Below are 48,232 nucleotides of genomic sequence, written 5' to 3' on the forward strand. Positions count from 1 at the left end.
TCTGAAGCACCTTCGGTATAACCTATCTGAAGTGCAATCTTTCGTGTTCAATTCTATCAAAGTGTTTTGGACTCATTTCTGAAATCAAAGGACAATTTTTACGTATTTCTTCACGATAGAGCATGTCAAAGACATTTTCAATTTCATCAATAGTATTCTGTTCTTGTGTTTTCCATTTACGTTGATAATAACTGTAAAGTGTTTTCAAAAAGAAGGCCTTTGGGGTTAGAACACGATCAACAGGCCATCTATTCTCTGCATGAAATCCAATATGGAAGTGAGCTGCCGGGTGGTACAACTTGCAATGTTGGTTAAGCGATAGATCATAACGAATAACAGGAATATCGCTTGTGAAATCAGCTTCAGACGTAAACTGCTCGTATTCAATATCAGTAATTTCCTCACTTTCAAGTAGTTTCAATATCTCCCTGCGCTCAGATAAATATTCTACAAATTGATAAGGATTTGGATAGTATACCAATCTCACGTCACTGTTTGCTTCAACTTCTGTAAATTGAAAAAAAGATCTATCCTCTAACATTAAATTAAATGACTGGAACGATACGATTGTATCGTAAACTTCCCTGTAAGATACAGCTCTGCGAGACATAAACTTCACTTCTGGAGGAGTAACCAAAGATACACAAGAGCCAGCTTGAAATAAAAGGCCAAACTTCTCTGCTAATGAAATTGTCTCTCTAATGTTTTGGTTAAAGCTCTGGCTCACCATATGAACCTGCTTCTTTAGTGGCTAACCCCAGCTCAAACTGTATTTGCTCCTTTGTATAACCCTGAGCCAACAATTCACCATAAGCTTCTTGAATTTGTATTATTTGCTGTGGTTTTTTATCATGATCTCTCTTTATTTTCTCAGTATCTGGAACCTTAAATTTCAAACTTGGACTATTTTTAAGGCTTTGCTCAATTTCAGAAAAAAAGCCGTCAACTCTACTTCCTATACCACTTACTTTCAACCAAGCCTTAGTTCTCGTAAACGCTGTGAAAATTTTGTTTCTACCACTACGCGTTTGACGCAAAGGAAATAAAGCATCTAAACCGATAGCGAAAACCTCTACAGATTCATTGCCTTTTGCTCTATGCACAGTTGTCAATGTGACCATATCCTCAAGCTTGAATGGTGGTGCTGCTGACGAGGCTGTTAGCAAGTTATTAGATCTGATGCCTTTAAATGAAAGTACTTTTGAAAGCATTGAGAAGTATGATTTAGCATTACGATCGTCCATTGATATAACCATAATATCATGCGGCTTAAGCCCCTGACTTATTGAGCTTTCAATATTGTCACCTATCCACATACATTCTTCATCGATACTTGCCGCTTTATATAGTTTAATTAGTTCATTGGGAGTTTGGTATTCATAAATAGATAATGGACTATTTTGACGATCTCGTGTTATGACAGTTTCAGATCCAACAGTTAAGTCATACCCCTCTTCCAAACGATATCCAACATCATTCCAATGATCTTCGTTTTCAAGTGTTTGAACAGGATAACTGCTATATAATCCAAATCCTAATGCATGTGCGGTAATCAACACTTCTAATGGATTTCTATAGCATTTATATAGGATTAAGTCATTGGTTTGACCAAATCCTAAGTTTTTCCTTAGTTTCTTCAGATCAATTTTTGCTTCATCATTCTCGTCACGACCAAATAATTCCTCAGGAGTTCTCTGATATACATTAAAAATTGATTGGAGCTCGTCATAGCCCCATATAATATTTTTAAATTTTGCCTCTGTGCCTTTTGATAGCTCATAACAAAGCTTAAAAAAACTATTTGGCAAGTCTTGAGCCTCATCAATTAGAATGTAGTCATACTTACTTTGAACTGGGCGCGACAGGACGTGCTTACACACTTCATTAAATGGATCTTGATCATTTAAGGCTTTTGCTTGCTGAAATGGCAAAGGGTTGATAGAGTTCTCTATACAAGCATTATAACAAACTCCATCAATAGATCTCCCTCCCCAAGCATGGTGGACATCTATCATCTCCCAGTTAGGTTCAGACCCAGCGAAGTGACGGTAGAATTTACCAATCATTTCAACAATTAGGCCATACAAACTTTTTGTATAAAATGTAAACAAAATTCTTTTGTTTGGATGTTGCAGATGAATGTGAGCAACCTTCATAGCAAGGACAACAGTCTTTCCGGAACCAGCAAGACCTCTTATTCTTTGCGGGCCATTAATTAGACTTATCGCTATTTTCCTTTGCTCAATGTCAAAATTAGCAATCTCATTTTCTAGCTTTATGAGAATGTTTAGTTTTGATGCTGGATCCTCTGAGATTTTACTTCGCTTAGTTGATTTACTAAGAGCTTTTGCACCTTCAATTATTGACCTAACTTCATTAAAGTGTTCATCAGTGATTGGATCAGTTAGCTCGATCTCGCATAGTTTATCTCTGATGGCTTGAAGCGAACTCAATACTTCGCTTTCACCTTCATAGTCATTACTTTGGCTGTTAAATAGAAAACTTTCTATACTAACCGCGAGCGTATTCTTGTTTATTCGAAGTAATTTACTTTTCTTAACTGCAGCTTCAATGAAATTGTAAACTTGGCTCAGATTTTCGTCATCAAGTTCAATAGAGGCAGAAGCGGTACTCGAAATTAATATAATTCCATGGTTTTTCGATAGAAGTGCAATCTTTGATTTTACAGAGTGGTCTTCATAGTCTTTGAAAACAGGAAAACCGTAATACAGTATTGCTTCTTGTATACGAAGGTCATCTTGGGTAGCTTCTAAGTAGCTAAGAATCTCGTTATCTATACCTTGAGGTTCAATTTCCGTTGCGATTATTTTTTCCAACTCAATATCCGTTCTAATGTAATTATTGCTCTAAAATGAGCATAACATTAACGTAAAAGTATTTGCAATTTTAGGGTAGTCAAGCTGAGGGATCCCCACAAATTGCTCCCCCATATTATCCACACTCTATCAGATCGTCCGGTGTCCAGCACCACTGAGCTATCCACTGCAAAATTTGCTTTAGCCCTTGCTGATAATATCGCCTACTTATATTAAGCTTTTGCTCTTTACAGAGCAGTATCCCAAGGGAACAAAGAGCGAGCACTCGTCTATGCTTAACGGTATTAGCCTGATAACGTCGTTGTAAGCCAGCCTTCTCACCCGCACTGCCAAGCAGGTAATGAAACCAGTTAGCCAGGGCTGCCAAGAGCAGTAAGATCTCCAAGCGTGATTTCTTGCGAGTACCATGTAGATCGCTACCTAACCCGTAACGGTGACTTTTTTGATCCCGGAAGCTTTCTTCTATCTGCATTCGGCAGCTATAGCATTTGGCAATTTTCTCGGCATATCCATGACTTTCTGGTAAAGAGGAAACTAATAGCCAAGGCTCTTTGTATTGCCTGTTTTTATCTCTTTTCAATAACTTGTAACCTTTTCCAACCAAAACAGCTTGTGTTTCATAGCTCTGAGATTGGGTGAGTAAGATGTTGCCGACATGCTTGGGCTTGGCTTTGGCCTTACGATAAAATTGGTTAACAGTGATAAACTCTTCCTGCTCTGCCACTTTCAGCTTCACATTCCCTCTGACTCTGGCGACATAATGCCAGCCGAATTCGCGTACTTGTTTTAACCAAGGCACTTTAAATCCGGCGTCTGTCACGATAATTGGCTTGCAGCCTTCTGGTAACATAGCTTTAAGTTGTTCTAAGAATGCCTGATGCAAACGGGGGCTGGTGTACTCTTCTTCAGCAGCGATTTTTTGCAACAACGTTAATGCTCTGCCGTCCGCAGCAATACTCGCTCGTAAAATAAAGTGACGCTTGGCGGTATCCGCATTACTCCAATCGACTAAAATCGTTGGATGGGAATGGGGGGTTACAACAGAAGCAGTCAACGCGGCATAAATCAATGGTAGCTCTCGTTGCAGATTGGCATTATTGAGTAATCTGTCGGCTCGCTTGATGCTGATTTTGTCTGAGGGCCCTGGCATAGCGCGACCAATTGCTGTAACGGTGCAACGAGCGTCTTTAGCAAGAGCAGTAACCGCATCTAACAAGACAGAAAATCTGGCTTTATGCATGGTTTTTGGGGTGACAAATCGGAGGAAATCAGCGAGCATAGTTTTAACATTCATGGCGAGCATCCGCGGTGTGGGATTTTTGGCGAATGATCAGATCGGGAACCGCCATGAATGTTCCCTAATCACCTAAATTTTTATTATAACTACAAAATTTCTGGGGATACCTCAGGTAGTCAAGATTAATTAGGAGCAGTCAGGCGCATCACGTCTTGTAAATTGGTTGAGCAGGCAGAGGGCTTAGCTATCTTAGAAAAAGTGGCCACCTACTTCGCGAAGAACGACCTTCGGGGTCAGACCTTCGGGGTCAGATACCAAGATGTCTTAAGTAGGGCAGTGGTACGGATCATATATTCCAGAAACCCACAGCAAAATGCTGGAACAGCTGTAAAACCTGACCTTCGGATACCGAGTAACCTTTCGATAGGCATATTGGCTGTTTGTGCCGGAGTTGTTGCTGTAGTGGGGCCTTATTGCAGTTGCTTAACCTGCGCAAAAGTATAAGTAGCGTACAATTTTAAACGCGATACCAGAGAAAATGGTTGGATAATCTACTATCGGCACTATCTTGAGCTCAGTATTAGATGAGTCAATTTATACGCTAAGGCGCTTCCTTAAAAAATCAAATAGCAGCCTTACTCTGGCGGATACTGGCCCACGTTGTGGCCGGTAGAGCGATAATGGCCAGGGCGTAGGTTCGTGGTGTTTAAGCAGCCTGACTAGCGCACCGAGTTTAATTTGCGGGGCCGCCAAAAAGTCGGCTACTTGAGCCAGTCCTAACCCGGCTGTTGCGGCGGCCAGCTCCTGCTCGGCATCGTTTACCAGATAGCGTACTTTGCGTGGTTGGTAGGTTGCGCCGTCTTTAAAAAACCAGATCCAGGGTTTACCCGTGGCGTTATCCAGCATACTCACTTGTTGATGCTGCGCCAAATCGTCTAGTGTCGCGGGCTGACCAAATTGCTTAAGGTAATTAGGGCTGGCAACCAGCCACAGGGCGACTTCTGATAACGGCACAGCGACAAAGCTCTGATCACGTAATAAACCAGCGCGAATACCTAAATCAATTTGTTCATCGACTACCGCACTGTGTTGATCGGATAAGCGCAAATCTAAACCGATATGTGGGTGTAGTTGCGCAAATTCTATTAATAACGGTGCCAGTATACTGCGCATGGCTGCAGGGGCTGCGAGCCTTATTTCGCCGCTAAGTTCATTGGAGGCGGCGCGTGGGCTGAGTAGCTGTTCTAACTGTGCCAGTTGTTGCCGACAGTCTTGATAAAACTGCTGCCCAAATTGCGTCAGCCTGATCTGGCGAGTGTTACGATGAAACAATAACTCACCGGTGAGTTGCTCTAATTGTTGCACGGCACGTGTTACGGCTTGCGGCGATATAGCCAATTTCGTGGCACTGTCTTTAAAGTGCCTGAGTTCTGCCGCGGTGCAAAAGATGCGTAATAGCGCTAATTTATCGCGCATTGATCATTCCTTTATCTGGAATTCTGAAGTGTATATTGTTCCATTTTTATGCGGATAGCACCAGCTTATACTGCATTTCATCCCATTAAATGATGACGAGGAAACAGCGTATGAGTCAGGCAAATGCAGTAGCAGGAAAAGTCGTATTAATTACCGGTGCCAGTAGTGGTTTGGGCGAAAGTACCGCTCGGTTATTGGCCAGCCTCGGTGCCAAACTGGTTGTAGTCGCGCGCCGGGCTGAACGGTTACAGCAATTGGTGGCAGAGATTACCGCCGCAGGTGGGGAAGCGGTGTATCAGGTTACCGATGTCACCAAAGCCAATGATTTGGAGGCAGCAGTAAACCTCGCCGTTAGCACTTACGGCCGGTTAGATGTGATGATCAACAACGCTGGTTTGATGGCAATAGCGCCGATGTCGGCACGCCGGGTGGCTGAATGGGATCAAATGATCGATATCAATATCAAGGGCGTGTTATACGGTATTGCGGCAGCGTTGCCGGTGTTTGAAAAACAAAACAGCGGCCATTTTATTACGATTTCATCGGTAGCTGGGGTGAAGGTGTTTAGTCCGGGTGGTACTGTGTACAGCGGCACTAAATTTGCGGTGCGCGCGATTAACGAGGGCTTGCGTCATGAAGTTGGCGCGGCTATCCGTACTACCACTATTTTACCCGGTGCGGTGGAGTCTGAGTTAAAGCACGGTAGCAAACATGCTGCCAGTGCTGAGTTTGTGCAGGCGTTTTATCAGCAGAATGAAATTCCGGCTGATTCGGTTGCCCGCGCTATCGCTTATGCTATTGAGCAACCCGCGAATGTCGACATTAATGAAATTGTACTACGCCCCACAGTGCAAGAATTCTAAGTAGGAGCAGAGACCTTCTTGGTCAGATACCTAGGTGTTCCCGAAGTGTTCGTGGAGCGGGGTGGGACTTAATTAGCCCCACCCCCTTTTCTTCAGAAAACCGTTAGCTTGCGAGGTAAAGTTTGCCAGAAGTTGTTACCATAGCCACAGGTAACAACTGTATTCAATGCTGGAGCTTGAAGATGGATTTAGACGACGCGCAAGACTGGGCCTGGTGTGACAGCCAGTTTGCGGCCATTGAAACTTACGTAAAAACCCAGCAAATCCCGCATGGTATGATTTGCGACTGGCCGGAATGGTATACCGCAGGGCTCCCGCATGAGTGTTTAATTTTCAAACACTCTGCTGCTGAAACCAGCTTTTAAGACATCTTCCAAATAATCCGTTTTCATCCAGGCACGTTTTTGTTTTGCGGGGATGCTGCCTTTCGATGGCTCTGCTCTTAGCATATTTAAAGACCATTGCCGTAGTATTGACCAGTTTTCCGCCGCGTGATTCTGATAAATCTGGCAAGCATCTTCTTTCATGCTGACATCCAGCACCCAATGTAGGCTATTTTCAACGGCCCAATGAGCTCTAACCGCCTCGGCTAACTGTACTTCGTTCAGCTTGGCTGAACTGATGTAGTAACGATAAGTGAGTTCCGATTTTTTTCCTTTTACTTCCCGGTAACTTAGATTCATTCCAACGGTTTGCAGACCAACCCATTTACTAAAGTTTCCCTTCAGTTCGCTGGCGTCTTTTACATGGTAACTTCTTGCTTCTATTCGGCCTCGGTTCTTTTCTATGACAATCCCATCAAGAGGGCGACTTCGTTGCCCGGCAAATAACGCTTCTACTGCGTTGTATAACGTTCCCTGGTTTGCCTTAAGCGCCAACAGATAATCCCCATTCCCCTCTATCACTTGCTCTGCTATCGCCGTTTGACATCCCATCGCATCTATTGAAACCAGGGCGCCTTCAATATCCAGCAATCGAATCAGCTCTGGGATGGCTGTGATTTCATTCGATTTTTCCACGGTCTTCAGCTGCCCCAACACCACTTTGTTCGCACAAGCAAAGGCGTTCACCATATGGATGGTCGATTTTCTGTCTTCTGGTGCATAAGAGCTACGTAGCGTTTTGCCATCTATGGCAATCACTTCTCCCTGCGTTAGCTTGTGCACCGCTTGCATCCAGTCGATAAAACATTGCCTGAATTGTTCCGGAGCAATTTTGGAAATAATACGCGCTATCGTGTCATCTACCGGGACGCCATCACTTAAAAAACCTTGTTTCTGAAACCACTCGTGATGACCTTTAGCATAATCATGGATCTCCGACCATCCCTCTGCGCCTGCAATCACGCCACATAAGGTCACGAATAAAACATCAGATAAAGGATAGGTAACTTTTGCAGACTGACGGTTGTCGATGATGGTGTCAAAGTGTGTAGTAAAGAGTTCAAGGTACATGGCATGCTCCCAAAAAAGGAGTATATGATCACAACTAGATCAGATCGTCAAACTGATCGTTTATTGTTTAAAAAACGTTCGCGATCTCGCCCTGTGGTATACCGCGCCTTATGTTGGGTTATGGGCAGTAGAAAACCCAGAGGATCCGGGGTTTGTTGGACACTGGATCCTGGCTGGCGATAGCACCGGCGCACAGCCCCAACCTGTGCCGTTTGACCATCTTAGCGCCACCGATTTACCCGAACCCTGTGATGCGATGGCCGCCTTTGCGCGTAAATGGACCACGCTTGCCGCAGCCGCCAATAAAGGTATAGCCTGGCAAGGCAGCCCGGAGCTTAGCGGCGATTTGGCCGCCAAGGCAAAACAACTTAGTCGTCAGGCGCAGTTGTTGGCGCTGTGGGCGGCTGATGATGAATTGTGGGATGTGGATTAACCTGACCTGTGACCGGCAGATACCGAAGCGCTGTATCGAGGATCCTATTTTGGCTATTCAAACAAATGCTGTGTGGCTGCCATTTGCTGGTGCAGTATGCGAAGGACGTGCAGCGGCCAGCCGCGAAAGTTTATATATTGTGCTTTTGTTTTACCTGGGCGGCGATCTGGCTAAGTGTTAAATCACTTGCTCCGCTTTGTTCGCCGGCCAAAACAGCCTGCCGTAGCGCGACCATTTGTTTTTCCTGACGCTCTAGTAACCTTAGCGCAGAGCGAACTACCTCGCTGGTGGAACCGTAACGACCTGTGGCAATCAATTCGCTAATAAAGTCGTCCAGTTGCGCGCCAATAGTCACACTGGTTGTTCTGGCCATTAGTAGCTCCTGTATGATTAATTAACACAAATTGTAGCATTCAGGCTTGCGCAGGCAAATTTATCAGCAGATCCTTGGGGTCAGATACCGAGGAGTCTGATTCAGTGTTTGCTGAACTCAATATACCAGCCACTGAGCAATGGCTTGGTAAAATGGATGTATGGCTCAGCGTTAGGCCCGTTGTAGAGTTCTGGCCGGTATTCTGCAAGTGTTGCGGGTTGGTAACTATAACCTAAGTTGGCACCATTTCCGCCAAAAGCGGTAGACCACTGCTCTATATATAATGAACATTCTGCTTCGCCCATTTGTTGAATAACGATATGGTCGCTGCCAATCTGTGATAGCAGTTGATCCATTCGGTTAAATTGGCTTAGCAAGGTCTCATCCACCTGTTGAGTACTGTCAATCTTATATAGCATCCATTTGAGGTTGAGCGCTTTTTTTAAAGTGCAGGCTGTTTCTGACAGGGCTTCAAAAATTGCTTGTTGCTGATAAAAACCTCGTTCCAGGTCTTCAAGCTCTGGGCGTTTAGCGCAAGCGGCAAGCACCATCAGGGTTAAGAAACTAATAAGAAAATAGCACTGACGGTTTAAATTCATATGGTTCTCCGCAGAAAAAGCTGGCGCTGTGGGCGGCTGATGATGAGTTGTGGGATTTGGATTAGTGTTAAATCGCTAATCTCCCACACCAGAATTACGATCACTATGCTGCAAGCGGTCAATCACTATTACTACCGCCAAGAGTTGCGCCGTCCACTCCGGTTTTAGGATCTGCACCGCATAGGTATCAGACCAGCTAAACCATTTTTTTGAAATACTGGCAATCAGCTGGCCCTGTTGGCGGATTTCGTATTCGTGTTGCCAGAAATTGCCGGTCATCTCTAATTGCCCGTACGGTGTTTCCACCACAAAGCGGCTTTTTAACAACGCCCAGAACCGCTTGCGCACCAGCCATTCGCTACCATCGTTATTAACAATCCGGCAGGCGGGTAACAGCGTCAGGTATTTGCGGCGGATCTTAAGTAGTGGCTGGGCGCTGGCATTAAACAGCGTTTGGCTGCTGCTAAAGCTAAAGACTTTACCTTTTACCAGATAGGCCGCACGGCCGCGCTCATCTTCAATGCTAAAGCTATCGCTTAGACTAAGCAGTTTTTGTTTAATCAGATATTTCATAGCGGTTGTCCTTGCCTTAGCTCGCTGGGGCCTTGCTCACCATTTTGCTGAAAGTATGTTAACTTATACATAAACCTGATGCGTGATTTTTAAGGTGTTTTTATGCAGCAAGCCGCTGTGCTTAATCGTTTAGTATCGCTGGCAGCCGCCAATCCTCAGATAGCGGCATTGTGGCTATACGGCTCGCGTGCGCGGGGCACTGCTGGTGACGCCAGTGACTACGATTTGGCGGTACTGTTTGCTGACTATCAAAACGATCCGGTTGAGCGTCGTTTGGCGCCGGAGTTACTGGCGTTGGATTGGCAAAGCGAGCTACCGGATATTCAATTATCTGTGCTTGATGTGCAGCAAGTGCCACTACCACTGGCTTTTACTGTAGTAAGCGACAATACCTTACTGTATTGCCGCGATGATTTTGCCCGGCTGGAGTTTGAACGCCGCACGCTGTCAAAGTGGGAAATTGATTATCTTTACCATAAGAGGCACTTTGGTTAAGTGCGCTGGTGCACGATTATCTAAATTTTAGCGTCGATGTATTGCAGCGGGTATTAGTGCAGCGGCAATTTTTACAGGTCTTTCAGTTTATTCAGCTCGCCAGTGCATCGTTACGATAACGGCTAACGCTGCGTAGGTTCTGCATTCTTAACCTGCCAATTGCCCCATACCGGGTTACCCTCTACCTTAAGCCCCAGCGCTCTTAACCAGTCGGCGGCCTGATGATTGGAGTTATAGTGCATGGTATAGGGCTTATCGCTGGGGATAAAACTAAGATGGCGCTCTGTGCTATAAAAAGGCGCGGTCTGACTATGTTGAAATTGTTGCTCCAGTGTTTCGATCAGGGCATCGACTTTGGCGGCTTCAAGCTGAAATTGCCAGCGCTGGCTAATACCAACGCCGATTTGTGCTTCGAGGTTTTCTCCGGTGCTGGCCGGGGCGATCTGTTGCCGGCCCAGTGCGCCTTTACTGTCCAGAAATAACGCCCGGCTGCCGCTGGCCAGGCTTTGCTCGTTCGCAACATACCAGGCCCAGTCACCAAAGGAATAACGCAGCCGGCTTTGATCGGCGGCGGTTAGCAGAATAGAGCTGTGGCGACCATGCAGCAGTAACTGCACTTCACGCGGCTCTGCCACCTGTGCCGGCAAGCTAATGGTGGCGCTGCAGCCGCTTACTAGCAGCAAGGGTAAGCAAATTAACAGTATCAACACTCTTGGTATCAAAACTTTCTGCATCAATGCTCTCCCCATAACTATTTTGTGCATAACCATTTTATGCATAACTACTTTGCGCATAACTATTTTGCACTTTGCTGGCCGCACCCTGGCTCCTTAGTCTTTAACTATAACGGCGACGATTTTTCTGGCCGTGGCTGACCGCGCTATGTCAGAGCGGCCTTTACATCATAATAGCGACTTTTGGCGCAGGCAGCGCGGATCTGCATCCGCTTAGATCGCGGCTTAAGGCGCTTGCGATTATTGCGCTAGGAATGAATATATACTTCATATATAATTCGTATATTGCGAGATGCAGGAGTCAGGAACTTGGGTATTGTAAAAATTGCTGATGAGCTACACGAAGAAATCCGTAAAGCCAGTGGCGCTATGTCGCGCTCGATTAATGCGCAGGCGGAGTTTTGGCTAAAAATGGGCATGCTGGCTGAGCTGCATCCGACCCTTAATTATCAGCAATTGGTGGTGATGTTGTTACAGCAGGCTGATGTGAAATGGGCGGGGGGCCTGGATGAGCGGCGTTCAGCTTAAAACGGCAGCCGAGCTGGCATTACAGCGCGAGGCTGGCCGGTTGTTGACCCAGGTGTTTGCGATGCTGGATACGGCGATCACGGCCGGAATTTCAACCCTGGAAATTAATGAACTGGCTGAGCGCTATATCGTCGACGAGTTACAAGCCCGCCCCGCCAGCAAAGGCCAGTATGGCTTTGCCTATGTGCTAAATACCTCGGTGAATGAGGTGGTGTGCCACGGCGTGCCGTCGGCCAGTCAACGCTTAAAAAACGGCGATATTATCAACGTCGATATTACGCTGGAAAAACATGGCTTTATTGCCGATTCCAGCAAGATGTATCTGATTGGCGAGGTGACACCGGCAGCCCGGCAGTTGGTGGCCGACTGTTATCAGGCGTTGTGGCTGGGTATTAAAGCGGTTAAGCCCGGTGCCCGGCTGGGCGATATTGGTTTTGCCATTGAGCAGTTTGCCTTAAGCCGCGGCTACAGCGTGGTGCGGGAATACTGTGGGCATGGCATTGGCCGTGAGATGCACGAAGCGCCGCAGGTGCTGCATTATGGTGCCGCCGGTAGCGGTATGCTGTTAAAGCCCGGCATGGTATTTACGATTGAGCCGATGCTTAATCAGGGCAGCGCCAAGGTGAAAACCAAAAAAGATGGCTGGACTGTGGTCACCCGCGATAAGAAATTATCGGCACAGTGGGAGCATACCGTGGCGGTAACAGAAAACGGGGTAGAGGTATTAACGCTGCGCCCGGAGGAACTGGCGCAGCAGTTAGCAACGGCTGGTTAGCGGTAAAAGGCTTCTACTGTGCCTTTTACGGTCAGTAATAATGGCTGGCCACGGCGATCCAGTGCCTTGGCGGAGGCGACCTTTACCCAGCCTTCGCTGATGCAATATTCTTCTACGTCAAAACGCTCTTTGCCGTTGAGCTTAATGCCTACTTCATGCTCAAAAATTGCCGCATCATAGAATTTGCTGCGTGGATTTACTGATAAACGGTCCGGTAAGGTCGGGCGGGTGCTGCTGTCGGTCATCTTGATTCTGCCATTAAAATTGCGATGCGGCATTGTAGGCAATGCCGGCAGCGCACTCAAGCCTATTTATCAGCCCGGATAAGCGCACTGGTGCCGGTAAAACGCCCGGGGGTTATGCGGTATAGCGCCGTCTTGGGCGCAGCCGCTGCCAGAGTAGTACCAGGCCGGTGAGGGTAAATAGCAAAGCTGCGGCCGCGCTGCTAATTAACAGCGGGTTATTAAAGTTACTGCGGTCGCGGTAATCCATAATATGCAGCATCCAGAAAAAGTCGAAGATGCGCCAGCCCTGGGTTCTGACCCGCTGCACTACGCCGGTTGCCGGATCCAGGTAAAAGGTGGTGTGGTCGGCATCGCTAAACTGTACCTGCCACAGCGGTGGTGTCAGATTTTTCACTTCTGCTGGCAGCTGCGATAGCAAATGGCTTTGTTGTAACTGGCCAGCGCCAAGATATTGGGCGGCTGCCAATTGCCGGATCTGCGGCTCGGTTAATGGTTCCAGCATGGCACCTGTGGCCGCGTGATAGCGATATAACTGTCCCTGATCTGCCACCAGATAGACGGGTATAGCGGCGAGTTGCTGCTCCTGCAGTATAAGTCGTTGGCTCAGCGTCAGGCCGGCACCGGCCTGATGTTTCGCCAACACAGCGGCGGGAGCCAGTGCAGCGCTTTGCCAGTCGCTGGCCAGGGTTTGGCGCAGATGTTCACCCCGCACCTGTTCAATCGGCATAATGGCCATCATCAGGCCGCTTAAAAACCAGCAGATAATCTGAATGACCAGGATTAGGCCCAGCCAGTTATGTAGCCAACGGCAAAGTTTAAGCATGCGGCATCCTGCGGCGCGAAAGAGGGCCTAGGGCGTTAAAATGTCTAGCGGCGCGGCATTTCGGCCAGCGGCAGCTCAAAGTCCTGGCTGCTGCCATCGGCGAAGTACAGCGAAACCCGGACGCTGTCGCCCAGGCGCAGCTCGACCTGAGGTTCGAATAGCATCAGATGCAAACCACCGGGTTGAAACACCAGGGTAGCACCGGGCTCGAGACTAATCGACTCGACTTCCACCATCCGCATCACGTCGTCCTGGCGGATATGTTGGTGCAATTCCACCCGGGCAAAGGCCGGGCTGCTGGCCTTAACCAGCTCCACTTCATGGCTGGCACTGTTTTCTGCGGTAAAGTAACCGGCGGTGACGGTTCTGCCCGGCATCGGCAGCCGTACTTCGCCCTGTTTTAATACTAAGGGTGCGGCGGCAACAAGGGGTGACGTGAAACCAAGCAGCAAGATCAAAGCGGGCAGAAAACGCATAACAGGTCCTTGATAGAGTAAGCCATATCCTGCCTACGGTAGCGATAAAGCGGCGCCCTGACAAGTGATGAGCCAGCGGGTGCGACAATATGTCGCACTGCTATTGCCTTCAGCCAATTGTCAGGGGCAGGCTGGATCTTGATCAGCAAAGCAGGCTACAGTCTGACTATGATTGTTGTCTGGCAGAGTTGTGCATGAAATCCTGGATTCTAAGTATCGTATTAGCGCTGGCGATTTTTTTTGGCCTAAGCTGGTATAAAGAGCGGCCATTATTAGCCAGCGGTACGCCCGCGCCAGCCTTTATTGCCATTGCGGCCGACGGCGCTTTGTTCCGTTCTGCTGAGCTGGAGGGGCAGCAAACCCTGTTATATTTTTTTGCGCCCTGGTGCGGCATCTGCCGCTTAAGTATGCCTAACCTGAAGTACCTGCAGGCCGATAACGACGGACTGGCCGTTTATGCCATTGCCTTACAGTATGATTCGGCAGAGCAGGTGGCAGACTTTGTCGCCGATCTGGATTTACAGGTGCCGGTATTGTTGGGTAATCAACAACTAGCGGTCGATTATCAGATCCAGGCATTTCCAACCTACTATGTGCTGGATGCTCAGGGGCAGGTCACGGCGAAATCCTTGGGCTACAGTACAGCGCTGGGATTGTGGTTGCGCAGTCGTTGATTCTTCAGCCGATTATTTGGCACTAAACTTCATTGCACCGAACGAACAGCAGCAGGAGTCGGGTAGGCCAGGTTAAAAAAATGTTCATTTTTATCGCTATTCAATTATTATCGACACGGTTCAGGATATAAAACTCAGAAAAGGGAGATGAGTATGAAAGCCCGTTGGTTATTCTTAGTAGCCGCTTTGTTGACAATAAATCCAGCAACAGCAGATTGGTGGCAGGCAACCACAGCTTACGAAGAAAAGAATTATGTTACCGCCAAACGACTATTTAATGCGCTTATTCCATTAGGTAATGAAGATGCCGCCTTTAATCTGGCGGCGATGAACTTTAATGGTGAGGGCGTTAACCCAAATAAAGTTATGGCGTTAGCCTATTTTATGTTAGCCGAGGAGTTGGGTAGACAAGATGCGGTTGACTTGCAAGCCTTATTACTCTCTCAGCTGGATGCGGAACAAATTGCCGACGCTAAGCGACAGCACGAACAATTAAGGCTAGATGTTAAGATTTGGCCAAAGGACCGGTATGACTCGATAGCTCATACAGATGCACCAACCGCAATTAAACGGCCTCTGCCAAAGTATCCCAAAGATGTGGCTAATACCCTGGGATATGTGCTGGTACGTATTCTTATTAGTGAGGATGGCTCAGTACAAGCGGCTGATGTCGTTGATACTTACCCAAAGAATACCTTTGAACGAAATACGCTGCGTGCTGTTAAACGTTGGCAATATGAGCCTTCAGATAAAAAACACGTAAAAATCGTTCATATGAATTTTACGGTGCCAAACCATTTGCTTAGCCGGGAAGTAGAGAAGCAAATTAAGCAAAATTTACTGTGGGAAGGCGCACTGATGGGCTCGCCTAATCATCAGTATTTGCTTGGTAGTATTTTGAATTTAAACCATATCCAGAGTGGCGTTCATCTTATTGTTCAAGAAAAGCAACCCGCACCAGCTGAGCTTAACTTAGATAGTTTTAAACATAATGATGGTGTTAGAGCTCGCATCGATGGTTTTGTTGGAACGGCTTTAGTGAGGGTTGCACCTGATGGTCGTATTCTTGAACAGGTTAAGGCTAATTTTGCACCGCAAAGTGAAGTGACTGATTTAGTGGGTTTAACCCTAAGTGGTGACATTCAAACTGAGCAGTATTTCTTGTCTAAGTTGCCTGGTATTGCCCGTAAAGCCGTTGACGTGAGGCCAGCAGTTGCGGTCCCCCGAGAATTGTCTGCTAATTATTGGTGGGATCAGGCTGCGAAAAATGGCAACCATGAGGCTCAACGCACTATAGCGGCTTACGACAGGCGTTGGGAAAGTTATTTGCTTGAGCAACAAGACCCTGTGGTTATGGCTTGGACCGGAACAAAAATGATTCTGGAAGGGGAGCGTGAGAAAGGGATGGCACTACTCGATGCTGCTATTGCCAAAAAATACGAGCCTGCAGCCGAGCTTAAGAAGCATTTAATGTAAAGTGGTCAAGTAAGCCATTAAGGCCGTTGCGCGGCCTTAATGGTTATAACTCTAATCTTTAACGATGCTGGTATCCGCAGCCTGATTACTTGATAAGTTTACAGCCTAAAACCGCTTTTTTTCCTTCAGCTTCAGCAACAAGATGCAGCTTTGACCTAGCCGAGAACGCTCCCATTTTCACCTCTTGCCAGACAAAATAATTGACCCCGGGCTCGGCGATTAATGTTAACTCGGCATCATTTTCTGTTTTTGAGACTATAGTATGTTCTCCAGGCTCAACTTCCCGCAATACATAAGATTTTGCCACCGTATCGCCGACAGACATGCCATTGAGTAATAGCGGCATTTTCACCGCTGCGCCCATGTTCTCATTACGGTAGATATAAATTTTTGCTTTGTTGGGTACTGTCGTGAACTGTTTTGCCTGATTGTCCAGATCGGCAGTTGCCATAGGTACGCTGGCGCAGCCAGTCATCATTGCCACTAAAGCAAGGGTCGCAGCCAACATAAATTTTTTGACCATAGTTATATCCTTAAAATATGCAGTTTTAGTTATCCCATTGTTACACGATTCGGCAGCTGAACAGTGGTGATTCAGCCCCGAAAAGAAAACATTAATAGCGTAGACATTGGCTGATACTTGTACAAATAGTCTGCAGAAAAATAGTCATGCTGTGGCTCAGGGGGATTCAATCTGGCGAATTTTTTGTACTTTTATCGTGCTTTTACTGTAGTTGGCGCTGGAAGCTTGCGGTGGTACCGGATACCACAAAGTAGCTTTGCCAGCTACTTAGCGGCAAAGTGTATTGCACGGTTTGCTCCCGATAGTGTATCCGGGTGCTGCCATCCGGCTGCCAGGAGAGCCGGATATGAACTGCTTCGCCGTTAGCAATGTGACTAGCAAGTTTCTGCTTCGTTGAATGCCCGCCAACACGATATTCAAGCATTAAAATATTTTGCTCGGTGCTATCTGGTTTTTGATGTAATGAGATCCTAAAGTTGACATCTTCAGGGTCGCCAATTTGTAGATAAGCATAAGGGAACCACCTCGGATCTAGCACCTTATGTGGCGTAATGGACATGGTAAAGCTGATTTCTGCTGGTACGGTTTCCAACATTAATGGATAGAGGCCATAATTGCCGGCAGCTGGGCTTAGAGTTAATAGTTCCGGTTGTATTTTGGCTGAGTGTTGCTGTAAATAGGCTGGTTGCGGCAACATGCTGTAGTCAGGTTGCTCACTAATTCGGTACATGGTGTGACGCTCTCCGTCATCTGCCAGATACACAAAAGTTTGCGGGTTGATGTCGACTATTCTGTTACAAAAATTAATTTCTTCAGGCGGGTAGGGGGTTTCAGTTAGTGGATTAAACAATTTGTAGGTCAGATTAAGGCAGGATAGTTGATCACGTTGCTGCCAGTCACCGGTTGCTATGTAAAATACGTCTTCAACGACACCGTAACCATAAACATCGCCATTTGGGAAATAGGAAATAAATCCCAGGCAAGACTGCCCACCATCATCAGATTCGCACCACTTTCCCAAACGCAGATCTGCTTGGGTGGCGGAAGCGCTCAGGCTTAACAATAACAACACAGAACACGCTGCTTTCATAATCGGATCCTTGATATAGCCAAGTGTTGCATCTCACGATAATAGTCTGTTACCCAGAATGCAAGGGGCAGTCTGTTGCCGATGTTACTGCTGGCGGGCTATCCCCCGTTGTGTAACGCTTAGTCGCCAAGTTTATGTTTTTACGATAACTTTATTGTTGATAATCTATGTTTGCTTTGTTACTTTGCCAGCTGTTGCTGCTGAAGAAGCGTGAAGGATTATGCGTTTACTGAGAATTATATTTAGTATGGTGTTAATGGCACCGATACTAACCCCTGCTGCCGTCAAGGATGTCTTACCGGTCTCTGCCTTCGCCAGTGATCCCTCTGCTGATTTGCTGACCTTGTCGCCCGATGGGACAAAAATTGCGATGTTACAGACTCTCAGTCATGAGGGGGCGCAGTTAGTTTTGGTGACATTAGTTAACTTAGTAAAAAATGAGCGTTCGTTCCTGATAAAGGCCGACACGCGTGATCTCTCAATCTATGAACTGACGTGGGCCAATAACAAGCACCTGCTGATGAAAGCGGCCTACGCAGGAGCCAGGAATGGTATTCCGGTTTCGGAAACCCGTTTGATGGTAATCGATGTCGGAACCGGTGAACACCATAATGTGGTTAGTGGAACTTTACAGCGCCGGCTGGAGCGGACACCACAGTTTCAATCCAATATTGTGGCCCTGATGCCCGACGATGAACAGCATATATTATTAGCGCTCGACGGCTTACATAGTGAACCTGGTGTCAGCATCGTAAAAATCAACCTCGAAACCAAACGCTTCAGCATGGTAGCGAATGGACGCCGAAATTTGGTGGATTGGCTGGTTGACCGGCAATACCAACCCAGAATTGCCATTTTTCGTGATGGCACTGAGTTTTGGATCGCCGAACGATTGAATGGTAGTAAATTCCGTGAACTTTGGCGCTTTGAGGCCTTTTCGGAGCAGCAAATTTGGCCGTTAGGTTTCGATCAAAACCCAAATTTACTTTATGTATCTGCCTATCATGATGGGCGTCTGGCTATTTTTAAAGTTGACTTAACAGACGCGAACTTAGCGATGACACTAATGGTAGCGAACGACAATTACGATGTTCCTGCAACGTTGGCATACTCCTGGCAAGATCAGCAAGTTATCTCGCTAGGCAATCAATATATCAGTGCCAAACATTCGGCTTTTCAGCGCGCGTTAGATCAAGCCTTACCGGATACTCATAACCGGATTATTAGCCGTAGCGGCGATCAAAACAGCTATATCGTGCTGGCCAGTAGCGAAACGGAAGCCGGGGTGTATTTACTTGGCAACAGGGCAGCTAACGAACTCGAGGTGTTATTACCTAAATACGCGCAACTTCAGCCAGAGTTAATGGTGGCAAAAAGTAGAATTGAATATAAAGCGCGTGACGGCCTAACGATTGAAGGCTTCCTGACAACCCCTAAAAGTTATACCGCTGGCCCCCTGCCGACGATTATCTTCCCGCATGGTGGTCCAATTTCTTTTGACAATGAGGGGTTTGATTATTGGACGCAGTTTTTTGCCAATCGCGGCTATGCCGTATTGCAAATGAATTTCCGTGGCTCAGCCGGGTATGGCTTTGACTTTATGCAGCTGGGATTACGAGGCTGGGGGCTACAAATGCAAGATGATGTTGAGGATGGCACTCAGTGGCTTATTGACCAGGGCATTGCCGACAAATCGCGGATCTGTATTGTCGGTGCCAGCTATGGTGGTTACGCGGCCTTGATGGGGGTTATCCGGTCACCAGGACGCTATAAATGTGCGATTAGCTTTGCTGGCGTAACAGATGTGGAAGCCTTGGTACGCAGTAGTCGGCATTACACCAATTTCGATATTGTTAAAAAACAAATTGGTGATGATTATCGTGAGTTGCGCCAGCGCTCACCGATAACGCACGCCCAGGCGATCGATATTCCAGTGTTATTGCTACACGGTGATCTTGATAGATCTGTGCCAGTTCAACAAAGTCGTGCCTTCAACCGAACACTAAGTCGAACCAACAAGCAGGTGCAATATATTGAGCTTGAGAAAGGTGATCACTACCTCAGTACGCAGAGTCACCGTTTATCAGCATTTAGTGCGATGGAAGACTTTTTGCAACAGCATTTGTCGGCCCCGGCGGCAGAGTAAAGGCCGGGCTGAATGAGGTAGTCTGGTAGCTTTGCGGTAGGGGTTTAGAGTAACAGCGGGCTTTAGTCAAATCGTTGTTAAAGCAAGATTAATTATCAGGATAGTAGCAATGGCAACTAATATTCGGTTCTATTTAAGCGCAGCCGTGGTGGTAGTGTTATTCATCGAAACGCTGTTTTTAGGAAACACGTTTTCGCTGCAGTGGCACAGTCCAAAATTAATGTATCAGGTGAGCGCTTATTTGGTGCCGATAAAGTTTTTGCTCATCTGTTTGGCACTGGGAGCACTTAGTGGTCTGATACTAACGGGATGGCGTCGGTATGGCCGGTATTTGCTATTAACCTTAGCCAGTTTAAATTTGTTACTGCTGAGCTTAGTTGGCGTTGGCTATCTGTTTGCCGGATTTGCTCCGCTGAGTCAGCAGTTTCGTTTGCAGGGTAACATTGCGGTCTATACGGCCGATCCGGGTGCCATGGGCCGCGCCTATCATTATTTTAGCTATTTCTGCCGTAATGATTACGGTTTCTATCGTTTAGAGCCGATTAGTCGTTTGGATTGGTTAGGCGAGTTTGACTTTAACGAACAGCAGGGCGAATTGGTAATTACCGCAGTGCGCCATGAACCACAAGAAATCCGGCTGCCACTAACTGACTTTAGCTGCCAATAGGTACGCTAAGCCGCTTGGTATAATGTTACTTGATTGCGCCCCATACGCTTAGCCTGGTATAGGGCCTCATCTGCCTGTTGTAATAAGGTTTTCCAGTTGTCCAAATGTTGGCTACTGGCGACACCAATGCTAACCGTTAAAAAGTAGGGCTGAGGCAGAAACAGCGGTGAGCTGTTTATTATTTGTCTTAGTCGGTCGGCAATGTGAATTGCTGTCTGGGCGTCGGTATCTGGTAAGCACAGCAAGAACTCTTCACCACCATAGCGAAACAACAAATCATAGTCACGGAGTTGTTGATCTGCGAGCTTGGCAATATGTTGCAGTGCGAGATCGCCTGCTGCGTGGCCAAAGTTATCGTTGATTTGCTTGAAATGGTCGGCATCCAGTAATAGAAAACTCAGCGTTTTTTGCTGACGTTGGCTGCGACTTAACTCGGCGCTAAGCCGGATATCCATGGTGCGGCGATTCAATAAACCGGTTAGCGCATCTCGCTCTGAAAGTTGTTGTAGCATCAGACGTTGTTGGCTGTGGCTTAGCAATATAATGCAGCAAAACACTAAAATGGCAAAAGCAGTCAGCGCGAAAAAACCAATATTGTGAACAAGTGGTGCTATGGAAGTTGAAACTAATTGCTGTTGTTCTAATGCCATATAAGCAGAACGACCGGCAAACTGTATGATGTTAAAACCAAAAGTTGCGATAAATGCCAGGTAAACTTTACCCAACTCGGCTTTTCTATGCGGCCAAAGCATATAGATACACCAGAAATTCAATAACAATACGATCGGAATATTCAGATAAAAACGATGATTGATATCGCTGCGGGCAAAGTCGGTAAGATTTAACAAAAAAAGCACGACAAATAACAGTAACAGGCCAAACCGCTTGCCAGGCTTTTGCAGATGGCGATGAATGCCTGCAGCTAGGGCGATATTAGCGCCAACGCTTAAACTATTTGAAAGTGCGGGCAGCAGCCAATAGGGTAGCGCAATGCCGCCATAATGAATGGCACTGATGCTGGCGTTTAATAGCATACAAATCCCGGCCAGCAAAAAATACCGCTGATAGCGAAACTGACGGTCGGCTTGTTCCTGAAATGCTAACACGCCAGTCGCGACCAGAGCGATAAAAGCATTGATAACAGTCAGGGTAAAGAGATCCATAACAGCTGGGTCCGGCAAAGAAAGGGCGCAGAATTTAGCACAAAAAAGCGCCAGCTGGCAATTTTATCCTATGCTGGTGCCTGGATAAACTTATCCCCTAACAGATTGGCACCGAGATGGCCGGTTTTTACATAGATCAATGCGCCTTCAGTTGTGGTAAAGGGGGTATGAGAACTGTACCTTGGGCTTCGTAACCAGCTACCTGTGGGATACTCAGCAAACTCGTCACGAAAAACGCCATCCAGCACCAGGATCTCCTCGCCACCGGGATGTGTGTGGCGGTTAAATTGGGTATTGGCGGCCCAGCGCACTAAGGCGGTGTTAACGCCGTTATGCTCATGCAAAGGCAGTACACTTAGCCCGGACACTAAACCGGGGAGCCAGTCCCCGCTATTGGTATCAATGACCAGCTTAGTGTGATCGTCAGCGGCAAATTGCCACAGTTTTACCAGCAGCAGACACCCCTGCTCAGAGTAGGGCTGGTGGTTACTGCCAGGCGGATTGCGCAGGTAGCTGCCAGCAGGATAGTGGCCGTGTTCATCTGAAAAGATGCCGTCCAGCACCAATATTTCTTCACCACCATCATGGCGGTGGCTGCTATAACCCGAGCCTGGTGCATAACGTACCAGGCTGGTGGCGCGTGCAACTTCGTCACCAGCACGGTCTAACATCACCCGGCTTACACCGGGCAGAGGGGATGGCACAAATTGTTGTTGGCCCGGCAACAGCACTACCCGGGCACTAAAATCGGCGTTAATCTGCATGCTTAACCGAAATGACAAAAGCAAAGTTTATTACCATCGGCATCCCTTACATAGGCACCGTAGAAGGTATTTGGAATGCGTTGACCCGGTGCACCATCGCAAGTGGCACCCAGCGCAATAGCTTTATGATACAGCTGATCAACCGCTGCTTTTGAGCCTGGTGCCAACGACACCATGTTGCCATTACCCGGCGCTGCGGCTTGCTGATTGAACGGAATACAGACCGCCAGCATGGGTTCTTTCATGCTCTTACCAAAAAAAGTGATCCGATCCATATTTAACAAGGTTTTGGCGCCAAGTTCGCCCAGTAAATCACCATAAAACTTGCGGGCTGCAGCAATATCACTGACACCTAAGGTTACATAACTAATCATCGTTTTCTCCGTTCATGGTTCTGGGGTAGTATGGGCACTGAGTGATAACAGTGCACGGCGTAAGTATACGAACGAAAGCGGCGCCTGGTGTTGTTGTTTTAGAAAAAAATTAAGGATGCGCTACGCATGCATAGTCATATTACCCGGTTGTATCAACTGGCCGCCAAACCCAGCCGCCGCATTATCGGCTTAATGAGTGGGACTTCGTTAGATGGGCTGGATATTGCGCTGTGCTTAATTAGTGGTAGCGGCCAGCATACCAGCGTCACCGTCGAGCAGTTTATCACCGTGCCTTATCAGGATGAATTTCGCAGCCGGGTGCAGGCGGTATTTGCCAAACGGCAGGTTGATTTACAGCAATTAACGCTATTACATCCGTGGATTGCCCTGCAGCATGCGGCTATGATCAATCAGGCGTTACGCGACTGGCAGGTGCCGGCATCAGAGGTGGACCTGATCGCCAGCCATGGGCAGACCGTGTATCACTGTCCGTTACGGCAGCATCAGGATCCGGCGTGGGGCAATGCCACCTTGCAACTGGGAGATGGTGATCACCTGGCGGTGCATACCGGCATTATGACCGTCAGTGATTTCCGGCAAAAACATATTGCGGCTGGCGGCGAAGGCGCACCTCTGGCGGCCTATGGTGATTATTTACTCTTTGGCTCCGCTCAGGAAAACCGTATTTTGCTGAATATCGGTGGTATTGCTAATCTTACCTATTTGCCGGTAGATGCCGATCTGAACAAGGTGTTTAGTACGGATCTCGGCCCGGGTAATACCATGATGGATGCCTATGTCCGGCAGTACTATCCGGCCCTGCAATATGATGCCGATGCCAGGATCGCCGCTAGCGGTAAGGTGGCGCCGGCATTATTGGCGGCGTTACTGCAGCATCCGTTTTTCAGCCTGAGTTTGCCCAAAACCACCGGGCCTGAGGTGTTTAATTTGCAATACTTGCAGCAGGCGCAGCAACAAAGCGGTTGCACCGCTCTAAGCCCGGCAGATGTGCTGGCCACGTTAAACTGCTTTAGTGCGACAGCCATTGTGCGTTTAGTGCAGCAGCTAACGATAGCAGCACAGCCTACTGTTATTTACGCCAGTGGCGGTGGTATCCATAACCCGCTGTTAATGCAGCAAATTCAGCAGCAACTGCCACAGTTCTCGCTGCGAACTACCGCTGAGCTGGCGATTTTGCCGGATGCCAAAGAAGCCGTATTATTTGCCTTGCTGGCGAATGAATGCGTTGCCGGAAGCTCTGACACCTTTACCGCGACCAGTCGTGCTATGCCGGCGGTTACTATGGGTAAGATCAGCTTTGCTGATTAGGGCGTCTTTGCTTTAAAAAACAACGGTAGCCTTTGCTACCGTTGTCACTTGCTTGCCTGGTACTGACTTAAGTTACGGATTGTAACTGACTGTCAGGGTCACACCGCTGAAACTGCTGTAAGCGCGGATACTAACGTGCCAAACGTCTGCTGCCGGATTGTTAAAGTTACAGCTTTCATTGTTCCCTTGCAGATACGGCCGGCAATCGTAAGTCGTGGTAGTCGGTCTGGCTCCGCGACGAACATAGAGATCGGCATCGCCGGTGCCACCGGAAATACTGGCGGTCAGAGTTTTCATGCCAGCAGGGACTGTCACGGTATAATGCAGCCAGTTGTTGGTAGTAGCCGACAGGTTGGACACAGTGCCACCACCGCCGGTGCCACCTGAGCCCTGAGCAGCTTGCACTGCGGCATTGGCATCAACAATGCCGGTACCACAGCCACTGCAGGTTGCCGGGAAGCTACGGGCAGTATTTTTCAGGATGGTCTCAATTTCATCCGGGGTGGCAGAGGGTTTCACCTGCTTAATCAGCGCAGCAACACCGGCCACGTGTGGCGCCGCCATAGAGGTACCCTGACTGTAGCCGTAGCTGTCATTGCCCGGCGTAGTGCTGCCAGAATTATAAGTAGACAGCACGCCATTCGGGTCATTTGCTGAGGTCATCTGGCCACCCGGTGCTGCGACATCAACGCTGGTACCGGTATTAGAGTAGCTGGCGCGACCGCCCTGACGGTTGGTTGCGGCGACGTTAACCACGCCGGCACAGTTACCCGGGTTAAAGTTATTGGCATTTGAGTTGCTGTTACCAGCGGCGACAACAACGACAGCACCACGGCTGCGGGCCTGGTTAATCGCATTCTGCGTGGTAGTAGAACAGCTACCTGAGCCACCCAGACTCATATTGATGACACTGGCTGGATTCGCATTAGCCGGTACGCCCGATACGGTGCCACCGGCTGCCCAGATGATACCGTCAGCGATATCAGAGGTATAACCACCGCACTTACCTAATACCCGCACCGGTACAATCTTGGCGTTATAAGCAACCCCGGCAACCCCGGTGTTATTGTTGGTAACAGCGGCAATGGTGCCGGCTACGTGTGTACCATGCCAGCTTGAGGCGCGGAAGGAGGTCGGTTGACCGCCGCCACACTCGCCGGCATTGGTCCAGTCTCCCGGATCGCGGGCATCGTTATCGCGGCCGCCGCCATCATTAGCGATAAAAGTATCGGAGATCATATCGTAGCCAGGCAGAATATTGGCATTCAGATCGGCATGTGGCCGGTAGCCGGTATCCAGTACCGCTACAACTACGCCCTGACCTGTGGCTCTGTCCCAGGCTGCCGGGGCTCGGATACCACCGGTATTCTCATAGTAATGCCATTGGTTGGCATACTGGGTATCGTTGGGTGTCAGGGCTGCTTGTAGCAGCACATCCTCTTCGACTAATTCTACTTCATCATCTGCTGCCAGCTGACTAAGCAGTGCCGCTGTTTCCTTGGCTGACAGGCGACGGTCGGCGCTAAATACCGCATGGCGTTCTAACGCGGTTTCCCGCACAAACTTAACTGACTTGCCGGCACGCTGACTAAAACGCTCGGCTTTGGCCTGCATCCGCTCAGCCCGGCGCTGTTGAGCGACGGCAGCCGGCAGACTGCGTGTCAGGTTATCGGTCTGGCTTTCTTTATACTTAACAATAACCCGGGTAACCGGGCCATCCTGATATTGGTTGTTATCGTCGGCATAAGCGGCATTGGCCAGCAGTGCTGCAGGCACACATAGCAACGCAAACGCATTTAGTTTGAAATATTTCTTCGGCATAGTATTACCTTGTTTCTTGTTATGAGTTCCCTGGAAGGATGACCGCATGCTGTAACACCACAGCAACATCAATAATAAGTTTTAAGGCAAAAAGCCGGTGGCTGTAAATCAACAAAATCTGACCAAGAGGCTGTTATATTTGCGAATTCAGGAACAGCGTTTCTGAAAAAGGGGTTTATTACAGTTTCAGAAAGTAAGTGGATGACGTGCAATGTAGGATTAACAAGGCGTGTGCCAAAATTTTTACAATCCCTTCATATAACCAAAAGTTATATCTTATTTCGAATGCATTTGAATAATATCTAGCCGATAGAGCTCATCGCAGAGATGAACTAATCTATTCGGGTTAGCTCCGTTGTGCGGTCCAGGTTAACCCCGTACTCAAGCTACTCTTGAGTACGGGCAATTGCACTAGTCTTTTGAGATTTCCAACCGGCCACTAACCGTATTGATCTCTATATTACCTGTTCCTTGACCACTGCTGAATTGTAGGTTGCTGGCCGGACCATATTTGGCTCTGCTGGGTTGATCGGCGGTTAGGCTGTTCTTAATACCGCCACCGGCCGTTGTTTTTAGACTTACTTTGGCATCAAGCGCGGTGGGAAATTTGAGTTCAAATTTACCGCTGACAGAGGAGCCTTTAATGCGAGGGGCGGACTGATTTTTTAGCTCCAGTTCGACATTACCATTCACGGTAGAGATTTCAATTTGTTGCGTGCCATCTAACGCCAGTGAGACTTCGCCATTCACCACTGTTAGCATCAAGTCTTGTGGTTGACTGTTGAGTTGAAGCTTGCCATTAACTGATTCGACATTTAACCGGCCACTTGCACCTTGATCAGTAATTTTGCCATTTACTGTTTTCAATTTGACGTGGCCACTTAACGTCTGACTCTGAATGTCGCCATTTACACTCGTTAGCTCAACGCTGTTACTCAGAGCACTGGCATTAATACTGCCGTTAACGGTACTAAGTGAGGTACCGCCGCTAATATTGGTCGCTTTGACATCAACATTCACGCCTTTAAAGGATACGGAGCTCCCCACCGGTAATTCGATAATAAGCTCTGACCCCTGGGCTTTTTCTTGATGTTGCTCCCGTAACTGCCGGGGCATCTGCACGATAAAGCCGGTAAAGCCGCCCTTGGAATCGAGGGTAAAGCCTTCTGCTTTTTCATCCAGTTTACCGGACACCCGGAACTGGTTGCTATTGGTGCCACGGATCTCAACCTTGCCGCGCATTACCTCCAGGCTGATCTGCTCATTCGGGCTGACGGTGCGGACTTCGTTAATACTTTGCCGGCTGTCGGCCAGGCTTAGACTACTGGCAAGCAGTAAACAAAGGCTGGCGCCGAGTTGTATCAGTTTCATGGTGTTCTCCTTTAGTAAGATGTCGAGGCCAACCAGTCAACATAAGACAGCTGTTGTTGATAGAGTGAGGCCAGTTTGTGTTGCAGACCGGGATCGTCCGGGTAAAAATTCAGTGCCACTTTCACCTGATTGATGGCTTGCTGCCACAGCTGCAGCTGCCATTGCCAGTCGCCAAAGGCCGGATTGACCTGTTGCAGCTCTGCCAGTTGTTGGCTTAGCGCCTGTTGCCATTGCTGTTCCTGCTGCTGCCAGGCCAGCACAGGCTCGGTGCGGTCTGGCCACTGCCAGCTAAAGAGCAGCATCAGCAGTACCGACGCGGCTATTGCCAGTTTGCCGAAGTGACGCGACTGTTGCCTAGGTGCAAGCCGGGCAGCTATTTCTGGCCACAGATCCCGTTCGGGTTGCCGCTCACGTGGCAGAGTGGTGAGCAAATCATCGAGTTGCTTAGTGCTCATTCAGATACTCCTGCAATAAGTGCCGGGCGCGGTGGTAGTGGGCTTTACTGCTGCCTTCGGCAATATTCAGTAAGGTGGCGATCTCCTGATGGGGATAACCCTCCAATGCGTACAACACAAAAACGGCTCTGGCCTGGGCTGGTAAACGTTGAATCGCACTTTCCAATAGCTGTTGCTGTTCACCTTGTTCGGCGGGGCAATAACCGAGCTCCGGCAGCGACTCGCCGTCTTCGAGCCGTAAGCCTTTATCCTTGCGCCAGAGATCGATACTGGTTCCGACGGCCAGGCGGTGTAGCCAACTGCTAAAGGCACTCTCGCCCCGAAAGCCAGGCAATTGTTGCCAGACCCTTAAAAAGGTCTCCTGCACCGCCTCTTCCGCCCGGGCGCGGTTTGCCAGCAAACGCCAGGCGATCGCATAAACCCGGCCAACACCCTGCTGGTAGAGTTGGGCGAAGGCGCTTTGATCACCTTGCTGGGCTCGTTGTAATAACGTTTGTTCTGTTGCAGGCATGCCTGATACTAATTATGGGTTTCTTGCTTAGTCGTCCACCTTATGGCAAAGGTTTAGTGGCTGCAAAAAATATCTGTTACTGGACAGCCTCCAATGTTTCACCATACTTGAAGAAATACTGCTGCTAAGGTGGCTTTGATGTCAGTGCTGAATGCGTCAGAAATTGTCCCTATTTTGTCCGGTGGTGGTACCCGTCTGAGTTGCCATATCGGCATTCTGCAAGCCCTGAATGAGCTGAACCTGAGTTACCGGCATTTAGTTGGCGTATCGGGTGGCAGTATCGTGGCGGCTTTTTATGCGGCCGGCTGGCCGTTAAAGCGGATTGAACAGTTGGCATTGGATACAGACTTTCGTTACTTCAAAGGGATCTCGCTTACTACCTTATTACGCACCGGCGGCCTCTGTAATGGTAACCGCTTTGAACAGTGGCTGGATGCACTTTTAGAGCAGCGTACCTTTGCCGATCTTGAGCTGGATTTGCATGTGCTGGCAACGGATATCAGTGGCGGTGGGCCGGTGATTTTTAACCGCCAGTTGACGCCGGAGGTCAGAGTATCGGCCGCAATCCGCTATTCGATGTCGATCCCGTTGTTTTTCTCGTTTAAAAGTTATCGCGACAAGGTGCTGACTGATGGCGTGATCCTGTCTGAGGATGCGCTGCACCGCGATTGGTCGGGGCAGGGGCTGCCACTGGTTTGCTTCCGGCTGAAAAGTGAATCTGAAACCCGGCCTATCCGCACCAGCCGCTACCTGCCGGTCGTGTCTTATATGCAGATGCTGATCCAAACCTTTATGAATGCCGTGTCACGTGAATATGTCCATGCCGAATACTGGCACAATACAGTGGTGGTAAATACCGGTGAAGTATCAGCGGTGAACTTTGAATTGACGGTGGCACAGAAGCAATTGCTGTATCTGCAGGGCTATAAAACGGCACTGGATATAGTACCACGTAAATTACCGCAGCTGTTTCTGCCGGTGGCACCGGTTGGTTTGTCACCCAAACTGGCCTGACTTGGAGATTGTGAGGTTGGCTGTTAGCATGCAGCTTTTGCAACCAGGGAGCTGCTGATGCATAAAACCGAGTTTAAAGTCCGCGATTACGAATGCGATATGCAGGGCATAGTGAATAATGCCGTCTATTTTAATTATCTGGAGCATGCCAGGCATGAGTTTTTAGCCAGCCGGCAGATTGATTTTGCCGCCTTGGCCAAAGCCGAGGTCAATTTGGTAGTGGTGCGTGCCGAACTGGATTACAAGGCATCGTTGACCAGTGGCGATCAGTTTTATATCACTACTCAGTATCAGCCGGTGTCGCGCTTACGCTTTGGTTTTAAGCAACAAGTGTGGCGCAGTCGCGATCAGAAGCTGATGCTGGATGCCTTTATTACCGGTACCGCCGTCAATGCAAGCGGCAAGCCGTTTTTACCGTCAGAGTTGCAACTATTGTTGGACTAAAGCCACAAATAAAGCAGGCTGCCTGCTGGCAGCCTGCGGGTCGCCATCTTAGCTCTGTTGCTGGCGCTTTTGCTTTTTCAGCCGGCGTTTTTCTTTGATGTCATGCTTTGGCTGCTTTTTGCTGGTTTCTTTGCTCATGGTAAATCCTTAAACAGATGACACCCCTGCTCTGAGGTCGCAGCAATCTACAGACGGTAGGTGCGGTGATATCAAAACCTTTAGCTGCGACTGTTAATGACTGCATGGCACTATCCTCCCGGGTTTTAACCTCAATCGGTTTGCTTGACTCTCAGAATGTCGCCGACGATAAATGTTAAAGTGCGGCGAAATACTTTTACCTGCACCAGGTCACCACAGGTTTTGCCCAGTAGCGCCTGCCCGAGTGGCGACCAAATCGACAGCGGGTTATCGTCTGTGCTGGCAGTGTGCTCTGTGCTGAGTGTTACCCAACAACTTTCGCCTTCTGGTAGCGCGATCAGTTGTATTGAATGGCCGGGGGCGGCGCTAAGCTGACCTTTATCACCGCGTGGCACCTGAGGTGTACCCAGTGTCCGCAACAGGGTGGTTGGTTTACGTGCTTTGTGCAGCGGGAACCAGCTGGCACTGAGTAAATAGCGTTCCAGGCGCGATAGCGGAAAATTCTTCAGGGTGGCACGACCTGTCATCGGGCTCTCCATAGATCAAATTTGTTGGCGAATAAGGGTATGGGCTAACAAGCTGGTATTGGATCCGGGCGCGACAGCGCGCACCCGGCTTAAAGCTGGAAGGCGGTACTAAAACTCTTTAAAGATGACCGGATGGGCCTGAACAAGACGATACTCCGTTAAATTAAAGTACAGTACAGCTGGCAGAGTGCCAGCTTGCGCATACCATAGCAGAGTAGCCAGTAAAAGCAACCACCAGTCCTGACCAAGCGTCTGAGCGCCATCACTGACGCTTGCTACTATTATTTTTGTAATAAAATTACAGTTTGTATTGCTTTGTTTAGCGCGCTGCATATCCATTCTTTCTGGGCTGAAGTGCCCTATGCCTTTGATTTAAATGCATTGTGCCTGTTTGCCTTTGTTGCTTTTACGTCAGGTGGTCGGATAAGTTAAATTTTCTAACCTGTTCGTTTAGTTCTTCTCGTTTGTCAGAAATAGCGTGATCTTGTAATTTTATTACGTGCCACTAAGCAGGCACTTAAATCAATTTTGCAGGAGAGACCAGACATGACTTTTTCAACGCGTAAATTATTAGCCGGTTTGGCGGTAGTAATGTTGTCGTCAAGTCCATTGCTCGCTTCTGCGGCGGGTAATGCGTACCAGATGGGATTGCCGGAAGAAGCACCGGGCGCCGAGTTAATTAAAGCCGGGCAGTTTAAAGCGGGGATCGAACAGGCGGTGAGCCCCCGTCAGGCCGATACGGACCCGTTCTTCCGCCAGTTAAGCCTGTGTGTCGCGTACAGCCGCACTGCTGACTTCGCATCAGCCGAGGCAGCCTGTACTGACGCCGTGCAGCGTGCCGGTACCTTGCAGGCCGTGCCGCGCTCCGCTAAACGCGAGATGCGGGCACTGGCACTGAATAACAGAGCCGTAATGAACCTGATGGCCGGTGATAAAGTGGCTGCGCTGCAGGATCTGATGCTGGCGGTTAAGCTGGACAATTCAGAGCTGACGGTGGCAAATCTGCAACGCCTGACCATGAGCATCAACGGTATTGCGTCAACGCAGGTTGCGCAGCAGGCTGCGGAATAAAGTCTGTAGTAATAACCGATTTAGCAATCAGGCTCCTGCGGGAGCCTGAATTATTTTGGGAGTTGAACCGGGCGGGTTGACTCTGGTGCGGCTTGCCGGAACACCTCTGCCAGAGCAGCAAGTGCGCTGGCAGGGGCCTGATTAGGCCGGTGTAGCAAATACATCGGGCGCCATAAGCCAGCAGTACCCAGGGTTTTGCTAACCAACAGGCCTTGACTGGCAAAGGGTTCCGCCATCCAGCGCGGCAGGGCAGCAATGCCCTGGCCCGCTGCGACCAATTGCACAATTTGGCTGCCTTGGGCGACGGCTTTGAGTTGACCTTTAAAGCTGAGATCCGGCATAAAACAGCGGAATAAGTCCTGCCGCTCAGCTGGGATCGGGTAGCTTAGGATCACCTCGTGCTGCAGCAGCGCCGGTGTAATCTGCTCTGCCTGAGCCAACGGATGATCCGGGCTCACCAACAACACTAACTCCAGCTCAAATAACGGATAAAGCTGCAACTTGTCGGCATGGCGCAGATCGGTGGTTAGCACAATATCCAGCTCGCCAGTTAATAAACTGGTGACAGCATCATGCTCAATTTCATGGCTGAGGGTGATGGTCAGTGCCGGATTCTGCTGGCGATACAGACGCAGTGCCGGCAGGATCCAGTGAAAACAGGCATGACACTCCACACTTAATACTAAAGTGGCGTTTGCGTCGCCAGGCTGCTGTAACTGTCTGAGAGTGTGTGTCACATCAGGCAGCACCCGCTGTGCCAATTCCAGCAACGCCTGGCCGCTAGCCGTAAACTGTAGCGGCTGACTTTTACGCTGAAATAACCTTTGCCCAAGCCGTTGCTCTAACTGACCCAGCTGATGGGAGAGGGCGGATTGGGTAACACAGAGTTCCAGCGCCGCCGCCTGTAAACTACCGGTTTTTGCCAGTGTTGTTAGTGTTTTCAGGTGTTTAAGTTCAAGCATTCAGGGTTAGGCCAGATCTCACGACAAGCAGATGCACACAGCTTAACCCCGGAGTAAGACGCCGGCAACCGCAGCAGGTTGCCGGAGCAGCTTAAAGTTGAAAGGGTTGACCATCTTTGGCGGTAAAGCTTTTTTCCGCCCGGCTGCGGCAGCTGATCTGCCGGCCACTGATCAGGCTAAACCAATTGCAGTCCGGCGTGGTGGTTTGCAGCTGAATATCGTCAATGCCAGCCGGATCCTGACTACCCTGTAGCCCGCGCCGGTTCAGAATCAATTCAACATGGCGCTCTTCATTCTGCAGCAACAGCGCTTCCGGTGATTCGCGGTGACCAATCAGGGCAATAAATTGTGCCGGTTCTTTTAAACCGCTGGTACTGCCATCATGGAAAAACGCCAGTAGTTGCTGGTAGTACACCACATAGCTGGCGACATCTTTATGCGAACCCCGGGCCAGTGGGAAGGTTTTGTCCAGAAAACCTTTTGAGTAATCCATGACCTGGCGCACATGCTGTTGGTTCAGCTCGGTGATCAATTGGATTTGCTGCTGGATATGCAGCTCCTGCTGCAGTGGGTTAGCTAAAGTTGTCATCTTGTGTTCCTCATCGGGTAGGGTCGGTATTTTGCCTCTGATAAGGCTTAGTTTTGGCACTAGCTTTTGCTATTGCTTGAAATCTAGTCTAGATTAGTTTTAAGCATAATTTCACAATAAAAATTTTACAGTGTGAATTTTACAAAATGAAAATCAACAAAAGCCTGCTGCGTAAGTCCCATTTTCTGGGCACTAAAATAAGAAATTTGCGTAAACGCAATAACTTAACTATTGAAGATCTGTCGACCCGCTGTGTGCGGCTGAATCCGGAAGCGGCGCCCTCGGTGTCTTATTTATCGATGATTGAGCGCGGTAAGCGGGTGCCGGCCGTCGAAATGTTGGAAGTCATTGCGCAGGTGTTTCAAAAAGAGCTGGACTGGTTTTTGGATGGCGAAGCGGAGGAGCAGGATCTGGTGCTACCGAAGCAAAGCAAGGGTGGCTTAAATGGTATGCCGTTGGAGCCAGGCTTTTTGTTTAGCGGCGATATCCTGCAAATTGCGATCCCAGAGTTGTTGTCGCAAACCGGCACCAGTGGCCGGCAGTTTGCTCAGCTATTAATTCGCGCCCATCAGGAGCATCATCAGAATCATTTTCCTGAGTTGGAGCGGGCAGCCGAGGAGGTTGGTTTAAAGCGGTTGCCGCTATCGGTTGACGAATTGCTGGCCATCGTCAAACAACTGGGACTGAGTATTCACTGGTTTGATGAAGCGCCGCGCGAGTTAATCGACGAATTGGGCGTCCGCTCGAATAATATTCAAACCTCGTTTTTTGTGCCACCGCAGAGTTTGCATTTGCACCGCGTCTTGCAGCAATGGCCAACCCGCCTGAAATATGAATTGGCGGTACATATCGGCCATGCAGTACTGCATAACAAAGACGGCGTGAAAAGCTCCATGGCAGTCGGCGGGGCGCATGACGATGTGTTCGCTGACAGCAGTAGCATGGCACCGCAGGACATTTTGCATGCCTGGCGCGACTTTGAGTCGAGCTTTTTTGCCGGTGCGCTGCTGTGCCCGAAACAGCCATTCCGGCAGTTGCTGGAGCGGCGTGGCTACGAAATTGCCAGTCACTTGCAGGCTGAAGTGTCGGCTTCGGTGGCGATGCGGCGGATGACGGCAGTATCACCCTATCCGCACTGGCACTATTTTGATGCGTACAGCCCCGGTAAATTAAAGGCAGTGTATCGCGGTAATGGTATCCCGCTGCCCTGGGGCAATATGCGACAAGTCCAGGACCCGTGCCAACACTGGGCGGTATTCCGGATGTTTGAGGTAAAAGAATCGGGCAGTGCGGCGCAACTATCTTTACTGGATGTGCAGGGACAACCGAGAATTTATTGCTGTGAGTCGACCAAGGTCAAAGATTTGGCCGGTAATGACCATGTATTATGTGCTGGTATTGATTTGAATCCGGCTTTGGCGGCTCAGGGGCTGGATGCTGATGCGCTGGCGCAGGAGATGAAGGCACGTTGTATCAGTTACGGTGGCGCTGCTACTGTGCCGCAAAATATTCAAACCACCTTGAAGCGGGTGGCCAATATTCTGAATATCAACTGGGTTAGCCGTAGCATGAATAAACCCGCACAACTGATTTGCGCCCGGGGCGGCAGCTGCCCGCGCTCGCCCAGTTGTTATCAATGCGAGGTTGCCACTTAACACAGCGCGTAGGAGATATGATGACCGAGAAAGTCCAGGCTGAGACGACAGCAGAGGATCCGCAAACTGAACGGGTGACACAAAGGCTTAGCGCCAGTCAGCAGGCCAAGGCAGTGGCGCTTGAAGACATTATTGCCGCCCGTGCGGCTGGCGATTTGCACCAGTTATCCGAGCATTTACTGGCGATGTTGGAAGGCTTGTCACCGGATGATCTGACACAACTGAGTAAGGCGTTACTTAAGGGCGAATCGGCGCAGTCAGAAAAACGCCGTCTGAAAGCCGACCAGCAATTGGCCGCTGACTGGCGCAGTGGCGGCTATCCTTACCAAAACCGCTTAAGTCGCAAAAGCTACGAACAACAGAAATATCAGCTGCAAGTCGAACTGTTAAAGTTACAGCACTGGGTTAAAGCCAGCGGCCAGCGCCTGGTGATCCTGTTTGAGGGGCGGGATGCGGCAGGCAAAGGCGGTACCATCAAGCGCTTTATGGAGCATCTGAATCCGCGTGGCGCCCGTGTGGTCGCGCTCGAGAAACCGACCACGGTTGAGCAGGGGCAGTGGTATTTTCAGCGTTATGTGGCACAGCTACCCACCCGGGGGGAAATCGTGTTATTTGACCGCTCCTGGTACAACAGAGCGGGTGTTGAGCGGGTAATGGGTTTTTGCAGTGATGAGGAGTATCAGGAATTTATGCTGCAAGCGCCAGACTTTGAGCGCCAACTGGTGCGTAGCGGCATTCATCTGATTAAGCTCTGGTTTTCCGTCAGTCGCGACGAGCAGCGGCGCCGCTTTACCGAGCGAGAAGCCCATCCGTTAAAGCAGTGGAAGTTAAGCCCCATCGATCTGGCATCGCTGGATAAATGGGATCACTATACTCAGGCCAAAGAAGCGATGTTTGCTGCAACGGATACCAGCTATGCGCCCTGGACGGTGATTAAATCCGATTGTAAAAAACGTGCCCGCCTTAATGCGATGCGTTACGTGTTGCAGCGCCTGCCATACGAGAACAAAGATGCGGCGGCGATAGGGCTCCCCGATCCGCTGTTGGTGGGGCGGGCTAATGTCATTTTTGAGCAGGGCGAACATGGTTTTGCGTTGGAAAGCAGCAGTTAAGGCCTTTCTCATACTTTGTTACAACTTTATGCCTGGCACAAATTGGCAAGGCCAGACAGAGGGCGTAAGATGAGATGTTCACTCTTTTTTCCCGCGTATAACAGGATATAACAATGAAAAAAATCACCTTAGTGGCCAGTGCGGTAGCCCTGGCTCTTGGCCTGAGTGCCTGTGGTAAGCAAAATGCCCCCGAGCAAAGTGCGGCGGCCAAACCTGCAGTTACCCAGCAACAGGCTGCCCTGGTATCAGGTATTGATACCCAGTACTTTGACTCAAGCGTGGCCTTTGGTCAGGATTTTTTCCTGGCGGTAAATGGCAAATGGCTGGCTGAAACTGAAATTCCTGCTGACAAAGCCACCTATGGCTCTTTCCATATTCTGGCTGACCAATCGCAGCAGGCGGTAAAAGCCATTATTGAAGAAGTCTCTGCCCGGACTGATTTAGCCGCCGGTTCGGACGAACAAAAGCTGGGACACTTCTATAACAGCTTTATGGACCAGTCTGTTATCGAAGAGCTGGGTTTAAGCCCGCTGCAGCCGCAGCTGGATGCGATTAAAGCGCTAAGTGACAAGGCACAGCTACCCGCAATATTTGCCCGCTTACAACGTGATGGCATTGCGATTCCATTTAGCTGGTTTGTTAATAACGATGCGAAAAACTCTACCCAGTATGCGGTGTATTTAAATCAGGGTGGCCTGGGGTTACCAGATCGCGATTACTACTTTAAAGATGATGAAGCCTCACTGAAAATTATCAGTGAATATAAAGCCTATCTGAGCGATATGTTCGCGCTGGCAGGCCATAGCGATGCGGCTGCCGCAGCGGAGCGGGTGTATCAGCTGGAAAAAGCGCTGGCAGAACATCACTGGACCCGTCTCGATAGCCGTAATGCCGATAAGACCTACAATAAACTCAGCAGCACAGAGCTGAATAATAGCCTGGGCGCCTTTGATTGGGCTGCCTATGCTGAGGGCGTAAAGCTGGCTCAGGTCAGCGATATTATTGTGCGTCAGCCAAGTTATTTTGCTGGCTTAGGCCAGGTGATTGCCGGCAGCGATCTGCAAAGCTGGCAGGACTACCTGACCATTAAAACCGTTAATAGCTACGCCGATAAGCTGAACAGTGCCTTTGCTGACCGTCGTTTTGCGTTCTATGGCACCACCTTAAGCGGTATCCAGGAGCAACAACCACGTTGGAAGCGCGCTGTCGATGCTGCCGATCAGGTGCTGGGCGAGCTGACGGGTAAGCTGTATGTCGAGCGTCATTTCAGTCCGGCGGCGAAAGCACGGATGGAAGAGTTGGTCGCTAACCTGATTAAAGCCTATGAGGTGTCGATCAAAGAGCTGGAGTGGATGAGCGAAGACACCAAGGTCGCGGCTTTGGAAAAACTGAGCAAATTTACGCCGAAAATTGGTTATCCGAACAAGTGGAAAGATTACTCCGCGCTGGAGATCAAAGCCAATGATCTGGTCGGTAACTTTATCCGTGCCAGTCACTGGGGCTATGATGAGATGGTGAGCAAGTTGGGCAAGCCAATCGATAAAGACGAATGGTTTATGACACCGCAAACGGTCAACGCTTACTACAACCCGGTGAATAACGAAATCGTGTTCCCGGCCGCCATTTTGCAGCCACCGTTCTTTAATATGGCAGCCGATGATGCCGTAAACTACGGCGGTATCGGTGCAGTAATTGGCCATGAAATCGGCCATGGCTTTGACGATCAGGGTGCTAAATACGACGGTGACGGTAACCTGCGTAACTGGTGGACCGAGCAGGATAAAGCTCAGTTCCAGGCCCGCGGTGCCAAGCTGATTGGTCAGTATAATCGCTTTGAGCCGCTGCCGGGTGTTAATGTGAACGGTGCAGTGGCACTGGGTGAGAATATCGGTGACCTCGGCGGTATGACGGTAGCCCTGAAAGCCTATCAGTTATCACTAAATGGTCAGCAAGCACCGGTGATGGATGGCTTTACCGGTGAACAACGCTTCTTTATCAGCTGGGCCCAAATCTGGCGCACCAAGTTCCGTGAAGAAGCGCTGCGTCGCCAGTTGAGCACAGGCCCGCACTCGCCAGCCCATTATCGGGTAATTGGTGTGCTGCCAAATATGCCGGAGTTTTATACCGCCTTTGATATTAAAGAAGGTGATGCGATGTATTTACCGGTCGAGCAGCGCGTTAAGATCTGGTAATCCATAGCGCGCTGTCACTATAATCAAGCCGTGGTTACCTTGTTTGGAAATCGCAAGGTGCCACGGCTTTTTGCTGCCTTGGTCAGACCACTATAAATTAAAATTACCTGCCTGACGCTTTGTATTCAGCAAATTTATAACCATTATAAGTGTGTGTGCATTAGTGTTAATATGCTTTTGCTCTGATCTTTCTTATAATTGAGCCCATTCATTCACCGGAATGACGTTGCAGTGACCAGACTGCAAGCAACGACCAAGAGGACATAACTGTGTTACAAGAATATCGTGAACACGTGGCGGAACGCGCCGCCCAGGGTATCCCGGCTAAGCCCTTAAATGCTGAGCAAGTTGCTGCCTTAGTTGAATTATTAAAGAACCCGCCAAAAGGCGAGGAAGAAGTTATTTTAGATTTGCTGGTCAACCGGGTACCACCTGGTGTTGACGAAGCCGCTTATGTTAAAGCCGGCTTCCTGGCTGCTGTCGCCAAAGGCGAAGCCAAAAGTCCACTAATCAGCGCCGAGCGTGCCGTTGAGCTGTTGGGTACCATGATGGGTGGTTACAATATTGAGCCACTGATCAGCCTGCTGGATGATGCCAAGCTGGCGCCAGTTGCCGCCAAAGCCCTGTCACATACCTTACTGATTTTCGATGCTTTCCACGATGTCACTGAAAAAGCTGAAGCGGGTAATCAGTATGCCAAGCAAGTACTGCAAAGCTGGGCTGACGCCGAATGGTTTGAAGCCAAGCCAGAGCTGGCGAAGAAAATTACCGTTACCGTGTTTAAAGTTGCCGGTGAAACCAACACCGACGATTTATCACCAGCACCGGATGCTTGGTCACGCCCGGACATCCCACTGCATGCGTTAGCCATGCTAAAAAACAGCCGCGAAGGTATCGAACCGGATCAGCCTGGTACTGTTGGCCCGATCAAGCAGCTGGAAAAACTGAAAGAAAAAGGTTTCCCACTGGCTTATGTCGGTGACGTAGTGGGTACCGGTTCATCACGTAAATCAGCGACGAACTCAGTGCTGTGGTTTATGGGTGACGATATTCCATACGTACCGAACAAGCGCGGTGGCGGCTTTGTGTTAGGCGGCAAGATTGCGCCGATTTTCTTCAATACCATGGAAGACTCAGGTGCACTGCCAATTGAAGTTGATGTCAGCAAGCTCGAGATGGGCGATGTGATCGACATTCTGCCGTACGAAGGCAAAATCGTGCGTCATGGTAGCGGCGAAGTGCTGGCTGAATTTAGCCTGGCAACTGACGTGTTAATTGATGAAGTGCGTGCCGGTGGCCGTATTCCACTGATTATCGGCCGTGGTTTAACTGACCGTGCCCGGGAGTTCTTAGGTTTAGCTGCTTCTGATAAATTCCGTCGCCCACAAGCCAAAGCAGACTCAGGCAAAGGCTTTACGCTGGCACAGAAAATGGTGGGTAAGGCGTGTGGCGTGAAAGGTGTGCGTCCTGGTACTTACTGTGAGCCGAAGATGACGACAGTGGGTTCGCAAGACACCACTGGTCCCATGACCCGTGACGAGTTAAAAGACTTAGCCTGTTTAGGTTTCTCTGCCGATCTGACGATGCAGTCGTTCTGTCACACTGCCGCTTATCCGAAGCCGGTCGACGTTGATACGCATCATACTCTGCCAGACTTTATTATGAACCGTGGCGGTGTCTCACTGCGTCCGGGCGATGGTATTATCCACAGCTGGTTAAACCGTATGTTGCTGCCAGATACCGTGGGTACCGGTGGTGACTCACATACCCGTTTCCCAATTGGTATTTCATTCCCGGCTGGTTCTGGTTTAGTGGCGTTTGCCGCAGCAACTGGTGTGATGCCACTGGATATGCCTGAGTCGGTACTGGTGCGCTTTAAAGGTGAAATGCAGCCTGGTATTACGCTGCGCGACTTAGTGCACGCCATTCCTTATGTTGCCATTCAGAAAGGTTTGCTGACTGTTGATAAGAAAGGTAAGAAAAACATCTTCTCTGGCCGCATTCTGGAAATCGAAGGTTTACCGAATCTGACCGTAGAGCAGGCGTTTGAATTATCTGATGCCTCTGCGGAGCGTTCAGCAGCCGGTTGTACCATCAAGCTGTCAAAAGAGTCGATTGCCGAATATCTGGAATCGAATATCGTGATGCTGAAGTGGATGATCGCGGAAGGTTACGGTGATGTGCGTACTATCGAGCGCCGGATCAATGCGATGCAGGCCTGGCTGAAAGATCCACAGCTGATGGAAGCCGATGCCGATGCCGAATACACTGAAGTGATCGAAATCGATCTGGCCGACATTAAAGAGCCGGTGCTGTGTGCACCAAATGATCCGGATGATGCCCGTTTACTGTCTGAAGTTGCCGGCGACAAGATTGATGAAGTGTTTATCGGTTCTTGTATGACTAACATTGGCCACTTCCGTGCTGCCGGTAAGTTACTGGATAAGTTCAAAGGCCAGTTACCAACCCGGTTATGGATCGCGCCACCGACTAAGATGGACCAGGCCCAGCTGACCGAAGAAGGTTACTACGGTATTTATGGCAAAGTGGGTGCCCGCACCGAGATGCCAGGCTGTTCACTCTGTATGGGTAACCAGGCACGCGTAGCTGAGAAGTCAACGGTGGTGTCTACTTCTACCCGTAACTTCCCGAACCGTTTAGGTCAAGGTGCTAACGTATATCTGGCGTCTGCTGAGCTGGCTGCGGTATCTTCAATTATCGGAAGATTACCGACAGTGGCAGAATATATGGAATATGCGAAACAAATCGATGCTACGGCAGCCGATACCTATCGCTACCTGAACTTCCATAAGATGCCGCAGTACACCAAAAAAGCGGATAATGTAATTATCCAGCAAGCGGTGTAAGCACTTAGTAACGACTAACAACGCCTGCCTTGTGCAGGCGTTGTTATTTCTGCAGCCGCAATAAAGCAAACAGTTGGCAAAGATGGAATACGACTTTATCTATGATCGCGACAGCCGGCGCTACCGGCTTAAACTCGCCACTGAACAAGCGGCGCTGCAGCAATTTCTGCTGGATGAGTTTGCGCACCGCGCCAGTGCTTACCAGCCACTGCTAAGCCAGCTACAGGCACTCAAGCCTTATCAGGACTGGCAGTATCAGGGGCGTGAATTTAGCTTACTGGTGCAGCAGCAGGAAGTGCGGGTTTGCCATAATAGTCTGTTGGCAACGGAGAGCGGTGAGTTGGCCGTACAATCACTGCCGGAGGAGCTGGACGACGATTTACAGCTGGATGAAAGCGGGCTTTGCAGCGAATGCGGGCTGGCAGACTTGTTACTGTTGCTACAAGCCTGGCAGGAATTTCTGCCGGCATAAGCAGCTACATAACGTCATGCCGATACGATGCTTTTCAGATCGCTGATACGGGTACTGGCTTGCACTCTGGCAGGGAAAAACGCACTAAACTGGTGCGTTTTTTTTCGCCAACTGTAAGCCATAAAGCTTAAGTGTATGTTTTATATCAAATAAAAATCTTGGCACAAGGTTTTCTTATCTTTTTAAGCGAACAGCATAATTAGTCGATAAGGAAAACCATCATGAAGCTTGTATGTGCCATCATCAAGCCGTTCAAACTGGATGATGTCCGGGAAGCAATTGCGGACATCGGGGTAGAAGGTTTAACGGTTACTGAAGTAAAGGGTTTTGGCCGCCAGAAAGGCCACACCGAGCTCTATCGCGGAGCCGAGTATCAGGTTGATTTCCTGCCAAAAGTAAAACTGGAAATTGCTACCCAGGACGATCAGGTAGAACGCTTACTGGAAGCGATCCAGAAAGCGGCTTATACCGGCCGGATTGGCGACGGCAAGATCTTTGTCTATGACCTGGAGCAGGCGGTACGGATCCGTACCGGCGAAACTGACGCAGAAGCGATTTAAGGAGCCTTGCCATGCAAGAACAAATTTATCATTTACAGTTTGCAATGGACACCTTCTACTTCCTGATCTGTGGGGTGCTGGTGATGTGGATGGCGGCAGGCTTTTCGATGCTGGAAGCCGGTCTGGTGCGGGCCAAGAATACCACCGAGATTCTGACCAAGAATATCGCGCTGTACTCGATTGCCTGCATTATGTATTTAATCTGTGGCTACTACTTTATGTACGATGGCGGCATTTTCCTGCAAGGTATTGCTGAAATTGACGTTGATGCCACTTTAGCCTCCTTTGCGGAGCAAAATGAGTTTACCGGTGATGCTGTCTATTCCGGTGCGTCAGACTTTTTCTTCCAGGTCGTTTTCGTGGCAACTGCCATGTCGATTGTCTCTGGTGCCGTGGCCGAGCGGATGAAGTTGTGGGCCTTTTTAGCCTTTGCCGTGGTCATGACCGGTTTTATCTATCCGATGCAAGGTAGCTGGACCTGGGGTGGCAAAGAAGTATTTGGCTTATATAACTTAGGCGATTTAGGTTTCTCGGACTTTGCCGGCTCAGGCATAGTACATATGGCGGGTGCCGCTGCTGCGTTAGCCGGGGTGTTACTGTTAGGTGCCCGGAAAGGTAAATACAGTAAAGATGGTAAAATTAATGCGATTCCAGGCGCTAATATGCCATTGGCGGCGCTGGGTACGCTGATCCTGTGGATGGGCTGGTTTGGCTTTAACGGTGGTTCAGTATTAAAACTGGGTGATATTGCCAATGCGCACAGTGTCGCCGTGGTGTTTCTGAATACTAACGCTGCTGCCGCCTCGGGTGTGGTCGCCGCCCTGATTACCTCGGTGATCCTGTTCCGTAAAGCTGACCTGACCATGGCGCTAAACGGCGCCCTGGCGGGATTGGTGGCGATTACTGCTGAACCTTCGACGCCGACACCATTACAAGCCGCGATCTTCGGTGCGATAGCCGGTGTGTTAGTGGTCGCCTCTATTCTGGCGCTGGATAAAATTAAAATCGATGACCCTGTTGGTGCGATTTCTGTGCACGGCGTAGTCGGCTTATATGGTTTGTTATTAGTGCCCATCACTAATGCTGATAGCAGCTTTAGTGGCCAGATCATAGGTGCCCTGACCATCTTCGGTTGGGTATTTGCCACCAGTCTATTGGTGTGGTTCGTACTGAAGTTAGTCATCGGCATCCGGGTTAGCGAAGAAGCCGAATACGAGGGTGTTGACAGTTCAGAGTGTGGTATTGAGGCCTATCCTGAATTCGTCGCCTCGGTAAAGTAAGCAGCCCGCAGCGTGCAGGTGGCACGTTGCGGGAGCCTGTGGCTGAGCCTGTGTTAGCACCGCTAACCGGGAGCACCCACTAGACTTGTCCCACCTAAACACGTCTATCCTTGTCCTTTGTCTGAATTTGACGCCCCGTGGTGAAAACCGCGGGGTTTTTTTATCTGTCAGCGGAACTGTTGCGCCAGGCACGGGTGTGCAAAGGCAGGAGAAAATAAGGCGGCCAGAAAGGTAGCTGGTATTAGCTGAAAAAAATATTAGCGTGTATTTGGGGTAAAAAAGCTGGGGCGAAAAAAGTGAGGTAGTATAAAGGAAGCGGGCCGCAAACTGCGCGGCCACTGATTCCTGATGCATCCATTGCAACCTCGATCCCTGAGGCAAATCCTGTTCGTCCTGATGGCATCCCGCCTGAGCATCCTGCAACTGACATCCGGTCAGTATCCTGAGTTCCGGTAGTGGGCACTCCGGTGCCCGCTAGTGCATCCTGCCGTCATCAACGATGACTTATCCTATGATGGTAACGGCTATCCTTACTACCATCTGCCTGGCCGCAGCCTGCGACCCGGGATCAATATTGCCATCCAAGGCTGTCCATCAAAGCTCTTTCATCCTGCCGAGCCTTCTTCATCCTGAAGGTGTCCTGTTTCTTCCTTGTGCATCCTGCCTGTTCGGTGCTTCCGGCACCTGTTGCGCATTAAAGCGCTCGACTCCTGTCGGGCATCCTGCCAGCTAACTTCCTGTCAGCTATCATTCCGTCGATGTAAGTATTATGCACCTTTGCCGCAGCTTTTGGGGGCATGTAAGACAATTCGTACCTTAGTCATAAAGTTGTAAGATAGTGGTTAATTTGAATAAGTTATTTAAATACAGGTGCTTAATTGATTCTGTCCCTAAGGTGGTGGCTTAAAATAGCGTTTTGGCTGCGTCTTTTGTGAGATATATCTCACAAACTTTCGGGGGATTAAGCTTAGACTGATTTAGGGTATACTAGGGGCAAGGATATTAAACAGACCGGAACTCTTACACTGGCATGGCGCGGGAACAATTAGGCATTTGTGCCGAAGCAAATTTACATGCGAGCTATTTGCTGTGTAACGTCCTGGACGGGCAGGAAGCCATTTTGCGGCAAAAGCTGCTGCGCATTCCACAAATGTTGCAACGCTTGGCCGAACATTTTTCGGAGTCGATGCTAACCGGTCTGGTGGCTATCAGTAGTCATTATTGGGATAGCCTTTATCCCTGGCAACGCCCGGCAGGCTTGCAGGCCTTTCCGGTACTACCTTCAGAGCATCTGGCAGTGAGCTGCAGTATGGCTGATTTACTGATCCAGGTCAGATCGGATCGCTTGGATGTAAACTATATTGCGCTACAACAGATCCAGCAGCTGTTGCTGGCGAATATTGAAGTGTCTGAGCAACTCTCCGGCTTCCGTTATTTGGATGGCAGGCAACTTACCGGTTTTCCGGATGCGCCGCAGAATCCCCGCGGTATAAAACGGCGTCAGGCTGCTTTGGTGCCGGCTGTCGATTCCCCCATGTTCGCTGGCGGTAGTTATTTGCATTTTTATCGCGCCAACCTGGACCTGAAACACTGGCAGCAACTGACCGTAGCGCAACAGGAAGAGATTCTGGGCTTTGCGAAAACCGATGGCAAGCCGCTACCGGCTGAGCGACTGCTGCCTAACAGCCATCTGCAGTGCAGTCTGGCTGGCGGGTTAGCACCGCTCCCTCTGCTGCAACAAAATATGCCTTTTGCGCAGGGCAATAGTCAGGGCCTGTTGGTGCTGAACTTTAGTCATCAGGCCGAGCGCTTTGCACAGCAATGGCATTACCGCTTAGGCTTAAATGAAGGGCGATATTACGACAGCCTGCTGGATTTCTACCGCATCGATTTGGCCGCGGCCTTTTTTGTTCCTGCTCTGGGCTTTCTGGAGGCTGCCGCTAATGGCAGCCTTGGTACATCCTCAGACCTTTTCGAATAACTCCGTCACTTTTTGCAAAGTAAAGTCGATATTTTTCACGCTAATCGGCGCAATAAAAATCGTATCGTCACCCGCGATGGTCCCCAATACGCCTTCCGCTTTACCAACTGAATCCAGCAAGCGGGCAATCAGTTGCGCCGCACCCGGGCTGGTACGGATAATAATCATCACATCGTTGTGCTCGATATCCAGCACCAACTGCCGTAGCGGGCTTTTGGTGGTAGGTACCCCCAGCTCCGGTGGCAGGGTGTAGACCATTTCCTGTCTGGCATTACGGGTGCGTACCGCACCGTATTTGCTCAGCATACGGGAGACTTTGGACTGGCTAACGTTATCAAACCCTTCTTTTTTCAGCGCATCGACAATTTCGCCCTGAGAACCAAAACTTTCCGTTTTCAATAAGGCTTTAAATGCATGGATCAGCGCTTCCTGGCGGTTTTGTTTTGTCATAGTTTGAGTTTCCGCATTATTCTTTTCCCGGATACTAACAAAAATCGCGCAACAATGCAGTTGGTACAGTAAAATAGCCTTTACGCTATTTAGATGCTTTGGCATCGGCTGAACTGCCGAAATTGTTTAGACTTTAGGCGTAAGATATTTGTATTTTCGCCGCCATTTCAGTATTGTTGGCGCGGTTATTCTGAACTGTAAAATTGGAGAGAATCATGAAAGTTGCCGTATTAGGTGCAGCCGGTGGTATCGGTCAGGCACTGTCTTTATTACTGAAATTAGATTTACCTGCCGGCACAGACTTAGCCTTATATGATCTGGCTCCAGTAACACCGGGCGTGGCAGTTGATTTAAGCCATATCCCAACCGCAGTAAAAGTAACGGGTTTTGGTAAAGAAGACCTGAGCAAGGCGCTCCTTGGTGCTGATATCGTGATGATCCCTGCTGGTATGCCGCGCAAGCCAGGTATGGACCGCTCTGATTTATTCAATATCAACGCCGGTGTGGTAAAAACTCTGGCCGAAGCCATTGTTGAAAATTGCCCGAAAGCGCTGGTGGGTATTATCACTAACCCGGTCAATACCACTGTTGCTATCGCTGCTGACGTGTTCAAAAAAGCCGGTACTTACGATCCGCGTCGCCTGTTCGGTGTGACGACGCTGGATGTGATCCGTGCTGAAACCTTCGTTGCCGAATTAAAAGGCAAAAGCCCTGTTGATGTGGCCGTGCCTGTTATCGGTGGTCACAGTGGCACCACTATTCTGCCATTATTATCGCAAGTGGCTGATGTCAGTTTCTCGGATGAGGAAGTGAAATCTTTAACGCACCGTATTCAGAACGCCGGTACTGAAGTGGTTGAAGCTAAGGCGGGTGGCGGATCGGCTACGCTGTCTATGGGTCAGGCAGCTGCCCGTTTCTGTTTGTCACTGGTTAAAGGTTTACAAGGTAAAACGGTTACTGAATACGCTTATGTAGAAGGTAACGGTGAATATGCCCGTTTCTTCGCTCAGCCAATCGTACTGGGTAAAAACGGTGTCGAGCACCTGCTGCCAATCGGCGAGCTGAGTGCTTTTGAACAAAAAGCCATGACCGATATGTTAGGCACCCTGAAAGCGGATATTACGCTGGGTGAAGAGTTCGTTAAGAACAATTAAGCCTGGTCGTCGCTATAACAATAAAGGCGCCGTTGGCGCCTTTCAGACTGCTGACAAAGTCCTGGACGCCGATCCAGGACTTTGATCTAATAAGGTTAGTTGATTTGAAGGCTAACCATCATGCTCAAAACTCCCTCTCCTCAACAATATCAGTTAGAAATGGTCACGCTCGAAGAGCTGGTACCGAAGAACCATTTGGTTCGCAAGGTCGATGCCGCCATTGATTTCGAGTTCATTCGTGCTGAAGTCGAACATCTCTACTGCAAAGATAATGGCCGTCCGCCGATTGACCCTGTCCGTTTGTTTAAGATGATGATCCTCGGCTATCTGTTTGGCATTCCCAGTGAGCGTCGTCTGGTACAGGAAATTCAGGTTAATGTGGCTTATCGCTGGTTTTTGCGGATGGGATTAACCGAGAAAGTGCCTGATGCCTCCACGCTGAGCCAGAATCGTATTCGTCGTTTTAACGGCACGGATGTGTTTCAGCGTATCTTCGACCGGATAGTTGAACAGGCGTATGAGCAGCGTCTGATTGGTGGTCACACGCTTTACACTGACAGCACACATTTAAAAGCCAATGCCAATAAGCGCAAGGCGGTGAACAAAGAGGTGGCGGTCAGTGCATCGGCGTATATCGCTGAGCTCAACAAGGCGGTTGAAGAGGACCGGTTAGCCCATGGCAAAGCGCCACTGAAGCAAGATGACTCGAAGGAGCCCGAAACCAAAAATCAAAAGGTCAGCACAACCGACCCTGACAGTGGCTTTATGACGCGGGAAGGCAAACCACAGGGCTTCTTCTACCTTGACCATCGCACCGTGGATGGCCGCCACGGCATCATCACGGATACCTTCGTGACGCCGGGGAATGTGCATGATAGCCAGCCCTATCTGGCCAGATTAGACCGTCAGCTTGAGCGCTTTAAGTTTAGTCCGATAGCCGTTGGTTTGGATGCGGGCTACTTTACTGCACCGCTTTGCCATTTAATCCGGGAGCGGCAAATTGCACCGGTTATTGCCTACCGTCGTCCCAATGTCACCGCTAATCCGATTAAGAAGAAGCAATTTACCTACGATAAAACAACCGATACCTATCGTTGCCCCCAAGGTGAAATCCTGACTTACAGCACGACAGACCGTCAGGGCTACCGGCATTATCAATCTAACCCTAAAGTGTGTCAGGATTGCCCGCTACGTCAGGACTGCACGAAGAACAAGCAGTATAAGAAAACGATAACCCGGCATGTCTGGGAAGAGGATAAAGAGCATGTGAGTGGTTTGCGGCTGCTGTCGTGGGGTAAGAAGATTTACAACCGACGAAAAGAGACGGTTGAACGCAGCTTCGCAGACGCAAAACAGCATCATGGCCATCGCTATGCACGGTTCCGTGGTCTGGCGAAAGTGCAGATGCAGTGTTTACTGGCGGCGGTAGCGCAAAACATCAAGAAAATGGCCTTGCTGGCCTTTTTATCGCTTTTTTAT

At 49.3% G+C, this 48,232-nt stretch carries 50 protein-coding genes; 24 read left to right on the forward strand and 26 right to left on the reverse strand.

Going from position 1 to position 48,232, the window contains the following annotated elements:
• Positions 1-22 precede the first annotated feature (22 nt).
• The 4 genes from AJE_RS11340 to AJE_RS11355 all read right to left on the reverse strand — a co-directional run bounded on the left by AJE_RS11340 (position 23) and on the right by AJE_RS11355 (position 5,550).
• Entirely contained in the window at positions 23-730 is a 708-nt protein-coding gene (locus AJE_RS11340; protein ID WP_008950968.1) for a DUF2290 domain-containing protein, read from the reverse strand.
• Entirely contained in the window at positions 711-2,837 is a 2,127-nt protein-coding gene (locus AJE_RS11345) for a DEAD/DEAH box helicase (protein WP_008950969.1), read from the reverse strand. Before AJE_RS11345 ends, AJE_RS11340 begins: the two co-directional genes overlap by 20 nt.
• Positions 2,838-2,952: 115 nt before the next feature.
• Entirely contained in the window at positions 2,953-4,140 is a 1,188-nt protein-coding gene (locus AJE_RS11350; RefSeq protein WP_083216315.1) for an IS4 family transposase, read from the reverse strand.
• Positions 4,141-4,668: 528 nt separating this feature from the next.
• Positions 4,669-5,550 carry a LysR family transcriptional regulator gene (locus AJE_RS11355; protein WP_008950970.1) on the reverse strand — a complete coding sequence of 294 codons (882 nt, stop codon included), beginning with the start codon at positions 5,548-5,550 and terminating at the stop codon, positions 4,669-4,671.
• A 110-nt stretch (positions 5,551-5,660) separates the two neighbouring features.
• Here AJE_RS11355 and AJE_RS11360 point away from each other — a divergent pair, with 110 nt between their 5' ends.
• A complete protein-coding gene (locus AJE_RS11360) occupies positions 5,661-6,413 on the forward strand; it encodes an SDR family oxidoreductase (protein ID WP_008950971.1) in 753 nt (250 codons plus the stop codon).
• Positions 6,414-6,595: 182 nt separating this feature from the next.
• The gene (locus AJE_RS11365) at positions 6,596-6,778 is read left to right on the forward strand and encodes a DUF4826 family protein (protein ID WP_008950972.1); all 183 of its coding nucleotides are present in this window, start codon (positions 6,596-6,598) and stop codon (positions 6,776-6,778) included.
• On the opposite strand, the gene AJE_RS11370 is transcribed toward AJE_RS11365, so the two are convergent.
• A complete protein-coding gene (locus tag AJE_RS11370) occupies positions 6,740-7,867 on the reverse strand; it encodes an ISAs1 family transposase (protein ID WP_008608682.1) in 1,128 nt (375 codons plus the stop codon). The genes AJE_RS11365 and AJE_RS11370 overlap by 39 nt on opposite strands.
• Before the next feature lie 91 nt (positions 7,868-7,958).
• On the opposite strand from AJE_RS11370, the gene AJE_RS11375 reads away from it, so the two are divergent.
• Positions 7,959-8,300: a DUF4826 family protein gene (locus AJE_RS11375; protein WP_237709351.1), complete on the forward strand. Its 342-nt coding sequence runs from the start codon at positions 7,959-7,961 to the stop codon at positions 8,298-8,300.
• Positions 8,301-8,430: 130 nt separating this feature from the next.
• Here AJE_RS11375 and AJE_RS11380 read toward each other — a convergent pair whose 3' ends face one another.
• The 3 genes from AJE_RS11380 to AJE_RS11390 form a co-directional block, all read right to left on the reverse strand.
• Positions 8,431-8,673: a type II toxin-antitoxin system ParD family antitoxin gene (locus AJE_RS11380; protein WP_008950974.1), complete on the reverse strand. Its 243-nt coding sequence runs from the start codon at positions 8,671-8,673 to the stop codon at positions 8,431-8,433.
• 101 nt (positions 8,674-8,774) lie between these two features.
• Entirely contained in the window at positions 8,775-9,272 is a 498-nt protein-coding gene (locus tag AJE_RS11385; protein WP_008950975.1) for a hypothetical protein, read from the reverse strand.
• Positions 9,273-9,347: 75 nt separating this feature from the next.
• On the reverse strand, positions 9,348-9,845 hold the full coding sequence (locus tag AJE_RS11390; protein WP_008950976.1) for an LURP-one-related/scramblase family protein: 498 nt from the start codon (positions 9,843-9,845) through the stop codon (positions 9,348-9,350).
• Between the two features lie 102 nt (positions 9,846-9,947).
• On the opposite strand from AJE_RS11390, the gene mntA reads away from it, so the two are divergent.
• Positions 9,948-10,340 (forward strand): type VII toxin-antitoxin system MntA family adenylyltransferase antitoxin, encoded by a 393-nt coding sequence (gene mntA, locus AJE_RS11395; protein ID WP_008950977.1) that lies wholly within the window; start codon positions 9,948-9,950, stop codon positions 10,338-10,340.
• Between the two features lie 122 nt (positions 10,341-10,462).
• Here the strand turns inward: mntA and AJE_RS11400 are convergent, their stop codons facing one another.
• Positions 10,463-11,074 (reverse strand): DUF2459 domain-containing protein, encoded by a 612-nt coding sequence (locus AJE_RS11400; protein WP_008950978.1) that lies wholly within the window; start codon positions 11,072-11,074, stop codon positions 10,463-10,465.
• 309 nt (positions 11,075-11,383) lie between these two features.
• On the opposite strand from AJE_RS11400, the gene AJE_RS11405 reads away from it, so the two are divergent.
• Positions 11,384-11,602 carry a ParD-like family protein gene (locus AJE_RS11405; RefSeq protein WP_008609322.1) on the forward strand — a complete coding sequence of 73 codons (219 nt, stop codon included), beginning with the start codon at positions 11,384-11,386 and terminating at the stop codon, positions 11,600-11,602.
• Positions 11,583-12,377: a type I methionyl aminopeptidase gene (map, locus tag AJE_RS11410; RefSeq protein ID WP_008950979.1), complete on the forward strand. Its 795-nt coding sequence runs from the start codon at positions 11,583-11,585 to the stop codon at positions 12,375-12,377. Before AJE_RS11405 ends, map begins: the two co-directional genes overlap by 20 nt.
• Here the strand turns inward: map and AJE_RS11415 are convergent.
• The 3 genes from AJE_RS11415 to AJE_RS11425 all read right to left on the reverse strand — a co-directional run bounded on the left by AJE_RS11415 (position 12,374) and on the right by AJE_RS11425 (position 13,921).
• Positions 12,374-12,622, reverse strand: coding sequence for a DUF3297 family protein (locus AJE_RS11415; protein WP_008950980.1), 249 nt, complete (start codon positions 12,620-12,622; stop codon positions 12,374-12,376). The two genes, map and AJE_RS11415, sit on opposite strands and share 4 nt — an antisense overlap.
• A gap of 112 nt (positions 12,623-12,734) precedes the next feature.
• Entirely contained in the window at positions 12,735-13,445 is a 711-nt protein-coding gene (locus tag AJE_RS11420; RefSeq protein ID WP_008950981.1) for a PepSY domain-containing protein, read from the reverse strand.
• A gap of 44 nt (positions 13,446-13,489) precedes the next feature.
• The gene (locus tag AJE_RS11425; protein ID WP_008950982.1) at positions 13,490-13,921 is read right to left on the reverse strand and encodes a copper chaperone PCu(A)C; all 432 of its coding nucleotides are present in this window, start codon (positions 13,919-13,921) and stop codon (positions 13,490-13,492) included.
• Between the two features lie 194 nt (positions 13,922-14,115).
• Between AJE_RS11425 and AJE_RS11430 the strand changes: the two genes are divergently transcribed.
• Both AJE_RS11430 and AJE_RS11435 read left to right on the forward strand, forming a co-directional pair.
• On the forward strand, positions 14,116-14,595 hold the full coding sequence (locus AJE_RS11430; RefSeq protein WP_008950983.1) for a TlpA family protein disulfide reductase: 480 nt from the start codon (positions 14,116-14,118) through the stop codon (positions 14,593-14,595).
• Positions 14,596-14,748: 153 nt separating this feature from the next.
• The gene (locus AJE_RS11435; RefSeq protein ID WP_008950984.1) at positions 14,749-16,071 is read left to right on the forward strand and encodes an energy transducer TonB; all 1,323 of its coding nucleotides are present in this window, start codon (positions 14,749-14,751) and stop codon (positions 16,069-16,071) included.
• A gap of 85 nt (positions 16,072-16,156) precedes the next feature.
• On the opposite strand, the gene AJE_RS11440 is transcribed toward AJE_RS11435, so the two are convergent.
• A complete protein-coding gene (locus AJE_RS11440; protein ID WP_008950985.1) occupies positions 16,157-16,594 on the reverse strand; it encodes a DUF2846 domain-containing protein in 438 nt (145 codons plus the stop codon).
• Between the two features lie 202 nt (positions 16,595-16,796).
• The gene (locus tag AJE_RS11445) at positions 16,797-17,684 is read right to left on the reverse strand and encodes a hypothetical protein (protein WP_008950986.1); all 888 of its coding nucleotides are present in this window, start codon (positions 17,682-17,684) and stop codon (positions 16,797-16,799) included.
• A 256-nt stretch (positions 17,685-17,940) separates the two neighbouring features.
• Here AJE_RS11445 and AJE_RS11450 point away from each other — a divergent pair, with 256 nt between their 5' ends.
• Both AJE_RS11450 and AJE_RS11455 read left to right on the forward strand, forming a co-directional pair.
• On the forward strand, positions 17,941-19,830 hold the full coding sequence (locus AJE_RS11450; protein WP_202799382.1) for an alpha/beta hydrolase family protein: 1,890 nt from the start codon (positions 17,941-17,943) through the stop codon (positions 19,828-19,830).
• Between the two features lie 109 nt (positions 19,831-19,939).
• Complete coding sequence (locus AJE_RS11455) at positions 19,940-20,497, forward strand: hypothetical protein (protein ID WP_008950988.1); 558 nt, start codon at positions 19,940-19,942, stop codon at positions 20,495-20,497.
• 5 nt (positions 20,498-20,502) lie between these two features.
• Here AJE_RS11455 and AJE_RS11460 read toward each other — a convergent pair whose 3' ends face one another.
• The 3 genes from AJE_RS11460 to AJE_RS11470 form a co-directional block, all read right to left on the reverse strand.
• Positions 20,503-21,660, reverse strand: a complete 1,158-nt coding sequence (locus AJE_RS11460; RefSeq protein WP_008950989.1) for a GGDEF domain-containing protein — start codon at positions 21,658-21,660, stop codon at positions 20,503-20,505.
• Positions 21,661-21,728: 68 nt separating this feature from the next.
• Complete coding sequence (locus AJE_RS11465) at positions 21,729-22,424, reverse strand: cupin domain-containing protein (RefSeq protein WP_008950990.1); 696 nt, start codon at positions 22,422-22,424, stop codon at positions 21,729-21,731.
• A gap of 2 nt (positions 22,425-22,426) precedes the next feature.
• Entirely contained in the window at positions 22,427-22,798 is a 372-nt protein-coding gene (locus AJE_RS11470; protein WP_008950991.1) for a VOC family protein, read from the reverse strand.
• A 126-nt stretch (positions 22,799-22,924) separates the two neighbouring features.
• Here AJE_RS11470 and AJE_RS11475 point away from each other — a divergent pair, with 126 nt between their 5' ends.
• Entirely contained in the window at positions 22,925-24,127 is a 1,203-nt protein-coding gene (locus AJE_RS11475; RefSeq protein ID WP_008950992.1) for an anhydro-N-acetylmuramic acid kinase, read from the forward strand.
• Between the two features lie 72 nt (positions 24,128-24,199).
• On the opposite strand, the gene AJE_RS11480 is transcribed toward AJE_RS11475, so the two are convergent.
• From AJE_RS11480 to AJE_RS11495, 4 genes are all read right to left on the reverse strand, one after another.
• Positions 24,200-25,948 (reverse strand): S8 family peptidase, encoded by a 1,749-nt coding sequence (locus AJE_RS11480; RefSeq protein WP_008950993.1) that lies wholly within the window; start codon positions 25,946-25,948, stop codon positions 24,200-24,202.
• 411 nt (positions 25,949-26,359) lie between these two features.
• Positions 26,360-27,319 (reverse strand): DUF4097 family beta strand repeat-containing protein, encoded by a 960-nt coding sequence (locus AJE_RS11485; RefSeq protein ID WP_008950994.1) that lies wholly within the window; start codon positions 27,317-27,319, stop codon positions 26,360-26,362.
• An 11-nt stretch (positions 27,320-27,330) separates the two neighbouring features.
• Positions 27,331-27,774: a hypothetical protein gene (locus tag AJE_RS11490; protein WP_008950995.1), complete on the reverse strand. Its 444-nt coding sequence runs from the start codon at positions 27,772-27,774 to the stop codon at positions 27,331-27,333.
• On the reverse strand, positions 27,764-28,285 hold the full coding sequence (locus AJE_RS11495) for an RNA polymerase sigma factor (RefSeq protein WP_008950996.1): 522 nt from the start codon (positions 28,283-28,285) through the stop codon (positions 27,764-27,766). The genes AJE_RS11490 and AJE_RS11495 overlap by 11 nt, the downstream gene beginning before the upstream one ends.
• 138 nt (positions 28,286-28,423) lie before the next feature.
• Between AJE_RS11495 and AJE_RS11500 the strand changes: the two genes are divergently transcribed.
• Both AJE_RS11500 and AJE_RS11505 read left to right on the forward strand, forming a co-directional pair.
• Positions 28,424-29,299 carry a patatin-like phospholipase family protein gene (locus tag AJE_RS11500; protein ID WP_008950997.1) on the forward strand — a complete coding sequence of 292 codons (876 nt, stop codon included), beginning with the start codon at positions 28,424-28,426 and terminating at the stop codon, positions 29,297-29,299.
• Between the two features lie 57 nt (positions 29,300-29,356).
• Positions 29,357-29,743: an acyl-CoA thioesterase gene (locus AJE_RS11505; protein ID WP_008950998.1), complete on the forward strand. Its 387-nt coding sequence runs from the start codon at positions 29,357-29,359 to the stop codon at positions 29,741-29,743.
• A gap of 269 nt (positions 29,744-30,012) precedes the next feature.
• On the opposite strand, the gene AJE_RS11510 is transcribed toward AJE_RS11505, so the two are convergent.
• Both AJE_RS11510 and AJE_RS11515 read right to left on the reverse strand, forming a co-directional pair.
• A complete protein-coding gene (locus tag AJE_RS11510) occupies positions 30,013-30,408 on the reverse strand; it encodes a GreA/GreB family elongation factor (RefSeq protein ID WP_008609290.1) in 396 nt (131 codons plus the stop codon).
• Between the two features lie 108 nt (positions 30,409-30,516).
• A complete protein-coding gene (locus AJE_RS11515) occupies positions 30,517-30,741 on the reverse strand; it encodes a hypothetical protein (protein ID WP_008950999.1) in 225 nt (74 codons plus the stop codon).
• 213 nt (positions 30,742-30,954) lie between these two features.
• Between AJE_RS11515 and AJE_RS11520 the strand changes: the two genes are divergently transcribed.
• Complete coding sequence (locus tag AJE_RS11520; RefSeq protein ID WP_008609288.1) at positions 30,955-31,479, forward strand: hypothetical protein; 525 nt, start codon at positions 30,955-30,957, stop codon at positions 31,477-31,479.
• Between the two features lie 50 nt (positions 31,480-31,529).
• Here the strand turns inward: AJE_RS11520 and AJE_RS11525 are convergent, their stop codons facing one another.
• Both AJE_RS11525 and AJE_RS11530 read right to left on the reverse strand, forming a co-directional pair.
• Complete coding sequence (locus AJE_RS11525) at positions 31,530-32,441, reverse strand: LysR substrate-binding domain-containing protein (RefSeq protein WP_008951000.1); 912 nt, start codon at positions 32,439-32,441, stop codon at positions 31,530-31,532.
• 91 nt (positions 32,442-32,532) lie between these two features.
• The gene (locus AJE_RS11530) at positions 32,533-33,030 is read right to left on the reverse strand and encodes an aldolase/citrate lyase/malate synthase family protein (protein ID WP_008609286.1); all 498 of its coding nucleotides are present in this window, start codon (positions 33,028-33,030) and stop codon (positions 32,533-32,535) included.
• A gap of 146 nt (positions 33,031-33,176) precedes the next feature.
• On the opposite strand from AJE_RS11530, the gene AJE_RS11535 reads away from it, so the two are divergent.
• The 8 genes from AJE_RS11535 (at position 33,177) to AJE_RS11570 (ending at position 45,149) form a co-directional block, all read left to right on the forward strand.
• Positions 33,177-34,685, forward strand: coding sequence for a DUF3612 domain-containing protein (locus AJE_RS11535; RefSeq protein ID WP_008951001.1), 1,509 nt, complete (start codon positions 33,177-33,179; stop codon positions 34,683-34,685).
• A gap of 20 nt (positions 34,686-34,705) precedes the next feature.
• A complete protein-coding gene (ppk2, locus tag AJE_RS11540) occupies positions 34,706-35,797 on the forward strand; it encodes a polyphosphate kinase 2 (RefSeq protein WP_008951002.1) in 1,092 nt (363 codons plus the stop codon).
• A 113-nt stretch (positions 35,798-35,910) separates the two neighbouring features.
• Positions 35,911-37,989 (forward strand): M13 family metallopeptidase, encoded by a 2,079-nt coding sequence (locus tag AJE_RS11545; protein WP_008951003.1) that lies wholly within the window; start codon positions 35,911-35,913, stop codon positions 37,987-37,989.
• A 269-nt stretch (positions 37,990-38,258) separates the two neighbouring features.
• Positions 38,259-40,856 carry a bifunctional aconitate hydratase 2/2-methylisocitrate dehydratase gene (acnB, locus tag AJE_RS11550; RefSeq protein WP_008951004.1) on the forward strand — a complete coding sequence of 866 codons (2,598 nt, stop codon included), beginning with the start codon at positions 38,259-38,261 and terminating at the stop codon, positions 40,854-40,856.
• 82 nt (positions 40,857-40,938) lie between these two features.
• Positions 40,939-41,328 carry a YacL family protein gene (locus AJE_RS11555; protein ID WP_008951005.1) on the forward strand — a complete coding sequence of 130 codons (390 nt, stop codon included), beginning with the start codon at positions 40,939-40,941 and terminating at the stop codon, positions 41,326-41,328.
• A 221-nt stretch (positions 41,329-41,549) separates the two neighbouring features.
• Positions 41,550-41,888 (forward strand): P-II family nitrogen regulator, encoded by a 339-nt coding sequence (glnK, locus tag AJE_RS11560; protein ID WP_008609277.1) that lies wholly within the window; start codon positions 41,550-41,552, stop codon positions 41,886-41,888.
• Positions 41,889-41,899: 11 nt separating this feature from the next.
• Positions 41,900-43,168 carry an ammonium transporter gene (locus AJE_RS11565; protein WP_008951006.1) on the forward strand — a complete coding sequence of 423 codons (1,269 nt, stop codon included), beginning with the start codon at positions 41,900-41,902 and terminating at the stop codon, positions 43,166-43,168.
• Between the two features lie 1,030 nt (positions 43,169-44,198).
• The gene (locus AJE_RS11570; RefSeq protein ID WP_008951007.1) at positions 44,199-45,149 is read left to right on the forward strand and encodes a Dyp-type peroxidase; all 951 of its coding nucleotides are present in this window, start codon (positions 44,199-44,201) and stop codon (positions 45,147-45,149) included.
• Here AJE_RS11570 and argR read toward each other — a convergent pair.
• Positions 45,132-45,599, reverse strand: coding sequence for a transcriptional regulator ArgR (argR, locus tag AJE_RS11575; protein WP_008951008.1), 468 nt, complete (start codon positions 45,597-45,599; stop codon positions 45,132-45,134). The genes AJE_RS11570 and argR overlap by 18 nt on opposite strands.
• A gap of 215 nt (positions 45,600-45,814) precedes the next feature.
• Here argR and mdh point away from each other — a divergent pair, with 215 nt between their 5' ends.
• A complete protein-coding gene (gene mdh, locus AJE_RS11580; protein WP_008951009.1) occupies positions 45,815-46,753 on the forward strand; it encodes a malate dehydrogenase in 939 nt (312 codons plus the stop codon).
• A gap of 120 nt (positions 46,754-46,873) precedes the next feature.
• Positions 46,874-48,232 (forward strand): IS1182 family transposase (locus AJE_RS11585; RefSeq protein ID WP_008950654.1); only part of this gene is annotated, 1,359 nt, incomplete at its 3' end.

This window comes from Alishewanella jeotgali KCTC 22429, from assembly GCF_000245735.1.
Taxonomy (GTDB): Bacteria; Pseudomonadota; Gammaproteobacteria; order Enterobacterales; family Alteromonadaceae; genus Alishewanella; species Alishewanella jeotgali.

Coding starts and splice junctions, on each gene's coding strand:
- AJE_RS11450 (WP_202799382.1), top strand. CDS start 17,941: ATGGCACCGATACTAACCCCTGCTGCCGTCAAGGATGTCTTACCGGTC.
- AJE_RS11545 (WP_008951003.1), top strand. CDS start 35,911: ATGAAAAAAATCACCTTAGTGGCCAGTGCGGTAGCCCTGGCTCTTGGC.
- AJE_RS11555 (WP_008951005.1), top strand. CDS start 40,939: ATGGAATACGACTTTATCTATGATCGCGACAGCCGGCGCTACCGGCTT.
- AJE_RS11510 (WP_008609290.1), bottom strand. CDS start 30,408: ATGACAGGTCGTGCCACCCTGAAGAATTTTCCGCTATCGCGCCTGGAA.
- AJE_RS11425 (WP_008950982.1), bottom strand. CDS start 13,921: ATGCGTTTTCTGCCCGCTTTGATCTTGCTGCTTGGTTTCACGTCACCC.
- argR (WP_008951008.1), bottom strand. CDS start 45,599: ATGACAAAACAAAACCGCCAGGAAGCGCTGATCCATGCATTTAAAGCC.
- AJE_RS11440 (WP_008950985.1), bottom strand. CDS start 16,594: ATGGTCAAAAAATTTATGTTGGCTGCGACCCTTGCTTTAGTGGCAATG.
- AJE_RS11445 (WP_008950986.1), bottom strand. CDS start 17,684: ATGAAAGCAGCGTGTTCTGTGTTGTTATTGTTAAGCCTGAGCGCTTCC.
- AJE_RS11505 (WP_008950998.1), top strand. CDS start 29,357: ATGCATAAAACCGAGTTTAAAGTCCGCGATTACGAATGCGATATGCAG.
- AJE_RS11515 (WP_008950999.1), bottom strand. CDS start 30,741: ATGCAGCGCGCTAAACAAAGCAATACAAACTGTAATTTTATTACAAAA.
- AJE_RS11525 (WP_008951000.1), bottom strand. CDS start 32,441: ATGCTTGAACTTAAACACCTGAAAACACTAACAACACTGGCAAAAACC.
- AJE_RS11435 (WP_008950984.1), top strand. CDS start 14,749: ATGAAAGCCCGTTGGTTATTCTTAGTAGCCGCTTTGTTGACAATAAAT.
- AJE_RS11520 (WP_008609288.1), top strand. CDS start 30,955: ATGACTTTTTCAACGCGTAAATTATTAGCCGGTTTGGCGGTAGTAATG.
- AJE_RS11485 (WP_008950994.1), bottom strand. CDS start 27,319: ATGAAACTGATACAACTCGGCGCCAGCCTTTGTTTACTGCTTGCCAGT.
- glnK (WP_008609277.1), top strand. CDS start 41,550: ATGAAGCTTGTATGTGCCATCATCAAGCCGTTCAAACTGGATGATGTC.
- ppk2 (WP_008951002.1), top strand. CDS start 34,706: ATGACCGAGAAAGTCCAGGCTGAGACGACAGCAGAGGATCCGCAAACT.
- AJE_RS11530 (WP_008609286.1), bottom strand. CDS start 33,030: ATGACAACTTTAGCTAACCCACTGCAGCAGGAGCTGCATATCCAGCAG.
- AJE_RS11390 (WP_008950976.1), bottom strand. CDS start 9,845: ATGAAATATCTGATTAAACAAAAACTGCTTAGTCTAAGCGATAGCTTT.
- AJE_RS11495 (WP_008950996.1), bottom strand. CDS start 28,285: ATGCCTGCAACAGAACAAACGTTATTACAACGAGCCCAGCAAGGTGAT.
- mntA (WP_008950977.1), top strand. CDS start 9,948: ATGCAGCAAGCCGCTGTGCTTAATCGTTTAGTATCGCTGGCAGCCGCC.
- AJE_RS11465 (WP_008950990.1), bottom strand. CDS start 22,424: ATGCAGATTAACGCCGATTTTAGTGCCCGGGTAGTGCTGTTGCCGGGC.
- map (WP_008950979.1), top strand. CDS start 11,583: ATGAGCGGCGTTCAGCTTAAAACGGCAGCCGAGCTGGCATTACAGCGC.
- AJE_RS11455 (WP_008950988.1), top strand. CDS start 19,940: ATGGCAACTAATATTCGGTTCTATTTAAGCGCAGCCGTGGTGGTAGTG.
- AJE_RS11490 (WP_008950995.1), bottom strand. CDS start 27,774: ATGAGCACTAAGCAACTCGATGATTTGCTCACCACTCTGCCACGTGAG.
- AJE_RS11535 (WP_008951001.1), top strand. CDS start 33,177: ATGAAAATCAACAAAAGCCTGCTGCGTAAGTCCCATTTTCTGGGCACT.
- AJE_RS11355 (WP_008950970.1), bottom strand. CDS start 5,550: ATGCGCGATAAATTAGCGCTATTACGCATCTTTTGCACCGCGGCAGAA.
- AJE_RS11385 (WP_008950975.1), bottom strand. CDS start 9,272: ATGAATTTAAACCGTCAGTGCTATTTTCTTATTAGTTTCTTAACCCTG.
- AJE_RS11365 (WP_008950972.1), top strand. CDS start 6,596: ATGGATTTAGACGACGCGCAAGACTGGGCCTGGTGTGACAGCCAGTTT.
- AJE_RS11415 (WP_008950980.1), bottom strand. CDS start 12,622: ATGACCGACAGCAGCACCCGCCCGACCTTACCGGACCGTTTATCAGTA.
- AJE_RS11370 (WP_008608682.1), bottom strand. CDS start 7,867: ATGTACCTTGAACTCTTTACTACACACTTTGACACCATCATCGACAAC.
- AJE_RS11460 (WP_008950989.1), bottom strand. CDS start 21,660: ATGGATCTCTTTACCCTGACTGTTATCAATGCTTTTATCGCTCTGGTC.
- AJE_RS11350 (WP_083216315.1), bottom strand. CDS start 4,140: ATGCTCGCCATGAATGTTAAAACTATGCTCGCTGATTTCCTCCGATTT.
- AJE_RS11400 (WP_008950978.1), bottom strand. CDS start 11,074: ATGCAGAAAGTTTTGATACCAAGAGTGTTGATACTGTTAATTTGCTTA.
- mdh (WP_008951009.1), top strand. CDS start 45,815: ATGAAAGTTGCCGTATTAGGTGCAGCCGGTGGTATCGGTCAGGCACTG.
- AJE_RS11430 (WP_008950983.1), top strand. CDS start 14,116: ATGAAATCCTGGATTCTAAGTATCGTATTAGCGCTGGCGATTTTTTTT.
- AJE_RS11475 (WP_008950992.1), top strand. CDS start 22,925: ATGCATAGTCATATTACCCGGTTGTATCAACTGGCCGCCAAACCCAGC.
- AJE_RS11470 (WP_008950991.1), bottom strand. CDS start 22,798: ATGATTAGTTATGTAACCTTAGGTGTCAGTGATATTGCTGCAGCCCGC.
- AJE_RS11570 (WP_008951007.1), top strand. CDS start 44,199: ATGGCGCGGGAACAATTAGGCATTTGTGCCGAAGCAAATTTACATGCG.
- AJE_RS11340 (WP_008950968.1), bottom strand. CDS start 730: ATGGTGAGCCAGAGCTTTAACCAAAACATTAGAGAGACAATTTCATTA.
- AJE_RS11500 (WP_008950997.1), top strand. CDS start 28,424: ATGTCAGTGCTGAATGCGTCAGAAATTGTCCCTATTTTGTCCGGTGGT.
- AJE_RS11380 (WP_008950974.1), bottom strand. CDS start 8,673: ATGGCCAGAACAACCAGTGTGACTATTGGCGCGCAACTGGACGACTTT.
- AJE_RS11420 (WP_008950981.1), bottom strand. CDS start 13,445: ATGCTTAAACTTTGCCGTTGGCTACATAACTGGCTGGGCCTAATCCTG.
- AJE_RS11360 (WP_008950971.1), top strand. CDS start 5,661: ATGAGTCAGGCAAATGCAGTAGCAGGAAAAGTCGTATTAATTACCGGT.
- AJE_RS11565 (WP_008951006.1), top strand. CDS start 41,900: ATGCAAGAACAAATTTATCATTTACAGTTTGCAATGGACACCTTCTAC.
- AJE_RS11480 (WP_008950993.1), bottom strand. CDS start 25,948: ATGCCGAAGAAATATTTCAAACTAAATGCGTTTGCGTTGCTATGTGTG.